Origin of the sequence: Hoeflea marina (assembly GCF_003182275.1) — a bacterium.
GTDB lineage: Bacteria > Pseudomonadota > Alphaproteobacteria > Rhizobiales > Rhizobiaceae > Hoeflea > Hoeflea marina.
In genome coordinates, this window is record NZ_QGTR01000002.1 from 453347 (window position 1) to 509487 (window position 56141).

52 protein-coding genes and 1 pseudogene (2 of these 53 running past the window's edge) are annotated in these 56141 nt (G+C 65.5%); 31 read left to right on the forward strand and 22 right to left on the reverse strand.

All coding sequences use genetic code 11. The features are described 5' to 3' along the window. A protein-coding gene (locus DFR52_RS08575) for a trimethylamine methyltransferase family protein (RefSeq protein ID WP_210205808.1) crosses the window boundary here: on the reverse strand, positions 1 to 458 show its beginning. Its footprint begins 1141 nt before the window's first position; 458 of the gene's 1599 nt are visible here — the first part of the coding sequence; its start codon is at positions 456 to 458; the stop codon falls past the left edge of the window. 288 nt (positions 459 to 746) lie between these two features. Here DFR52_RS08575 and DFR52_RS08580 point away from each other — a divergent pair, with 288 nt between their 5' ends. Then, positions 747 to 4721 (forward strand): PAS domain-containing hybrid sensor histidine kinase/response regulator, encoded by a 3975-nt coding sequence (locus tag DFR52_RS08580; RefSeq protein ID WP_158284908.1) that lies wholly within the window; start codon positions 747 to 749, stop codon positions 4719 to 4721. Between the two features lie 45 nt (positions 4722 to 4766). Here the strand turns inward: DFR52_RS08580 and mnmC2 are convergent, their stop codons facing one another. Next, on the reverse strand, positions 4767 to 5504 hold the full coding sequence (mnmC2, locus tag DFR52_RS08585) for a tRNA (5-methylaminomethyl-2-thiouridine)(34)-methyltransferase MnmC2 (RefSeq protein WP_110031526.1): 738 nt from the start codon (positions 5502 to 5504) through the stop codon (positions 4767 to 4769). Between mnmC2 and DFR52_RS08590 the strand changes: the two genes are divergently transcribed. The 5 genes and pseudogenes from DFR52_RS08590 (at position 5503) to uraH (ending at position 9173) form a co-directional block, all read left to right on the forward strand. After that, positions 5503 to 6693 carry an NAD(P)/FAD-dependent oxidoreductase gene (locus DFR52_RS08590; protein ID WP_110031527.1) on the forward strand — a complete coding sequence of 397 codons (1191 nt, stop codon included), beginning with the start codon at positions 5503 to 5505 and terminating at the stop codon, positions 6691 to 6693. The genes mnmC2 and DFR52_RS08590 overlap by 2 nt on opposite strands. Positions 6694 to 6841: 148 nt before the next feature. Next, the gene (puuE, locus tag DFR52_RS08595) at positions 6842 to 7765 is read left to right on the forward strand and encodes an allantoinase PuuE (RefSeq protein WP_110031528.1); all 924 of its coding nucleotides are present in this window, start codon (positions 6842 to 6844) and stop codon (positions 7763 to 7765) included. Further along, a pseudogene (uraD, locus tag DFR52_RS08600) lies at positions 7762 to 8253 on the forward strand (2-oxo-4-hydroxy-4-carboxy-5-ureidoimidazoline decarboxylase); the annotation flags it as partial. The gene puuE and the pseudogene uraD, both read left to right, overlap by 4 nt. Then, positions 8245 to 8775, forward strand: coding sequence for an ureidoglycolate lyase (locus DFR52_RS08605; protein ID WP_425351165.1), 531 nt, complete (start codon positions 8245 to 8247; stop codon positions 8773 to 8775). The pseudogene uraD and the gene DFR52_RS08605, both read left to right, overlap by 9 nt. Before the next feature lie 23 nt (positions 8776 to 8798). After that, complete coding sequence (gene uraH, locus DFR52_RS08610) at positions 8799 to 9173, forward strand: hydroxyisourate hydrolase (protein ID WP_110031529.1); 375 nt, start codon at positions 8799 to 8801, stop codon at positions 9171 to 9173. A gap of 299 nt (positions 9174 to 9472) precedes the next feature. On the opposite strand, the gene DFR52_RS08615 is transcribed toward uraH, so the two are convergent. Genes DFR52_RS08615 through DFR52_RS24480 form a run of 4 tightly spaced genes read right to left on the reverse strand, consistent with a single transcriptional unit; the run spans position 9473 to position 12584 of the window. After that, complete coding sequence (locus DFR52_RS08615) at positions 9473 to 9871, reverse strand: OsmC family protein (RefSeq protein WP_110031530.1); 399 nt, start codon at positions 9869 to 9871, stop codon at positions 9473 to 9475. A 19-nt stretch (positions 9872 to 9890) separates the two neighbouring features. Beyond that, positions 9891 to 11186 (reverse strand): guanine deaminase, encoded by a 1296-nt coding sequence (gene guaD / locus DFR52_RS08620; protein WP_110031531.1) that lies wholly within the window; start codon positions 11184 to 11186, stop codon positions 9891 to 9893. After that, positions 11183 to 12421, reverse strand: coding sequence for a urate hydroxylase PuuD (locus tag DFR52_RS08625; protein ID WP_110031532.1), 1239 nt, complete (start codon positions 12419 to 12421; stop codon positions 11183 to 11185). Before DFR52_RS08625 ends, guaD begins: the two co-directional genes overlap by 4 nt. Then, positions 12414 to 12584 carry a hypothetical protein gene (locus tag DFR52_RS24480; protein WP_158284909.1) on the reverse strand — a complete coding sequence of 57 codons (171 nt, stop codon included), beginning with the start codon at positions 12582 to 12584 and terminating at the stop codon, positions 12414 to 12416. The genes DFR52_RS08625 and DFR52_RS24480 overlap by 8 nt, the downstream gene beginning before the upstream one ends. 92 nt (positions 12585 to 12676) lie before the next feature. Here DFR52_RS24480 and ugpB point away from each other — a divergent pair, with 92 nt between their 5' ends. From ugpB to DFR52_RS08645, 4 genes are read left to right on the forward strand one after another with little or no spacing between them, the layout of a single operon-like run. Next, positions 12677 to 13987, forward strand: coding sequence for a sn-glycerol-3-phosphate ABC transporter substrate-binding protein UgpB (gene ugpB, locus DFR52_RS08630; protein ID WP_110031533.1), 1311 nt, complete (start codon positions 12677 to 12679; stop codon positions 13985 to 13987). Between the two features lie 56 nt (positions 13988 to 14043). Continuing rightward, the gene (gene ugpA / locus DFR52_RS08635) at positions 14044 to 14925 is read left to right on the forward strand and encodes a sn-glycerol-3-phosphate ABC transporter permease UgpA (RefSeq protein WP_110031534.1); all 882 of its coding nucleotides are present in this window, start codon (positions 14044 to 14046) and stop codon (positions 14923 to 14925) included. 8 nt (positions 14926 to 14933) lie between these two features. Then, complete coding sequence (ugpE, locus tag DFR52_RS08640) at positions 14934 to 15770, forward strand: sn-glycerol-3-phosphate ABC transporter permease UgpE (RefSeq protein WP_110032033.1); 837 nt, start codon at positions 14934 to 14936, stop codon at positions 15768 to 15770. Further along, a complete protein-coding gene (locus DFR52_RS08645) occupies positions 15770 to 16843 on the forward strand; it encodes a sn-glycerol-3-phosphate import ATP-binding protein UgpC (protein WP_110031535.1) in 1074 nt (357 codons plus the stop codon). The genes ugpE and DFR52_RS08645 overlap by 1 nt, the downstream gene beginning before the upstream one ends. 107 nt (positions 16844 to 16950) lie before the next feature. On the opposite strand, the gene DFR52_RS08650 is transcribed toward DFR52_RS08645, so the two are convergent. The 3 genes from DFR52_RS08650 to DFR52_RS08660 form a co-directional block, all read right to left on the reverse strand. Continuing rightward, positions 16951 to 18483, reverse strand: coding sequence for a DHA2 family efflux MFS transporter permease subunit (locus DFR52_RS08650; RefSeq protein WP_110031536.1), 1533 nt, complete (start codon positions 18481 to 18483; stop codon positions 16951 to 16953). 125 nt (positions 18484 to 18608) lie between these two features. After that, positions 18609 to 19769 carry an HlyD family secretion protein gene (locus DFR52_RS08655; RefSeq protein ID WP_110031537.1) on the reverse strand — a complete coding sequence of 387 codons (1161 nt, stop codon included), beginning with the start codon at positions 19767 to 19769 and terminating at the stop codon, positions 18609 to 18611. Next, positions 19766 to 20242, reverse strand: coding sequence for a MarR family winged helix-turn-helix transcriptional regulator (locus DFR52_RS08660; protein WP_245415261.1), 477 nt, complete (start codon positions 20240 to 20242; stop codon positions 19766 to 19768). The genes DFR52_RS08655 and DFR52_RS08660 overlap by 4 nt, the downstream gene beginning before the upstream one ends. 227 nt (positions 20243 to 20469) lie before the next feature. On the opposite strand from DFR52_RS08660, the gene DFR52_RS08665 reads away from it, so the two are divergent. Next, positions 20470 to 22086 (forward strand): GMC family oxidoreductase, encoded by a 1617-nt coding sequence (locus tag DFR52_RS08665; RefSeq protein WP_110031539.1) that lies wholly within the window; start codon positions 20470 to 20472, stop codon positions 22084 to 22086. A gap of 3 nt (positions 22087 to 22089) precedes the next feature. Here DFR52_RS08665 and xdhC read toward each other — a convergent pair whose 3' ends face one another. From xdhC to DFR52_RS08685, 4 genes are all read right to left on the reverse strand, one after another. After that, on the reverse strand, positions 22090 to 22911 hold the full coding sequence (gene xdhC / locus DFR52_RS08670) for a xanthine dehydrogenase accessory protein XdhC (protein WP_425351166.1): 822 nt from the start codon (positions 22909 to 22911) through the stop codon (positions 22090 to 22092). A 20-nt stretch (positions 22912 to 22931) separates the two neighbouring features. Then, positions 22932 to 25280, reverse strand: a complete 2349-nt coding sequence (gene xdhB / locus DFR52_RS08675; RefSeq protein WP_110031541.1) for a xanthine dehydrogenase molybdopterin binding subunit — start codon at positions 25278 to 25280, stop codon at positions 22932 to 22934. Beyond that, positions 25281 to 26765 (reverse strand): xanthine dehydrogenase small subunit, encoded by a 1485-nt coding sequence (gene xdhA / locus DFR52_RS08680; RefSeq protein ID WP_110031542.1) that lies wholly within the window; start codon positions 26763 to 26765, stop codon positions 25281 to 25283. Between the two features lie 216 nt (positions 26766 to 26981). Continuing rightward, positions 26982 to 27311, reverse strand: coding sequence for a hypothetical protein (locus DFR52_RS08685; protein ID WP_110031543.1), 330 nt, complete (start codon positions 27309 to 27311; stop codon positions 26982 to 26984). A 114-nt stretch (positions 27312 to 27425) separates the two neighbouring features. Between DFR52_RS08685 and DFR52_RS08690 the strand changes: the two genes are divergently transcribed. Continuing rightward, entirely contained in the window at positions 27426 to 28637 is a 1212-nt protein-coding gene (locus DFR52_RS08690; RefSeq protein WP_110031544.1) for a YbfB/YjiJ family MFS transporter, read from the forward strand. Positions 28638 to 28798: 161 nt separating this feature from the next. Further along, positions 28799 to 30142, forward strand: a complete 1344-nt coding sequence (gene sbmA / locus DFR52_RS08695) for a peptide antibiotic transporter SbmA (RefSeq protein WP_110031545.1) — start codon at positions 28799 to 28801, stop codon at positions 30140 to 30142. Positions 30143 to 30170: 28 nt separating this feature from the next. On the opposite strand, the gene DFR52_RS08700 is transcribed toward sbmA, so the two are convergent. Beyond that, entirely contained in the window at positions 30171 to 31190 is a 1020-nt protein-coding gene (locus tag DFR52_RS08700) for a polysaccharide deacetylase family protein (RefSeq protein WP_425351154.1), read from the reverse strand. 194 nt (positions 31191 to 31384) lie between these two features. Between DFR52_RS08700 and DFR52_RS08705 the strand changes: the two genes are divergently transcribed. The 9 genes from DFR52_RS08705 to DFR52_RS08745 all read left to right on the forward strand — a co-directional run bounded on the left by DFR52_RS08705 (position 31385) and on the right by DFR52_RS08745 (position 38432). Continuing rightward, entirely contained in the window at positions 31385 to 31972 is a 588-nt protein-coding gene (locus DFR52_RS08705; RefSeq protein WP_110031546.1) for an NnrU family protein, read from the forward strand. Positions 31973 to 32115: 143 nt separating this feature from the next. Then, complete coding sequence (locus tag DFR52_RS08710) at positions 32116 to 32784, forward strand: tetratricopeptide repeat protein (protein ID WP_110032035.1); 669 nt, start codon at positions 32116 to 32118, stop codon at positions 32782 to 32784. Between the two features lie 47 nt (positions 32785 to 32831). Then, on the forward strand, positions 32832 to 34319 hold the full coding sequence (gene der / locus DFR52_RS08715) for a ribosome biogenesis GTPase Der (protein WP_110031547.1): 1488 nt from the start codon (positions 32832 to 32834) through the stop codon (positions 34317 to 34319). Positions 34320 to 34424: 105 nt separating this feature from the next. Further along, on the forward strand, positions 34425 to 35564 hold the full coding sequence (locus tag DFR52_RS08720; protein WP_110031548.1) for a cell wall hydrolase: 1140 nt from the start codon (positions 34425 to 34427) through the stop codon (positions 35562 to 35564). 236 nt (positions 35565 to 35800) lie between these two features. Then, positions 35801 to 36190 (forward strand): AtpZ/AtpI family protein, encoded by a 390-nt coding sequence (locus DFR52_RS08725; RefSeq protein ID WP_110031549.1) that lies wholly within the window; start codon positions 35801 to 35803, stop codon positions 36188 to 36190. Between the two features lie 37 nt (positions 36191 to 36227). Beyond that, the gene (locus tag DFR52_RS08730; RefSeq protein ID WP_110031550.1) at positions 36228 to 36986 is read left to right on the forward strand and encodes a F0F1 ATP synthase subunit A; all 759 of its coding nucleotides are present in this window, start codon (positions 36228 to 36230) and stop codon (positions 36984 to 36986) included. A gap of 67 nt (positions 36987 to 37053) precedes the next feature. Continuing rightward, positions 37054 to 37281, forward strand: a complete 228-nt coding sequence (locus DFR52_RS08735) for a F0F1 ATP synthase subunit C (protein WP_007196430.1) — start codon at positions 37054 to 37056, stop codon at positions 37279 to 37281. Between the two features lie 67 nt (positions 37282 to 37348). Continuing rightward, positions 37349 to 37927, forward strand: a complete 579-nt coding sequence (locus DFR52_RS08740) for a F0F1 ATP synthase subunit B (protein ID WP_110031551.1) — start codon at positions 37349 to 37351, stop codon at positions 37925 to 37927. A gap of 13 nt (positions 37928 to 37940) precedes the next feature. Further along, complete coding sequence (locus DFR52_RS08745; protein ID WP_110031552.1) at positions 37941 to 38432, forward strand: F0F1 ATP synthase subunit B; 492 nt, start codon at positions 37941 to 37943, stop codon at positions 38430 to 38432. Positions 38433 to 38534: 102 nt separating this feature from the next. Here DFR52_RS08745 and DFR52_RS08750 read toward each other — a convergent pair whose 3' ends face one another. Both DFR52_RS08750 and DFR52_RS08755 read right to left on the reverse strand, forming a co-directional pair. After that, on the reverse strand, positions 38535 to 39200 hold the full coding sequence (locus DFR52_RS08750) for a ribonuclease HII (RefSeq protein ID WP_110032036.1): 666 nt from the start codon (positions 39198 to 39200) through the stop codon (positions 38535 to 38537). Between the two features lie 256 nt (positions 39201 to 39456). Next, on the reverse strand, positions 39457 to 40614 hold the full coding sequence (locus DFR52_RS08755; protein WP_110031553.1) for a PA0069 family radical SAM protein: 1158 nt from the start codon (positions 40612 to 40614) through the stop codon (positions 39457 to 39459). Between the two features lie 184 nt (positions 40615 to 40798). Here DFR52_RS08755 and DFR52_RS08760 point away from each other — a divergent pair, with 184 nt between their 5' ends. Then, a complete protein-coding gene (locus DFR52_RS08760; RefSeq protein ID WP_110031554.1) occupies positions 40799 to 41314 on the forward strand; it encodes a glycosyltransferase family protein in 516 nt (171 codons plus the stop codon). Between the two features lie 3 nt (positions 41315 to 41317). Here DFR52_RS08760 and DFR52_RS08765 read toward each other — a convergent pair whose 3' ends face one another. From DFR52_RS08765 to DFR52_RS08775, 3 genes are all read right to left on the reverse strand, one after another. Further along, entirely contained in the window at positions 41318 to 42205 is an 888-nt protein-coding gene (locus DFR52_RS08765; RefSeq protein ID WP_110031555.1) for a 4-(cytidine 5'-diphospho)-2-C-methyl-D-erythritol kinase, read from the reverse strand. Further along, positions 42202 to 44070 carry a tetratricopeptide repeat protein gene (locus DFR52_RS08770; protein ID WP_110031556.1) on the reverse strand — a complete coding sequence of 623 codons (1869 nt, stop codon included), beginning with the start codon at positions 44068 to 44070 and terminating at the stop codon, positions 42202 to 42204. Before DFR52_RS08770 ends, DFR52_RS08765 begins: the two co-directional genes overlap by 4 nt. A 150-nt stretch (positions 44071 to 44220) precedes the next feature. Next, positions 44221 to 45237: a polyprenyl synthetase family protein gene (locus DFR52_RS08775; RefSeq protein WP_110031557.1), complete on the reverse strand. Its 1017-nt coding sequence runs from the start codon at positions 45235 to 45237 to the stop codon at positions 44221 to 44223. Positions 45238 to 45351: 114 nt separating this feature from the next. Here DFR52_RS08775 and DFR52_RS08780 point away from each other — a divergent pair, with 114 nt between their 5' ends. The 6 genes from DFR52_RS08780 to DFR52_RS08805 all read left to right on the forward strand — a co-directional run bounded on the left by DFR52_RS08780 (position 45352) and on the right by DFR52_RS08805 (position 50415). After that, a complete protein-coding gene (locus DFR52_RS08780) occupies positions 45352 to 45594 on the forward strand; it encodes a putative signal transducing protein (protein WP_110031558.1) in 243 nt (80 codons plus the stop codon). Beyond that, positions 45591 to 46412 (forward strand): tRNA1(Val) (adenine(37)-N6)-methyltransferase, encoded by an 822-nt coding sequence (locus tag DFR52_RS08785; RefSeq protein ID WP_425351155.1) that lies wholly within the window; start codon positions 45591 to 45593, stop codon positions 46410 to 46412. Before DFR52_RS08780 ends, DFR52_RS08785 begins: the two co-directional genes overlap by 4 nt. 167 nt (positions 46413 to 46579) lie before the next feature. Then, positions 46580 to 47437, forward strand: a complete 858-nt coding sequence (locus DFR52_RS08790) for a S49 family peptidase (RefSeq protein WP_110032037.1) — start codon at positions 46580 to 46582, stop codon at positions 47435 to 47437. A 22-nt stretch (positions 47438 to 47459) separates the two neighbouring features. Beyond that, positions 47460 to 47651: a hypothetical protein gene (locus tag DFR52_RS08795; protein ID WP_110031560.1), complete on the forward strand. Its 192-nt coding sequence runs from the start codon at positions 47460 to 47462 to the stop codon at positions 47649 to 47651. 246 nt (positions 47652 to 47897) lie between these two features. After that, a complete protein-coding gene (locus DFR52_RS08800; RefSeq protein WP_110031561.1) occupies positions 47898 to 49196 on the forward strand; it encodes a hemolysin family protein in 1299 nt (432 codons plus the stop codon). A 169-nt stretch (positions 49197 to 49365) separates the two neighbouring features. Continuing rightward, positions 49366 to 50415, forward strand: a complete 1050-nt coding sequence (locus DFR52_RS08805) for a glycine--tRNA ligase subunit alpha (RefSeq protein ID WP_110031562.1) — start codon at positions 49366 to 49368, stop codon at positions 50413 to 50415. Positions 50416 to 50927: 512 nt separating this feature from the next. On the opposite strand, the gene DFR52_RS08810 is transcribed toward DFR52_RS08805, so the two are convergent. Both DFR52_RS08810 and DFR52_RS08815 read right to left on the reverse strand, forming a co-directional pair. Next, positions 50928 to 52505: a metallophosphoesterase gene (locus DFR52_RS08810; protein WP_110031563.1), complete on the reverse strand. Its 1578-nt coding sequence runs from the start codon at positions 52503 to 52505 to the stop codon at positions 50928 to 50930. Positions 52506 to 52903: 398 nt separating this feature from the next. After that, entirely contained in the window at positions 52904 to 53296 is a 393-nt protein-coding gene (locus DFR52_RS08815; protein WP_110031564.1) for a GFA family protein, read from the reverse strand. 218 nt (positions 53297 to 53514) lie between these two features. Between DFR52_RS08815 and DFR52_RS08820 the strand changes: the two genes are divergently transcribed. Continuing rightward, positions 53515 to 53841: a hypothetical protein gene (locus DFR52_RS08820; RefSeq protein ID WP_110031565.1), complete on the forward strand. Its 327-nt coding sequence runs from the start codon at positions 53515 to 53517 to the stop codon at positions 53839 to 53841. A 26-nt stretch (positions 53842 to 53867) separates the two neighbouring features. Here the strand turns inward: DFR52_RS08820 and DFR52_RS08825 are convergent, their stop codons facing one another. Continuing rightward, a complete protein-coding gene (locus DFR52_RS08825) occupies positions 53868 to 55337 on the reverse strand; it encodes a sensor domain-containing diguanylate cyclase (protein ID WP_110031566.1) in 1470 nt (489 codons plus the stop codon). Positions 55338 to 55634: 297 nt separating this feature from the next. Between DFR52_RS08825 and DFR52_RS08830 the strand changes: the two genes are divergently transcribed. Then, positions 55635 to 56141 carry the 5' portion of a LemA family protein gene (locus DFR52_RS08830; protein WP_110031567.1) on the forward strand. It continues 54 nt past the right edge of the window, so only the first 507 of its 561 coding nucleotides appear in the window; it begins with the start codon at positions 55635 to 55637; its stop codon lies beyond the right edge, outside the window.

Here is a 56141-nt window from a genome sequence, read left to right on the forward strand (position 1 = left end):
TCCGAGCAGTAGGGTGCGGAGGCCACCTGGGCGAAGGCCATGTTGCGGCCGCCCATCCGGACGTTGCGCTCCGGATTGCGGGCATGCAGCGTGAACGGACCGGGGGCGTGGCCCACCATCTCCATCACCAGCGCCCGATCGAGGCGGACCCGCTCGACGCCGGGCCGGACATCGGCGCCGGCGGCCTTGAGCCGCTCGCGGGCTTCCGGCAGCATGAAGTCCATGCCGGTTTCCTCAAGCACGGTCAGCGACGCCTCGTGAATGGCGTCAATTCCTTCGGGCGACAGCAGCAGCGACGGTTCCTGCGTGTTCAGGATCGACCGATAGCGCAGCGTGACCGGCGCCTTGCGCCCCTTGCCGCGGTCGCCGCCGCGTCCGCCCGTGGTCCGGCGCCGCCGTTCAGGGTCGCCGGAGGTGTTCTCGATAGCGGCCGGCAGGATCTCGTCCATTGAGCTCATTCGGGGTGTCCTTTTCCCTGTTCGCCTGCCAGCCTGGCCCTGCATGAGCCCTCGGCGGCGGGTCTTCTCTGATCGGACGCTATGCCGGAGTCTGCGGGGCCGCAAGCCGTCTTGCGTCATTCGCCGTCGTGATCCCGTGCGATATTTCCGTCGTTCCGGATTTGCGCCCGAAAGACGCGCCCGACCCGGTTCTCACATGGTTAACCGTTTCTTTAAATGTAACGGGCAGGGTGGACCGGCGGAAATCAAGATTCAATTCGGACGGATGACATGGGGCAGGGCAGGCACATGATGGATGACAGTGACAGCGCCCTCGCCGACGCCTGCACCGCCGTCAGCCGCGACACGCAGCCGGCCTTCATCAAGGACTCCGAACTGCGCTACTATGCTGTCAACAAGGCCTATGCTGAACTGTGGAATCTGGACCCGGCCGATCTGATCGGCTCCAAGAGCCAGCAGAGCTTCGAACCGGGCGAACAGAACGACCGCGACGAGAAGGAACGCCGCACGCTTGTCTTCGGCAAGGATCAGGTCGCGCTGTTTTCCCACCCGGCTAAGGACGGCCGCTACCGGATCCGCATCCGCCGCGAACGCCAGGCCAATGGTAAACTCTTCATCGTCGGCCATTTCGAGACCATCGCCGGAGTGCGGTTCGAGACCGGCGCGCCGGCCCAGTCAGGCGGGTCGGCCTTTGATCCGGACAATGCCGATGTCGTGCTGCGCGGTGACTACGATCTGCTCAAGTCGGCGATCGAGCAGGCCAGGCAGCCCATGGGCGTGTTTGACCGCCAGGGCCGGCTGGTCGCCGCAAGCGCCGGCTACAGGGCTGCGGCCGGTCCTTGGGAGGAGCAGCACCTGCCCTGCGGCGGTCTCATCCGCCGCGCCGCCGACCGGGTCTCGGTTACCAGTCCGGCGCAGCCGGCCGCTGTGGCCGGGCCGGCCGGCCGCGTCACCGCGCGGTTGCGGGAAGTGTTCGACAGCATCGACATCGGCGTTGTCATGTACGACCCCGATGACACGCTCATCTATGTGAATCCAGCCATGCAGGCCCTCAGCGACGGCGCCTACCGGCTTGAACCCGGCATGACGCTCCGGACGCTGCTGGAGGCATCCTGGCCGGCAAAGAGCGATGCGACGCGTGAGGAATGGGTGGCCAAGCGGACCAGGGCCCAGCATGTCTACAATGAAGCCAGTATCGAGCAGATCTCCAATGGTCGCTGGATCAGGCTGGTCAATCACAGGCTTGCGGATGGCTCGATCCTTGGCCTGCGCATGGATGTCACCGATCTCAAGCAGCGCGAGATCCTGCTCGAGGAGCAGATTGTCGAGAACAGCCTGTACCGGGCGATCCTCGATGACCTGCCGATCACCACCTTCGTCAAGGATGAGAATTTCCAGTATGTCTACGTCAACAGGTCGCACGGCAGGCTGACCGGTCTCTCCCGCGAAGAGGTGATCGGCAAGGACGACTTTGCGCTCTTCGGGGACCAGGGCCTGGCGCTGCGGGCCGCCGACAAGGAGGTCATGGACGGCAAGGGCGACCGCGAGGTCGAAGTGCCGCTGTCCACGCCAGACGGCGAGACGCTGACGCTTCTCGACCACAAGACCTGTTTCATCGATCCGAAGGGCCAGCGGTTTCTGCTGGGCTCGACCCTCGACATCACGGCGCTGAAGTGGCGCGAGAATGAGGTCTTCGAAGCCCGGCGTATTGCCGAACTGCACCGCTCCGACCTGGAGAGCACGCTCGACGCCATGCAGATGGGCGTGGTCGTCGTCGACCGCGATCTCAGCGTCGAACTGGCAAACACCGCCTTTTTCCGGATCTGGAAGCTTCAGCCGCGCGACGACGTGATCGGCAAGCCGTTCCGGCAGTTCATCGACGTCAACCGTCACAACGAGATCTACGCCGTCGCCCAGGAGGAGTGGGAAGACTATGTCGAGTCACGGCTTGCGGAGATATCGAAGGGTTATGTCGAGCCGCGCGAGTTCTCGCGCGCCGACGGACGGACGGTGATCTATTCCGTGCGCGCCTTGTCGGACGGCAAGCGGTTGGTGTCCTATTACGACATCACCGAGCTCAAGCAGCGCGAGCGCGAGCTCAATCAGGCGCGCAGTGAAGTCGAGCAGGCCGCGGTGCTGATGCATGACGCGGCAGATGCGATGGCGCAGGGCCTTTTCATCTTCAGTCACGGCGAGGTCCAGTTCTTCAACCAGGCGTTCCTCGACATGGTTGGAATTTCCGGCGACATCGTCCGCATCGGCTCATCGACGGAAAGCCTGTTTCACTTCTTTGCCGAACGCGGCGAATACGGGGAGGGCGATGAAGCCATCGCCGTCCGCGACCGGATCATCGACTGGCACCGCAACCGCATACCGCACACCCTGGAACGGCAATCGCGGACCGGCCGGTGGCTTCGCATCGATGCCAAGCCGGGCGCTGATGAAACCATGATCGTGACCTACACGGACATCACCGAAGCGAAGAACCGCGAGGCCGAACTGCAGCAGTTGCTGGGCAAGGCGGAAATCGCCGATCGCGCCAAGTCCGAATTCCTCGCCAATATGAGCCACGAGATCCGCACGCCGATGAACGGCGTGCTGGGCATGGCCGAGCTCCTGTCGCGCACGGAGCTCGACACCCGCCAGCGGACGTTCACCGACATCATCGTCAAGTCCGGCAACGCGCTGCTGTCCATCATCAACGATATTCTCGACTTCTCCAAGATCGACGCGGGGCAGATGGTGCTCGATGACGCGCCCTTCGACATCCGCGAGACGATCGAGGATGTGGCAACGCTCGTGTCCGCGCGCGCCGCCGAAAAGGATGTGGAACTGATCGTCAGGATCGATCCGTCGCTGACCTCGCGCGTCGTCGGCGACGTCGGTCGGGTGCGCCAGATCGTCACCAACCTCGTCGGCAATGCGATCAAGTTCACCGAGGTCGGCCATGTCCTGCTCGAGCTGAGCGTGGAACCCAGGCCCAATGCCTTTCTGGCGCTGACATTGCGGGTCAAGGACACCGGCATCGGAATTCCGGCCGAAAAGCTCGAGGCTGTCTTCGACAAGTTCTCGCAGGTGGACAACTCCTCCACCCGCCGGCACGAAGGCACCGGTCTCGGACTGGCCATCACCGCGCGGCTGGTCGAGCTGATGAACGGAACGATCACCGCCGAGAGCGAACCCGGCGACGGGTCGCTCTTCACGGTGCAGCTGGAAATGCCCACGGACAGGACCGGCGCCAAGCCGAAGGCCGCGCCGATCGACGTGACCGGCGCCCGCGTGCTTGTCATCGACGACAACAAGATCAATCGGGCCATCCTCATCGAGCAGCTGTCGGCTTGGGGATTCGACGCCTGTGCCGCCGTGTCCGGCGAGGAGGGCGAACAGGTGCTCGACGCAGCGGCGCGGCATGACATCGCCGTGGATGCGGTCATCCTCGATTATCACATGCCCGACCGGGACGGGCTGATGGTCGCCCGCTCCATCCGCACCAGATTTTCCGCCGCCAGCCTGCCGATCATCATGCTGACCTCGATGGACATCAGATCGGCGGAGCCCGGCCTGGCGCAGATCGACGTCCAGGCGACCATGATGAAGCCCGCGCGCTCGTCACTGCTGCTTGAAACCCTTGTCGACGTGCTGCAGCGGTCCGACCGCAGACATCCGCCGCTGCGGCCGGCGCCGCCATCCGCCGGCGGCTCCGCGCCGCGGGTCATTGGCATGTCCGCACAGGCGGGTGCGGTCGATGCGCTGCCCGGCACGGCGGCGGTTTCCCCGGCGGCAGTGCCTGCATCCGATGCGGGGCGGGCTTCGCCGCAATCGACCGCCGGGATCCGGGTGCCGGGGGCGTCCGCCGTGCGCCTCGACGTGCTGGTGGCGGAGGACAATGAGGTCAACCAGATCGTCTTCTCGCAGATCCTCGAGGAACTGGGAGTGACCTACCGGATTGTCGGCAACGGCGAGCAGGCAGTCTCCGCGTGGCGCAGCGATCGCCCGGCGCTCATCCTCATGGATGTCTCCATGCCGGTGAAGAACGGTCACCAGGCCGCCGCCGAGATACGGCAGGCGGAAACCCTGGATGCCGGCCTTGGCCGAACCCCGGTCATCGGTGTCACCGCCCACGCGCTCACCGGGGATCGCGAGCGCTGCCTGGAGGCCGGCATGGATGATTATCTGTCCAAGCCGATCAGTCCGGAGAAGCTGGAAGCCAAGATCCGCGAATGGCTGCCGGCCGATATCGCGGCCCGGATCGCCTCCGTCTGAGACCGGCTGCAGCGCCGCCCGGCCGTCGCAAATGCGGCCGTCGGCTCACGAGCTCCCGAGCACGCCGCGGCTCATGTCGCGCTTGCCGGCATGGCCCGCCACCTTGGACACCGCGAATCCCGCTGCCTGCAGATTGCGCCTGACCCAGCCCGCCGCCGAATAGGTCGCAAACGTGCCGCCCGGAGCGGTGTGCCGGGCCATCTCGGCCATCAGCTCCGCCGACCACATCTCCGGATTGCGCGCCGGCGAGAAGCCGTCGAGAAACCAGGCGTCGGCCGAGAACTTGACATCCCGGAGCCGGTCGATGGCCGCTCCACAATGCACCACCAGTTCGACCCTGCCGAAATCGATCCGCACCCTGCCCGAGGGCTCGTCCGGCCAGGCGGAGGCCAGCGCCATCCGCTCGGCGTCCAGTTCCGGCCAGGCGGCCAGCGCCCGCCCGATGGCGTCTCGGGCCAGCGGCAGCAGCTCGAAGCTCTGGAAGCTCAGCCTTGCCCCCGCCGGCGCCAGCGATTTCCACTGCCGCCATGTCTCGGCGAAGTTGAGGCCGGTGCCGAAACCGAGCTCGCCGATGGTCAGGTCGCCGCCCGCCGCAAAGCGCTCCACCAGGTCGTTGCCGCCGATGAAGACATGGGCTGCTTCGGAGCGTCCGCCGGCCTGGGAGTAAAAGAAGTCGCCAAATACCGGCGAATAGGGCATATCGCCCTCATGCCAGATCAGCGCGCCGTCGGTTTCGCGCGCGCGTCGGTCAGGCTCATCCGATTCACTGGAGTTTGAGGTCATGCTGGCAGCCGATAGACGCGCGGCGCGCGCTGGTCAATTGACTTGCGATCTTCTTGTGGTCGGAGGCGGCATCGCCGGCTGCTGGGCGGCGCTCAAGGGCGCCCGCGCCGGGCTCTCCACGATCCTGCTGGAAAAGGCGGAGATCGGCGCCGGAGCCAGCGGCGGCTTCCTCGGCGCGCTGATGCCCCACATGCCCGAGCGCTGGAACGGCAAGAAGGATTTCCAGTTCAAGGCGCTGGTCTCTCTGCAGCGCGAGATCGCCACGCTCGAATCGCGCACCGGCATGGAGTGCGGCTATGCCCGCACCGGCCGGCTGATCCCGCTTGCAAGCGACGGGGCCCGGCAGGCGGCGCTCGCGCGCGCCGCCGACGCTGAAGCCAACTGGGGCTCGAAATACAGCTTCTCGGTCATCGACGAGCCCGCCGGCGCAGGCTGGCCCGAATCCGCCGCCATGCGTCACGGCGCGGTCTTCGAAACCCTGTCGGCCCGGGTGCAGCCGCGTGCCCTTCTGCGCATGCTGCTCGCCTCGATGGAAGACCAGTCCAAGGCGCGCATTCTCACCCATGAGCTGGCGCCGGAGATCGATCCCGCCGGGTCCGCAAGGCTCACCGACGGCACCCTGATCAGTTTCGGGCACCTGGTGCTCGCCAATGGCGTGGATGCCTTTCCGATGATCGCCCGGCTGGCCGGTGTTCCGGACGCTCCGCTGGGCGCGCCGGTCAAGGGGCAGGCGGCGCTGCTCAAGACCGATCTCGATCCGGACATGCCGCTGCTCTACGATGACGGTCTGTATGTCATCGCCCATGAGGATGGGCGCGCTGCCATCGGCTCGACCAGCGAGACCGAATTCGACCAGCCGCTGTCGACCGATGCACAGCTTGATGACCTCGTCGCCCGCGCCCGCGTCCTGTGTCCCGCACTCGGCGACGCCGGCATCGTTCAGCGATGGGCGGGACTGCGCCCGCGCGCCATCGGCCGCGACCCGATGCTGGGCGCCATTCCCGGCTGCGACCAGGTTCTGGTCTCGGCCGGCGGCTTCAAGATCTCGTTTGGCATTGCCCACCGCATGGCCGAGGCCGTCATCGGCAGCATCACCGGCCAGATGACCGTCGAGGTGCCGGAGAGCTTCGCGGTCGCCGCGCATCTGGCCAGGGCGCGGGCTGCTGCAAGCGGCGCAACCCCGTCCTGAACGGGAGCCTGCAAGTCGCCGTCGGCGTCTGAGATGGCGTCGTTGTCTGCAAATGCGAGCAACAGCTTGAGGCGAAATCGGGGGCGTTTGCTCTCGACATTTCGCGTTCCACTGCTACCGTCCGGACACACGCAATCCGGATGGCTCCATGACTGACGCTTCCTACCCCCGCGACCTGATCGGCTACGGTCGCACCACCCCGGACCCTGAGTGGCCCGGCGGCGCCCATTGCGCCGTGCAATTCGTGGTCAATTACGAGGAGGGCGGCGAGAGCTCGATCCTCGACGGCGACCCGGCGTCGGAATCGCTGCTCTCGGAGATCGTCGGCGCCCAGCCCTGGCCCGGTCAGCGCAACACCAATATGGAATCGCTTTACGAATATGGCTCGCGCTCGGGTTTCTGGCGGCTCTGGCGCATGTTCACCGAACGCAACATGCCCGTCACCGTCTACGGCGTGGCGCTGGCCATGCAGCGCAATCCGGAGGCTGTCGCGGCCATGCGGGAAGCGGGCTGGGAGATCGCAAGCCATGGTCTGCGCTGGCTCGAATACAGGGATTTCACCGAGGCAGAGGAACGCCGCCACATCGCCGAGTGCGTGCGCATCCACACCGAGGTCACCGGCTCGCGGCCGCTCGGCATCTACCAGGGCAAGCCGTCCGTCAACACCCTCGACCTGGTCATGGAGGAGGGGGGCTTCGTCTATTCCGCCGATTCCTATGCCGACGAGCTGCCCTACTGGGTGAAGGGACCGAACGGGCCGCATCTGATCGTGCCCTACACGCTGGACGCCAACGACATGCGCTTCGCCACCCCCCAGGGGTTCAATTCCGGAGAGCAGTTCCTCGCCTATCTCAAGGATTCGTTCGACGTGCTGATGGCGGAGGGAGCCGCGGGCAGCCCGAAGATGATGTCGGTCGGCCTGCATTGCCGGCTGGTCGGTCGTCCCGGCCGGGCAGCGGCGCTGGCGCGATTTCTGGATTATGTGAAGTCGCATGACAAGGCCTGGGTCGCGACCCGCATCGACATTGCCAGGCACTGGCATGCCCATCACCGTCCGGATGCCGGGAAATGAGCGGCCGCGACGCCTTCCTCGCCCGCTTCGGCGGCGTCTACGAGCATTCCGCCTGGGTCGCCGAACGTGCCTGGGACCATGGCCGCATCTCCGAACCGCTGGAGGCGGCGGCGGTGGCTTCGGCGCTTGCCGCCGAATTCCGCTCGGCCAGCGCCGACGCCCGACTGGCGGTGCTGCGCGCCCATCCCGATCTCGCTGGCAAGCTGGCGATTGCCGACCGGCTGACCGAGGAATCGAAATCCGAGCAGGCCGGCGCCGGGCTCGACCGGCTGAGCCCCGACGAACTGCTGACCTTCACCGCGCTCAACAGCCGCTATGTGGCCGATTTCGGCTTCCCTTTCATTATCGCCGTCAAGGGCCTGACCAAGGATGACATCCTGGCGGCCTTCGAGGCCCGCATCGCCAATTCGGCGGAAGAGGAGTTCGCCACCGCCTGCGCCCAGGTCGAGCGCATTGCCGGCCTCCGCGTCGCGGCACTGCTGGATGAGCCGGTTTCAGCGTCCGCTCCCGCTCGCGCAAGCCAGGCATTGCCGCTGGAAGCCCTCACCGCCGAGGCGTTTTCGCCCTTCGGGACCGTGCTCGACACTGCGAGTGCCGAATTGCGGCTGATCAACGGCGGCACCACGGAGCGGTTTCATGCGCTCGCCACGGCCGACACCGAAGCCGGGAGCGGGCGCACCATCCTGTCGCTGTTCCGCGCCCAGCCGCGCGCCTTTCCCTATTCAGTCACCATGATGGAGCGGCATCCGCTCGGCAGTCAGGCCTTCTTCCCGATGTCGGGCCGTGACTGGATTGCGGTCGTCGCAACGGACGACAATGGCCGTCCCGGTGCCCCGCGGGGTTTCCGCGTGCCGGGCGGTGTCGGCCTGCAATATGGCCGCAATGTCTGGCATCATCCGCTGATCGCGGTGGGCGAGGTCGCCGATTTCCTGGTGATGGACCGCGACGGCCCGGGCGACAATCTCGAGGAAGTCGACTACCCCGAGCCCTTCAGCATCGCAAGGCCCTGAGACCCGAAGCCAAGGAGAGCATCATGGCGCAAGCCCCTTCCGCCGCCGGCAGGCTGACCACCCACGTGCTGGACACCGCGCGCGGCTGCCCCGCCGCGGGAATGGTCGTCCATCTCCACCGGCTTGACGGCACGCGCCGCCTGCCGGTGCGCACCGTGCGCACCAATGCGGACGGTCGCGTCGACGGCGCCATGCTGTCCGGCGATGAAATGCAGGCGGGCATCTATGAACTGGTCTTCCACGCCGGCGACTATCTGCGCGCGGCGGGCGACGATCTGCCCGAACCCGCGTTCCTCGACGTCGTCCCGATCCGCTTCGGCATCGCCGATCCTGCGGCGCACTACCATGTGCCGCTGCTGATCTCTGCCTTCGCCTATTCGACCTATCGCGGCAGCTGATCAGGAAATTCTGCGCGCCTGCCGCCTGCAAGGCAGGTTCTCCCGACGGACGGGCGAAGCGTCGCCACGCATCCATCGGCGCAAAATTTGCGAGGGTCCGGAAATGCGAAAGCCGCGTGGCAGTACATCCGTGCACACGCGACTTATGAACGGTCGAAACCGTCGCTGACTTCAGTCAAGAGCGGCAGAACCGCGCTGAAGATCAGCTTGCAGGAAGGTGATTAACAAAAGGTTAAGACGGATTTGTGACGTCCGGTGCGATTTTGCGGACCCGCGGGAAACCGGGGGTCTCACATGCCTCACGAGTGGATGTTCACTGCCACGCCGCGCTGCAGCGAGTTGGCAACCATGCAGGTGGCTTTCGCACTTTCGATGATGTCGCTGGCGTCGCCGCCGTCCGTGCGGGTGCAGCGGACCTGCATGTCCGCGGCGGTCGTCACCAGCGGCTCGCCCTCCAGCGTCACCGTGACGGTGACCTCGACCACGTCGAGATCCACGTTCATGCTTTCGGCGGTGTAGCGCAGATCGTTGCAGAAGCAGCCGCCGAGCGCCAGCGCCAGCATCTGCGCGCCGTTGAAGCCGAGCCCCATTCCGCCCGCCCGTCCCTCGGGGCGGTCGATGATCACCGTGTGGCCGCCGGCCCAGCCCATGGCCGCGCGGGTTCCCCGGACATTGCGCAATTCGACGATCGTCTGCATCGGCTTTCTCCGACCTGCTTCAGATGGTGACCTTTTCCCCGGCAACATAAACCGCGGAAATCGCCCGGTCATCACCCATCGTCTGCAAAAGAAACAATTCTTCCTCCAGGCTCGACACGGTTTCCATCCGGATTGCCATCGTGGGCGTGGCCCGGGCGTCAAGCGCGATGATGTCGGCGTCCGACCCCTCGTCAAGCGTGCCGATGCGGCGGGCAAGGCTCAGCGCCTCGGCATTGCCGCGGGTGGCGAGCCAGAAGCTCTCGATCGGCGTCAGCCGGTGGCCGCGCAGCTGCTGGATCTTGTAGGCTTCGTCCAAGGTCCTGAGCATCGAGTAGGAGGTGCCGCCGCCGATGTCGGTGGCGACCGCCACCCGCACGCCCATCCGCGAGAGGCGCTCAAGGTCGAACAGGCCGGAGCCGAGGAACAGGTTGGAGGTCGGGCAATGCACGGCGATCGATCCGGTCTCGGCGATCAGCCCGGCCTCGTGGTCGTTCAGATGAATGGCGTGGCCGAGCAGCGTCTTCGGCCCCAGCAGTCCGTGCCGCGCATAGACATCGGTGTAGTGGCTCGCCCGCGGATAAAGCTCCATCGTGTAGGCGATCTCGGCGTCGTTCTCGGAAAGATGCGTCTGGATGTGCAGCTCAGGGAACCGACGGGCGAGCGACCCCGCGGCGTCGAGCTGTTCCGGCGTCGAGGTGATGGCGAAGCGCGGCGTGATTGCCACATGGCAGCGGCCCTTGCCGTGCCAGTCGTTGATCACCGCCAGCGTGTCGTCATGGCCTGATTGCGCGGTGTCGGTGAGCGCCGCCGGCGCGTTGCGGTCCATCATGACCTTGCCGCCGACCATCAGAAGATTGCGTCTGAACGCCTCGGCGAAAAAGGCATCGGCCGAACCCTTGTGCACCGAGCAGTAGGCCGCGGCCGTCGTCGTGCCGTGGCGCAGCAGTTCGTCAAAGAACAATCCGGCAAACCGCTCGGCATGCGCCGTCTCGGCGAAGCGCTGCTCCTCGACAAAGGTATAGGTGTTGAGCCATTCGAGCAGGTTGGCCGCATAGGAGGCGGTCACCTGCATCTGCGGAAAATGGATATGCGGGTCGATGAAGCCGGCCATCAGCAGATGCGGGCGGTGGTCGACGATTTCGACACCCTCGGGCGCTCCCGCCTTCACGTCTGCAAAGCTGCCGGCACGCACGATGATGCCGCCGTCGATGAGCAGGCCGCCATCGTCCTCATGGACGTAGCTCGACGCATCGTCACGCGCCTGTGGCCGCGACCTGAAGCTCAGCGTGCGTCCGCGCAGCAGTTTCATGCTCATTGCGCCGGTATCCCGGAAACCGCGGATTCATACCAGGCAACGATCAGCCTGCGTTCCTCGGCGCTCACCTCGGTGATGTTGCCCGGCGGCATGGCGTGGCTGCGGCCCGCCTGGATGTAGATCTCGCGGGCATGCGCCGTGATCTGGTCGGCCGTCTCCAGCACCACGCCCTTGGGCGGCCGGGCAATGCCTTCCCAGACAGGCTCGGCGGCGTGGCACATCGAGCATCGGCCCGTCACCGTGTCGGAGACGGCCTGGAAATGCGCGTTGGCGGCGAAGCGCTCGAAGGCCGGCGCCATGGTCGCAGTCCGGGTCGACTCTTCCGGGCGCGGCAGGCTGGAAAGCCACATGATGCAGATGAAGATGATCACGGTGGCGAGCCACGTCCAGTGCGGTCTGCCCTTGCGTGCGTGCACGGTGTTGAACCAGTGCCGGATGGTCACGCCCATCAGGAACACCAGCGAGGCGATCAGCCAGTTCCACTGGGTGGCGAAGGCCAGCGGGTAGTGGTTGGACAGCATCAGAAAGATGACGGGCAGGGTGAGGTAGTTGTTGTGCAGCGAGCGCTGCTTGGCGATGCGGCCGTATTTCGGGTCCGGCTTGCGTCCGGCGATCAGGTCGGCCACCACGATGCGCTGGTTGGGGATGATCACTATGGCGACGTTGCAGGTCATGATCGTCGCCGTGAAGGCACCGAGATGCAGCAGCGCCGCCCGGCCTGTGAACAGGTGCGTGTAGCCCCATGCCATCGCCACCAGCACGCCGAAGAGCAGCACCATCAGGCCGCCGGTGGACTTCCCGAGTGGCGAGCGGCACAGAAGGTCGTAGATGATCCAGCCCAGCACCAGCGAGCCGATCGACAGGCCGATCGCCTGCCAGCCAGGCACGTCGAGCACGCTGCGGTCGATCAGGTACAGTTCGGCGCCGGCATAGTAGACGACCGCCAGCATCGCGAAGCCCGACAGCCAGGTGGCGTAGGATTCCCATTTGAACCAGGTCAGGTGCTCGGGCATTTCGGCCGGGGCGACCAGATATTTCTGGATGTGGTAGAATCCGCCGCCATGCACCTGCCACTCCTCGCCATAGGCGCCTTCCGGCAGGCCGGGGCGCTGGGTGAGGCCGAGGTCGAGGGCGATGAAGTAGAACGACGAGCCGATCCAGGCGATGGCGGTGATGACGTGCAGCCAGCGCACGGCGAAGCCCAGCCATTCCCATGCGATCACGTATTCATACATCGTCCGGCCCCCGTCGCCCTGTGCGCCGCATCATGCGCAATGGCGCGGCGTATGAAAAGAACAAACTGCCGGCCGCCGCGCCGAACAGTTTGGTCCTTTGCCTGAAAATCGACCCGCTCTCGACGAAGGCCTCGGCCGGGTTCGTTTTGTCTTCGACTGTCATGAAACTGTTTTCGTTTGCGTGCCACCTAGCCCGTCGCTACGTTTCCTTAGGGGTGCGTTTTAATTCATCCCCAGCTTTGGGAGGTCAATGAAATGAAGAAGTTCCTTATATCCGCAGTAACTGCGGCCCTGTTCGTCGGCGCAGCGCCGGCCGGTGCTGCAACGCAGATCGATTTCTGGCACGCAATGTCGGGTCGTCTGGGCGAATTGCTCCAGGAGCAGGTCGACAAGTTCAATGCATCCCAGTCAGACTACACGGTTGTTGCCACCAACAAGGGCAATTACTCCGAAGCACTGAACGCGGGAATCGCCGCCTTCCGCGCCGGCGAACAGCCGGACATCCTGCAGGTGTTCGAAGTCGGCACCGCCACCATGATGGCCGCCAAGGGCGCCGTGAAGCCGGTTTATGAGGTGATGGCCGAATCGGGCCTGACTTTCGACCCGTCGATCTATCTCGCCTCCGTCGCCGGCTACTACACCAACACCGACGGTGAAATGCTGTCGCTGCCCTACAACTCGTCCACCCCGGTGCTCTACGTCAACAAGGACGCGCTCAAGGCTGCCGGTCTCGATCCGGAGATGGACCTGTCGACCTGGGACAAGGTCGGAACCGCCGTCGATGCGCTGAAGGCATCGGGCTCCAAATGCCCGTTCACAACCGCCTGGCAGAGCTGGATCCAGCTGGAGTCGTTCTCGGCCTACCACAACGTTCCCTTTGCCACCGAGGAGAACGGTTTTGCCGGCCTGAACACCGAACTGGTCTTCAACAGCCCGCTGCAGGTCAAGCAGGTCGAGATGCTCGGCCAGTGGGCCAAGGACGGCAAGTTCATCTATGCCGGCCGCCGCAACGAAGCCGGCACCCCCTTCCGCGCCGGCGAGTGCGCGCTGATGACCGAATCCTCGGCCGGTTACGCCGGCGTCAAGAAGGAAGCCACCTTCGACTTCGCCATCCGCCCGCTGCCCTACTGGAGCGACGCGGAAGGTGCCCCGCAGAACACCATCATCGGCGGCGCCTCGCTGTGGGTGCTCGAGGGCCAGACGCCGGAGGAGTACAAGGGCGTCGCTTCGTTCCTGAATTTCCTGTCGACCGCCGACATCCAGGCCAAGTGGCACCAGGATACCGGCTACCTGCCGATCACCACCGCCGCCTATGAGCAGACCAAGGCCTCGGGCTTCTATGACCAGAATCCGGGCACCGATGTGGCCATCATCCAGATGACCGGCAAGGCGCCGACGCCCAACTCCAAGGGCATCCGGCTTGGCAATTTCGACCAGGTCCGCACCGTCATCGACGAGGAGCTGGAAGGCGTCTGGAACGGCTCGAAGTCGGCCAAGGATGCGCTGGATTCGGCTGTCAGCCGCGGCAACGAACTGCTGCGCCGCTTCGAACAGGCCAACCGCTGAGGCTGGGCGCCGGCGGGATCATCCGATCCCGCCGGCTCTCCTGTCCGGTTTGAACCATGGAAAAACGCGTCACCTTCTCCAATCCCTGGCTGCCTTATCTGCTGGTCGCACCGCAGCTTGTGATCACGGCAGTCTTTTTCTTCTGGCCTGCCTTCCGGGCGATCTACCAGTCTGCCTTCATCCCCGACCCGTTCGGATTGCGGACCCAGTTTGTCGGCTTCGCCAATTTCGAATATCTCTTTTCCAATCCCTATTACCGTGCCTCGTTCCTCACCACGGCCATGTTCTCGATCCTGGTCACCGTGCTGTCGATGTCCTTCGCGCTCTGGCTCGCGGCCATGGCAGACCGGGTGATCAAGGGTTCCGGTGCCTACCGCACGCTGCTCATCTGGCCCTATGCCGTGGCGCCGGCGGTGGCGGGCGTGCTCTGGCTGTTCATGTTCAACCCGTTCACCGGCATCATCACCTGGTCGCTGGCGCAGATGGGCTACTCCTGGAATCACGGTCTCAACGGCGGCCAGGCGATGGCGCTGGTGGTCCTTGCCTCCTCGTGGAAGCAGATCAGCTACAATTTCCTCTTCTTCCTCGCAGGCCTGCAGGCAATCCCGAAGAGCGTCATCGAGGCCGCCGCGATCGACGGCGCCTCGTTCTGGAAGCGTTTCTGGACCATCGTCTTTCCGCTCTTGTCGCCGACCACCTTCTTCCTGCTGGTGGTCAACGTCATCTATGCGTTCTTCGAGACCTTCGGCGTCATCCACACCATCACCCAGGGCGGGCCGCAGCAGTCGACCACCATCCTTGTCTACAAGGTCTTCGCCGATGGCTTCGTCGGCCAGGACCTCGGCTCCTCGGCGGCGCAGTCGGTGGTGCTTCTGGTGCTGGTGTCGATCCTGACCGTGATCCAGTTCCGGTTCATCGAGCGAAGGGTGCACTACTGATGAGCGGCATGGTCGAACGGCGCGGAATCGGGGTCTGGCTCACCCATGCGGGGCTGGTTCTCGGCATCGCCATCATCTGCTTTCCAATCTACATCGCCTTTGTCGCCTCCACGGTCGACCAGGCGGCGCTGGTCACGCCGCCGATGCCGCTGGTTCCGGGGGGCCATTTCCTTGACAACTACCACGAGGCGCTGTTCGTCGGCGCCAACGCGCCGGTCTGGCTGATGCTCGCCAATTCAATGGTCATGGCGCTCGGCATCACCGTCGGCAAGATCGCCATTTCGATCATCTCCGCCTATGCGATCGTCTATTTCCGCTTCCGCTTCCGCATGGTCTTCTTCTGGATGATCTTCCTGACGCTGATGCTTCCGGTCGAGGTGCGCATCGTGCCCACCTACGAAGTGGCTGCCGGCCTAGGCCTGCTCAACAGCTACACCGGGCTGATCCTGCCGCTGATCGCCTCGGCGACCGCCACATTCCTCTTCAGGCAGTTGTTCCTCACCATCCCCGACGAACTGGTGGAAGCCGCCCGCGTCGACGGCGCCGGCCCGGTGCGCTTCTTCATCGACATCCTGCTGCCGATGTCGCGCACCAACATCGCCGCGCTCTTCGTCATTCTCTTCATCTATGGCTGGAACCAGTATCTCTGGCCGCTGCTCGTCACCACCGATCCGTCGATGAACACCATCGTCATGGGCATCAAGCAGATGCTGCCCACCGGCGACGAGGTGGTGGAATGGCCGGTGGTGATGGCGACGGCGATGCTCGCCATGCTGCCGCCTGTGCTGGTCGTCATCTTCATGCAGAACCTTTTCGTCAAGGGACTGGTCGAAAGCGAGAAATAATGGCCGACATCACGCTGAAGGATATCCGCAAGAGCTATGGCCGCACCGAGGTCATCCATGGCATCGACGCCCATGTCGAGGACGGCGAGTTCATCGTCATCGTCGGTCCGTCGGGCTGCGGCAAGTCCACCCTGCTGCGCATGGTGGCGGGGCTGGAAACGGTCACCGGCGGCGAGGTCTCGATCGGCGACCGGGTCGTCAACGATCTCGAGCCGCGCGAGCGCGACATCGCCATGGTGTTCCAGAACTACGCCCTCTATCCGCATATGAGCGTTTTCGACAACATGGCCTACGGACTGAAGATCGCCAACGTGCCGAAGGAGGAAATCCGCGCCCGCGTCACCGAAGCCGCCAGGATGCTTGAGCTGGAACCCTATCTCGACCGCAAGCCGCGGCAGCTCTCCGGCGGCCAGCGCCAGCGCGTTGCCATGGGGCGGGCCATCGTCCGCAAGCCGGCGGTGTTTCTGTTCGACGAGCCGCTGTCCAATCTCGATGCCAAGTTGCGCGTGCAGATGCGGCTCGAGATCAAGGCGCTGCAGCGCCGCCTCGGCGTCACCGCGGTCTATGTCACCCACGACCAGGTCGAGGCGATGACGCTGGCCGACCGCATGATCGTCATGAATGCCGGCGTGGCCGAGCAGATCGGCGCGCCGCTGGAGGTCTATGCCAACCCGCAGACCCTGTTCGTCGCCGGGTTCATCGGCTCGCCGCCCATGAACGTGCTCCGGACGGAAGTCCGGGACGGCACGGCGGTGGTCGGCGGCGGCTACGAGGTGCGCGGGCGGGATCTGGCCACGGGTTCGGTCATCGGCGTCCGGCCCGAGCACGTCAACCTGGTGGCCGCGGGTGCGGGCCTGTTCGACGCCACGGTGGATTTCTGCGAGCCGCTTGGCGCCGAGACGCTGGTCCACACCCGCACCGATGCCGGAGACAGCCTTGTCGTGCGGATCGATGGCGAGGCGGTGTTTCCCAGCACCGGCGACCGGGTCGGGCTGATTGCCGATCCCGTGCGGCTGCTGGCCTTCGATGCGGCCGGCCGGCGCATCGCCTCGCTGGCCGACCTTTCGCCCTGACGCATGCCGCCGGAACGCGCGCAGCGGATTCGGGCTTGCGGCATGATAGCGGGGAAACTGGGCACAGCGCGTGACACCGACGTCATGTGGTGTTCAGGTCCGGCCACTCAGTCCATATGGGCAGCCGGAGCGCCGGCGGGAGCCGCCATCTTCGGCTTGCGCAACATCAGCGCCAGCGGGATCGCCGCCAGGGTGATCAGCATCATCAGCTTGAAATCATTGTTGTAGGAGATCATCAGCGCCTGCTGGTTGACCAGGTTGTCGAGGATCTGCCGCGTCGCCGGATTGGACGCGGCGTCGGGCAGCACCTGTCTGAGCACCGGATTGAACGGGTTGATGAACGCGCCGAGTTCGACGTGGTTGATCTGCATCGACCGCGTCAGATACATCGTCACCACCGAGATGCCGATCGAGGAGCCGAGGTTCCTGACCAGGCTGAACAGGCTGGCCGCGTCGGTGCGAAAGCTTGGCGCGAGGGTTGCGAAGGCGACCGTCGACAGCGGCACGAACACCAGCCCGAGACCAAGCCCCTGGATGACGCCGGTCAGGATCACCGGACCCGAGTCCATCTGCGGCGAGAATCCGGTCATCATCTCGAGCGACGCGGCAGTCAGCAGCAATCCGGTGATCACCAGATAGCGAGCGTCGACCAGGCGAACCAGCCGTCCGACGATCAGCATCGACACCATGGTGCCCATGCCGCGCGGCGCCATCACCAGGCCTGTGGTGATGGTCGAATAGCCGAACACGCGCGACAACATCGGCGGCAGCAGCGCAAGGCTGGCGAGCAGCACGATGCCGACGACGAAGATCAGCACCAGTCCGGTGACGAAATTGCGGTCCGCGAAGATCTTCGGGTCGACGAAGGGATCCTCCGCTGTCGCCAGATGCACGCAGAAGATCCAGAAGCCGGTGATCGCAAGCGCCATCTCGATCCAGATTTCCCAAGCCGAGAACCAGTCCACTTCGCCGCCGCGATCGAGCATCAGCTGCAGCGCGCCGACGCCCAGCGAGAGCATGGCGAAGCCGAAGAAATCGAAGCGCCGGAGCCGCGTCGCGATCTTCGGCAGATAGGCTGCGCAGCCCAGGAAGGCGATGATGCCGACAGGAAGATTGATGAAGAACACCCAGCGCCAGTTGAGCGATTCGGTCAGCCATCCGCCAAGCGTCGGGCCGATGATCGGTCCGACCATGATGCCGGCGCCCCAGATCGCCATGGCCGAGCCATGCTTTTCCTTCGGGTTGATGTCGAGCAGGAAGGTCTGCGACAGCGGCACGATGGCCGCGCCGAACAGGCCCTGCATGATGCGGAAGAAGACCATCGAATTCAGGTTGGGCGCGAGCCCGCAGGCCATCGAGAAGATGGTGAAGCCGACGATGGTGGTCAGGAACAGTTCGCGCCGGCCGATGCGATCGGCGATCCAGCCGGTCACCGGCGTCATGATGGCGGCTGCGACGATGTAGGACGTCAGCACCCAGGTGATCGTGTCCTGCGAAGCGCCGAGATCTCCGGTCATCGACGGCAGCGCCACATTGGCGATGGTGGTGTCGAGCACCTGCATGATGGTCGCCAGCATGATCGAGACCGTGATCAGGCCCCGGTGCGGCACGTCGTGGCCCGGCTCTGCTGGGTTGCTCATCGTCTGTGCTTTCGGGCGAGAGCGCTTCTGCTGTTCATCGAGCCGCAGACGCGCTCCTGGTTTTTGGTTTGTTCCCTATCCAGACAAAGTAAACTTCACTTTGTCTGGATATGCTCTGAGGCGCGCTACTCGGCTGCGTGGGCGCTGGTGAACAGGTCGCCGAAGCTGCGGCTTTCGCCGGTGTCGACGGTGACCGTCGCGCTCAATCCGGTGCGCGCGAGAATCCGGGCCTCGGGATTGTCGAGCTTCAGGCGCACGGGGATGCGCTGCGTGACCTTGACCCAGTTGCCGGTGGCGTTCTGCGCCGGCAACAGCGAGAACTCCGCGCCGGTCCCGGCACCGATCGAATCCACGGTGGCGTTGAAGGTCCGGTCCGGAAAGACATCGAAGACCACCTCGGCGTGCTGGTCCGGCTTCATGTGCGCGAGCTGCGGCTCCTTGAAATTGGCGTCGATCCACGGATCGGATGTCTCGACGATGGCAAACAGCGCCGTGCCCGGGGTGACATATTCGCCCGGGCGGAACGAGGAGGCCTGGTAGACCAGGCCGTCGGCGGGCGCCTGGACAGTGGCTGCCGCCAGGTCATAGGCGGCCTTGTCGCGCGCGGCCAGGGCCGCCACCACCATCGGGTGGGCATCGATGTCGCCGTCGAGGCTGCCGGCCAGCGCCGCCTGCGCGGTCGAGACCGCCTGCTGGGCTGCGATCAGGTCCTGCGCCGCCTTCTGCGCGGTATGGCGGGCGTCGTCGAGCGAGGAGGTGGTGGCGACGCCCTTGGCGGCCAGCGCCTTCTGCCGGTCGAGATTGTCCTGATAATAGGCGGCGTCGTCGGACGCGATCTGCTGCTGGGTGAGCGCCTGCTTGTAGGCGGCGCGCAATTGCACCACGTTGAGGCGCGCGCTGGCGACGGCGGCATCGGCCTGGTTGAGCGCGATCTGCAGCGGCTGCGGATCGACCTGGAACAGCACGTCGCCCTTCTTGACGGGCACGTTCTCGGCCACGTTGACGCTGACCACGCGGCCGGCGATCTCGCTGGCAATGGAAATCCGCGACAGCCTGAGATTGGCGTTCTCGGTTTCCTCGAAGCGGCCGCCGGTGAGCCACACATAGGCGCCGCCGCCGATCAGCAGCATGGGCACGAGCAGCATCAGCGCATTGCGACGGACGTTCGACTTGCGTTTGGCAGGCGCCGGCGCGGCTTCTGCAGCAGTCGCTGCGGCCGCCGGGCGCACATCCCTGGAGGCCGGCGATGCGGAATTGGCGGCGGTCAGTTTGGTCTGGGTGCTCATGTGTCTGCCTGAATTCGTGATGCGGAACATTCCGCCGGAGTTTCATCGGTGGCCAGGTTCTCGACGACCGTGGCGAGTGCGTTGACCAGCGCCTGCTGCTGATCTTCATCAAGCCCGGCCATGGCCGCCTGAAAGACATCGCCGGCCATGGCCTTGATCGCCGAATAGGCGGCAAGGCTCTTGTCCGTCGGCACCACGAGCTTGACCCTGCGGTCCGTCTCGTGCGGGCAGCGGCGGACCCAGCCGGCCTGTTCCATTCTGTCGATCAGGCGCGAAACGCTGATCGGCTCGATTTCCATCAGCTCGGCAAGCCGCGCCTGGGTGGCGTTCTGCTCGCGCACGACCCGCACCAGCAGCCGCCATTGCGCCGATGACAGGCCGTGCTCCTGCCCGCGCATCTCGAAGCGCTTGCGGAGCATGCGGGCCACGTCGTGGATGAGGAAGCCGAATTGGTCGATGTTTGCCTGTTTCATGAGTTGCATATATAATAAGCATGCTTATTAAACAAGGGTGCGATACAATATTTTTACCGCGCGGCCAGCGGTCCGGCCTGTCGCCCGTGTCGCTGATTGCGCCTTCGTTCACCCTGATCCTTGCCCGGATGTCGCCGCTGGACCACGCCGGGCCGCAGCAAACCGATTGATCGGCGCCCGCAAGTGTGACAACGCTTCACGATCAATCTGCGGCCCTGCGAGTACCCATGGACAATCCGGATTTCATCATTGTTGGCGCCGGATCGGCAGGCTGTGTGCTGGCCGAACGGCTCTCCGCGTCGGGACGGCACAGGGTGCTGCTTCTGGAGGCCGGCGGCAGTGATCGTCGTTTCTTCGTGCAGATGCCGCTCGGCTACGGCAAGACGTTCTTCGATCCGTCGCTCAACTGGATGTACAAGGCCGAACCCGACCCCGGCCTGGCCGGCAATGTCGACTACTGGCCGCGCGGCAAGGTGATCGGCGGCTCGTCGTCGATCAATGCCATGGTCTGGATGCGCGGGGCGCGCGAGGATTATGACGAGTGGCGCGATGCCGGCAATCCGGGCTGGGGCTATGACGATCTGCTGCCGTCCTTCAAGGCGGTCGAAACCGCCACCATCGGCGAGGACGCCTACCGCGGTCGCAGTGGGCCCATGCATGTGGCGCAGTGCACGACCACCCTGCATCCGCTGACCCGGCTCTGGTTCAAGGCGGCCCAAGACCTCGGTCTGCCGCTCAATCCGGATTTCAACGGCGCCTCCCAGGAAGGCGTCGGCGAATTCGAATTCTCCATCCACGCCGGACGGAGGCTGTCGGCGGCGCGCGCCTTCCTGCGCCCGGCGATGAAGCGGCCGAACCTGCGGGTGATCACGGGAGCCCATGTCACCAGGCTGTTGTTTGACGGCGCGCGCGCCACCGGTGTCGAATACCGCCGCGGCGGCCGGACGGTCAGTGTCCGCGCCGGCCGTGAAGTGATTCTTTCAGGCGGTTCGGTCAATTCGCCGCAACTGCTGCAGCTCTCGGGCATCGGCCCGGCCGCGCATCTGCAGAGTCTCGGGATCCCTGTGCACACGGCCAATGACCATGTCGGCGCCAATCTGCAGGACCATGTCGGCATCAACTACACCTACCGCGCCAACCGTCCGACGCTCAATCAGGTGCTCAGGCCATGGTGGGGCAAGATGCTCGCCGGCATGCAGTATCTGGCGCTGCGCAACGGCCCGTTGTCGGCAAGCCTCAATCAGGGCGGCGGTTTCTTCCGCACCGACCCGGGCCAGGCCCGGATCAACATGCAGCTCTATTTCCAGGCGTTTTCCACCGTCATTCCGCGGGTCGGCGAGCGGCCGATCCTCAGCCCCGACCCCTGGCCGGGTTTCTCCATCGGCCTGTCCAACTGCCGGCCGAAGAGCCGCGGCGAGATCATGATCCGCTCCGCCGATCCCTTCGAGGCGCCGAAGATCGTCGCCAATGCCTTTTCGCACGAGGACGACGTCCGGGAAATGCTCGACGCGGTCAAGTTCATCCGCCGCATGGCCGCGGCCAGACCGATGGCCGAGACGATCGTCGAGGAAATCCTGCCCGGGCCGAAGGTGCTGAGCGACGAAGCCATCATCGACGATTTCCGGCGCCGCTCGGGCACGGTCTATCATCCGGTGACCACCTGCCGCATGGGACCCGACGCCGCTTCGTCCGTGGTCGACACGCGGCTCCGGGTGCATGGCGTCGATCGGCTGCGGGTGGTGGACTGCTCGTTCTTCCCCAACATCATCACCGGCAACACCAATGCGCCCGCCATCGCCACCGCCTGGCATGCCGCGGGCCTGATCCTGTCCGACGCCAACTGACGCTCAGCCGGGCACGCCGGTCGGTTTTGCGCGATAGGCCGCCAGGCTCGCCATGATTTGCGCGGCCACGGTGGCGGCGATCACCTCCGGCCGCTTGTCGGCGATCTTCAGGCCGATCGGGCAGGTCAGCCGTTCGAGCCGCGCCGCGTTTCCGCCTTCCCGCTTGTACTGGCTTTCGAAGGTCGCCCGCTTGGTGTCCGAGCCGATCATGCCGATCTCGGCGAGATCGTCGCGCTCGAGCGCGGCGGAGACGATGAGAAAATCCAGCGCATGATCATGGGTGAGCACAATCACCGACGAGCCCGGCGCAATATTGGCGACCAGGCTCTCGGGCAGGGGGGTGAGATGCCGCGCGGCGCCTTGCGGCGTGCGGCCCAGCTCCTCGGCACGGCTCTCGACGACGTGGGTGCGCAACGGCAACAGCGCCAGCGCGCGGACCAGCGCGCGAGAAACATGGCCGCCGCCGAACAGCCAGACCTCCGGGTCGGCGCGGTCCTCGGCCTCGATCAGCCGTTCGACAGTCTCCGACCGGTCCGGCCCGATCCGCTCGAAGCCGAGCGTCACATGGCCGCCGCAGCACTGGCCGATCGCGGGACCGAGCGGCAGCGCCAGCGGCACGGGCTCGTGGCCCTCCAGTATCCGGCGTGCATGGGCGACAGCGTCGAGTTCCAGCCGCCCGCCGCCGATGGTGCCGAAGCTGTCCGTCCGCGACACCGCCATGAAGGCGCCCCGGTCGCGCGGCGTCGAGCCCCTGGCGATCTCCACCCGCACCAGCACTACTCCGTCATCGCCGGCGTCGGCCGCGAACCGGCGGAATGCGGCCACGCGGCGGCTCTCACTCGCCGTCATGCCGCGCCCGCGGAATCCTTCAGCCGCTCGACCGCCATCAGCACCCGTTCCGGCGTCGCCGGCGCGTCGAGGCGCGGGCACTGGCGGTAGTCGTCGATCGAGGCCACCGCCATCGAGATCGCCTCGAGCACCGAGATCGGCAGCATGAAGGGCGGCTCGCCCACCGCCTTGGAGCGGCGGATGGTCGGCTCGCGGTTCTCGGCCCAGTCGGCGAGCTTGACGTTGAAGATCCTTGGCCGGTCGGAAGCGAGCGGGATCTTGTAGGTCGATGGTGCATGCGTGCGAAGCCGGCCCTTGTCGTCCCACCACAGTTCTTCCGTCGTCAGCCAGCCCATGCCCTGCACGAAGGCGCCCTCGACCTGGCCGATGTCGATGGCCGGGTTGAGCGACCTGCCGACATCGTGCAGCACGTCGACGCGGTCGACCTGGTATTCGCCGGTCAGCGTGTCGACCGAGACCTCCGACACCGCGGCGCCGTAAGCATAGTAATAGAACGGCCGCCCGGTGCCGCTGGCGCGGTCCCAGTGGATCTTCGGGGTCTTGTAGAAGCCCGCCGCCGACAACTGCACCCGCCCCATATAGGCCTGCTTGATGAAGCCGGCGAAGGGCAGCGAGAGGTCCCCGATATGGACATGGTTGGCCTCGAACCTTACCGCGTCCGGCGACACCCTGTACTGCTCGGCGGCGAACGCCACCAGTCGTTCCTTGATCTGCCGCGCCGCGTCCGCCGCCGCCATGGCGTTGAGGTCTGTGCCGGAGGAGGCCGCTGTGGCCGAGGTGTTGGGCACCTTGCCGGTGGTGGTCGCGGTGATGCGGATCGAATCGAAATCGACCTGGAATTCCGCGGCCAGCACCTGCGCCACCTTGGTGTTGAGCCCCTGGCCCATCTCGGTGCCGCCATGGTTGAGATGGATCGAGCCGTCCTGGTAGACATGCACCAGCGCGCCGGCCTGATTGTACCAGGTGGCGGTGAACGAGATACCGAACTTGACCGGGGTGAGCGAAATGCCGCGCCGGATCACCGGACTCATCTCGTTGAATTCGAGGATCTCTTCGCGCCTCACCTGATAATCCGATGAGGCTTCCAGGTCCTCGACCACGCGGGCGATGATGTTGTCCTCCACCCTCTGGTGGTAGGGGGTGACGTCGCGGCCGGGGCCGGCGTAGAAATTGGCCTTGCGGATCTCCAGCGGGTCGCGGCCAAGCTTGTAGGCAATCTCCTCGATGATGCGCTCGGCGCCGACCACGCCCTGCGGTCCGCCGAAGCCGCGGAAGGCAGTGTTGGACACGGTGTTGGTCATCATCGGCTTGGAGACGAGGCGGACATCCTCATAGAAGTAGCAGTTGTCGGCGTGAAACAGCGCCCGGTCGGTCACCGGCCCGGAGAGGTCGGAAGAGAATCCGCAGCGCGCCGCGAAGGTGGCGTCGACCGCATGGATGCGCCCGTCATCGTCGTAACCGACATCATAGGCTATGTGGAAATCATGTCGTTTGCCGGTGATGATCATGTCGTCGTCGCGGTCGGGACGGATCTTGACGGCGCGGTTGAGCTTCTTGGCCGCGATAGCGGCGATCGCCGCGAACTGGTTGCCCTGGGTTTCCTTGCCGCCGAAGCCGCCGCCCATGCGCCGGACATTGACAGTCACAGCATTGGAAGCGACGCCGAGCGCGTGCGAAACCATATGCTGCACCTCGCTCGGATGCTGCGTCGAGGACCAGACGGTGACCTCGTCGTCCTCTCCGGGAATGGCCATGGCGATGTGGCTCTCGAGATAGAAATGATCCTGGCCGCCGACCCGCATCTCGCCCTTGAGCCGGTGCTGTGCCTTGGCCAGACCCGCCGCGGCATCGCCGCGCCTGAGCGTCAGCGGCTCGGTGACCATCGGGTAGCCGGCCTCCATCGCCGCCACCACGTCCGAGACATGCGGCAGCACTTCATAGCTGATCTTCGCCAGTTGCGCCGCCCGTCGCGCCGCCTCCCGCGTTTCGCCGATGACCGCGAACAGCGGCTGGCCGTGATACAGCGCCTCGCCGGTGGCCAGCACCGGCTCGTCATGCCGGCCGGTCGGCGAGATGTCGTTGACGCCGGGCACATCCTCGCCGGTCAGCACCAGCCGGACGCCAGGGGCGGCGCGTACCGCGTCGAGATCCATCGAGACAATCTTGGCATGCGCGTGCGCCGACAGTCCCAGCCAGCCGTGCAGCGTGCCGGCGGGCTCGATCATGTCGTCGATATAGGGGGCATCGCCGCGCACATGCTTGTGCGCCGAATCGTGCCGGCGCGCCTCGTGGGCGCCGCCGCGGATCGCGGCGTCCGGCTGCAGGATCGGGGTCTTGGCGTCCATCTACGCCTCCATCATCTCTGGATTGCGCACCAGTTGCGCCGGCGCGCCGCTGGTTTCGAGGAAGAAGCGGATCAACAGGTTCTGCGCCGCGATCATCCGGTACTCGGCCGAGGCGCGCCAGTCGGTGAGCGGCTGGTAATCCTCGGCGAGCGCCGCACGCGCCGCCTGGATGCAGCTCCAGCTCCAGGGCTGGCCGACCAGCGCCGCCTCGGTCCGGCTGGCGCGCTTCGGCGTGCCGGCCATGCCGCCGAAGGCGATGCGCGCCGTCTCCACCGCGCCTGCGGCGTCCAGCGTCACATGGAAGGCGCCGCACAGCGCCGAGATGTCCTCGTCGCGCCGCTTGGAAATCTTGTAGACGGCGAAGAAGGCATCTTCAGCGGGCTTCGGTATTGTCACGCTCTCGACGAATTCGCCGGGCTGCCGGTCCTGCTTGCCATAGGTGATGTAGAAATCTTCCAGCGCCACCACGCGCCGCGTGTCGCCCTGGCGCAGGGTCACGCTGGCGCCGAGCGCGATCAGCGGCGGCGGCGTGTCCCCGATCGGCGAGCCGTTGGCGATGTTGCCGCCGACGGTCCCCATGTTGCGCACCTGCTCGCCGCCGATCCGGTCCCACAATGCCGCCATCTGCGGGAAGGCCGCGGTCATGCTGGAACGCGCCGCGGAATAGCTGACTCCGGCGCCGAGCGTCACGGCGTCGTCGCTGACCTCGATCATCTGCAGGCCTTCCAGCCCGCCGATGTGGATCACCGGCGCGATGTCGCGCATCTGCTTGGTCACCCAGAGGCCGACATCGGTGGAGCCGGCGACGATGGTGCCCGTCGGGTGATCGGCATAGAGGCGGGCGAGGTCGTCGGCATCGGCCGGCACATAGGTCATGCCGCGCGGATGGCTGATCTCGACCCGGGTGTCGTCGGCGAACTGCCGCAATTGCCGGACGATTTCGTCATGCGCGGCAACCAGCCTGTCGTTCTCCCGGTCCGGCACGGTCATCGCGGCCGCCTGCGCCGCCTTGACGATCGGCTCGTAGCCGGTGCAGCGGCACAGATTGCCCTGCAGCGTCCGCTCGATGTCGGCCATCTCCGGTTCGGGATCCGCCAGCCACAGACCGTGCAGCGAGGCGACGATGCCCGGCGTGCAGAAGCCGCATTGCGATCCGTGGTGATCGACCATCGCCTGCTGCACCGGGCTCAGCCCGCCGTCGGGCCGGTCGAGATGTTCGATGGTGGCGACATGGGTGCCGTCGAGCGACCCCATCAGCCGGATGCAGGAATTGACGCTTTCATAACCGAGCATGCCGTCGATGAGCCGCCCCACCAGTACCGTGCAGGCGCCGCAGTCGCCCTCGGCGCAGCCTTCCTTCGAGCCGGTCAGTCGCCGCTCGAGCCTGAGCCAATCGAGCAGCGTCAGGTCCGGCGCGAAGCCTGACAGCTCCACTGGCGCCCCGTTGAGCAGGAATCGGATCGATGTGCGGACGTGCTTGCTCATGATGCCTCGGAATTTGGACCAATTGGACAAATCTAACGCAGCTGTCGCATGGGCGAAAGCCTGCAATTGGAAAGGATCTGTTTCCGGTATTCCGGATCAATCAGCCAAAGACGGGACAGGTCGATGGCGATGGCGGGACGGACATCGGGCCGTCGCGCCATTCGTGTCCATCTGGCGCGCCACTCGAGCCGCGACGCGGCGTCGGCCGGAGGCGGCCTATTCGTGCAGCGTGTAGGTGCCCAGCTCGCAGAGGTTCTGCTGGCCCTCGGTCACGGTGTCGTCGTCGAATTCGAAGCGCATGTCGTAGTCGCAGACCGTCCGTCCGTCGGCGATGGTGATGTCGATGCTCTCGCCCGGATTGAGCACCTGTTCGCCGAACACGTCCTCTTCCCAGTTCTCGGTCCCGACCGGCGAGGAGTAGAAGCGTTCGAGCACGGCGCTGGTGTTGTTGCTCAGCGTGAAGGTCAGGTCTTCCGCCTGCACGGCGGCAGACAGCGAAAACACCAGCGCAGCCGCGCCGGCGAAGGACATGAGGTGGTTTTTCATGGTCGGGATCCCGCCCGGGATTGGGCCTTGGTTTCCTACCAGCCCGGCAGAATTTTGAACAGCGGGATTTCATCGCGTCTTGCTCTCGGGCGCCGCCGGGTCCAAGGCTTGCCGATGACCTCCGTGCCTGATTCCCCCGCCTCCATCTCCCCGACGCCCGGCCCGGCCGGCGGCCCGATTGCCGGTCCGTCCATGCTGCCGACGGCGATCGCCGGGGCCATCGCCATGGCCGTGGCCATGGGACTTGGCCGCTTCTTCTACACGCCGGTGCTGCCGGCGATGATGGCGGGGCTAAATTTCGGCCCTTCCGAGGCCGGATGGATCGCCGCCTGGAACTACGCCGGCTATCTCGCCGGCGCGGTGCTTGCCGGCTATGGCTGGGGCGAGGGGATCGAGCGCAAGGTGGCGCTCGCGGCCCTCCTGGTCACCGCCGCGCTGCTCTTGGCCATGGGCGTGTCGAGCGACTTCGTCCTGATCTCGGCGATCCGCTTCCTGGCGGGAGTTGCCAGCGCCTTCGTCATGGTCTTCACCTCGTCCATCGTGCTGTCCCACGGCCTCGCCTCGGGCCGCGCCTCGGTGCAGTCGACCCATTTCGGCGGCGTCGGCTCCGGCATCTTCCTCTCGGCGCTGATGTTCGGCCTGGTCATGACGGCCGGCGGCGGCTGGCGCACGGCCTGGATCGTCGCCGCGATGCTGGCGCTGGCCGGACTCGTCGCGGTCGGCCGCCTGCTGCCGGGCGATGTCGCCCGCACCGGGCCGCCGAGGAAAGAGCCGCCGATCGTCTGGACCCGCGCCATGGCGGCGCTGACTCTCGCCTACGGCATTTTCGGCTTCGGCTACATCGTCACCGCCACCTTCCTGGTCGCCATCGTCCGCCAGTCGGGCGGCTCCTCGATGTTCGAGGCCGGGGTCTGGCTGATCACCGGTCTGTCGGCCGCGCCCTCGGTGGCCCTGTGGGCGGGGCTGTCGCGCCGCATCGGGCTGATTCCGGTGTTCATGATCGGCTGTTTCATCGAGGCGCTGGGCGTCGCCGCCAGCGTGCTGCTGCCGCTGCCCTGGGGCCCCGTCATCGGCGGCATCCTGCTCGGCGGGACGTTCGTCATGGCCACCGCCTACGGCCTGCAGGCCGGGCGCCGGTTTGCGCCGCAGAGCCCGCGCCGGGTGCTGGCGATGATGACTGCGGCCTTCGGCACCGGCCAGATCCTCGGCCCGGTGGTGGCCGGCTACCTCACCGAGTGGAGCGGCTCGTTCACGCTCGCCAGCCTCGCCGCCGCCGCCGGCCTGCTGACCTCCGTCCTCATCCTGCTGCCCTTCCGCAGGGCCTGACCGGGGCTACCTGGCAGGCGGCGCGGATCCGATCCTTACCATTTGGTAATAAGGGCGCACTTCGGCGTGAAGCGATTGCCCCGGGCGCGGCATTGCCTTAATTACGGGCCAAGTAGACAGCCTCATGAATCGCTCCCCGCAAGCTGGCCAGGATCATCATCGTGTTTGAATCATTTTTTCCGAAGCCGAAGGTGTTCTTTCCGTCGGTCCTGCTCTGGGCCGGACTGGGCATTCTGATCTGGTACACGGTGGGCGACAGCGTGGGCGCGGCCCTCGGCTTCGCCTTGCCCGAGCCGGAAGGTGAGCCGATCGTCGGTCTGAGCTACTTCTACACATCGTCCTTTCTCTGGTTCTATGTCTTCTACACGGTGTGGTCCGGTGCGTTCACGGCCTTCTGGTTCTTCGTCGCTCCGCACAAATGGCAATGGTGGTCGATCGTCGGCTCGGCGTTCATCTTGTTCACCACCTATTTCGGCGTCCAGGTCTCGGTTGCCATCAACAACTGGCGGCGGCCGTTCTTCGACCAGTTCCAGCAGGCGCTGACCGGCGACGGGTCGGTGACGTCGGCGGACCTTTACGGATTGATGCTCATTTTCGCCCAGATCGCCTTGATCTCCATGGCCATCTTCGTCGTGACCCGTTTCTTCGTCAGCCACTATGTGTTTCGCTGGCGCACGGCGATGAATGATTTCTACATGGAGCGCTGGCCCCGTGTCCGTCACATCGAAGGCGCGTCCCAGCGTGTGCAGGAAGACACCATGCGCTTCGCCTCGATCATGGAAGGCCTGGGTGTGGCCTTCGTCGATGCGGTTATGACTCTCGTGGCGTTCTTGCCAGTGCTGTGGTCCCTCTCCCAATATGTCACCGAGTTGCCCCTGGTCGGCGAGATTCCGCATGCGCTGTTCACCGCGCTGATCGTCTGGGCGGCATTCGGAACCGGATTGCTGGCGATCGTCGGCATCAAGCTGCCGGGTCTGGAGTTCAAGAACCAGCGCGTTGAAGCGGCCTACCGCAAGGAACTGGTGTATGGCGAGGACAGTGCGGAACGCGCCCAGCCGGCCACGGTTGTGGAGCTGTTCGAGAATGTCCGGAAGAACTATTTCCGGCTCTATTTTCACTACATGTATTTCAACATCGCTCGTGGATTGTACATCCAGGCCGACAACATCTACGTCAATATCCTGCTCATACCGACCATCGTTGCCGGCAAGATCACGCTGGGCATCTGGCAGCAGATCCTGACCGCCTTCGGCCAGGTTTCCAGTTCATTTCAATTCCTGGTCAATTCCTGGACGACGATCGTCGAACTCATCTCGATCTACAAGCGTCTGCACGCTTTCGAGGCGGTGTTCCGGGGTGAAGAGCTGCCCGAACTCGACAGGAATTATCTCTCCAGCCAGGGCGACGGCTTCGCCCAGCACATCGCCGACCCGGCGCCGGGCCGCGGCGGGCCGGGTGCCGTGCAGTCAGTCGAAGAGCAGACATTCGACGATCTGAAAAAGTAGCGGTGCGCTTCAGCGACTGGGCGGTTGCTCAGCTCGCCGAATCGTCCGGACTCCGCAACCGCTTCATGGCGTCCTGATAGCTGACGCACTCGACCTCCGGCTTCCCGCAGGTCTCCGTGGCAAACCGCTCCAGCGCGCGCCAGTAGGCGCCGCCGTTCATCTCGACGAAGTGGAAGCCGAGCTGCAGCGGGATGCGCGTGCCCTGATACTGCTTTTCGAACGCGTTCCGGAAGGCGGCCAGCGCCCGGGCCTCGAAGTCTCCCGACGTGTCGGGCGTCTCCACGGCGCGGGAATGGCGGGCGAACAGATTGTAGTCCATGCCGATGACCGGGCGCCCGGCCGGTCCCTCCGGGATCAGCGGCAGCGAAAACCGCGCCACCCGACCGCCGGTGTCGGGCGCGGCGGGACCGCGCGAGACGCCGCTGGCGTCATAGGCGAAACCATCGGCCGCCAGCGCCGCATAGAGCCCGGAATCTGCCGAAAGATAGGGAGCGCGGAATCCGCGCACCGCGCGGTCGGCAAAATCGGCCCATCCTGCAGGCGAGGCGGCGGCGAGCCCGTGGTCGGCCCAGGCATTGCCGAGCGCCGCGCGGAAGCTGGCGAACTCCGTCTGCCATTGTGCCTTCGACCAGTCCTTGCCGTCAAAATGGCCGCAGCCGTGGCTGCCGATCTCGTGGCCGGCCTGATAGGCGGCCCAGATGTGGCCGAGCCGGGCTGCCACGTCGGCGCGGTCGGGCGCGAAGCCGACGTTGGAGCGGCCGGCCGACTTGCCGGGCGCCTGGTAGGCCTTCGAGTGGGCCTTGGTCATCAGGAAGGTGCAGGAGAGGAAATAGGTGAAGCGCGCGCCCGTCCTGTCGCCAAGCGCCAGGCTGCGCTCCCACAATCTGTTGTCGTGGGCGCCGTCGAAGGAAATGATCACCAGTTGCTCGGGTCTCGCCGGCGCGGGTCTTGCGTCGCCGGCGCCGGCCGGCGCGGCCAGGGATGCGGCGAGGGCCATCGCCAGAGTGAGGGTTGCGGGCAGGCGGGACACGGACACGGCGGACTCCATTGCACTTGATGCCCCACTAGGCAGCAAATGCGGCGTGGGTGTGGTTGGTGCTTGGCCCCTCTCGCAGCCGCCACGCGGCCCTCCATCCTGTATGCTTGCAAATGCCGCAACCCGCGCGCCTTCAAATCCGCACGCCGACCCTCTAAGGTGGCTCGCAGCGGCCGCCGATCCGGACGGCCCAGAGGGAGGTTTTCATGGGTCTTCTCATTCTCGGTCTGGTGGTGTTTCTGGGCATCCATTCCGTCCGCATCGTCGCCTCGGACTTCCGGGCCTCGCAGATTGCCGCCCGCGGCGAGAACGCCTGGAAGGGCATCTACTCTGTCGTAGCGCTGATCGGCCTGGCGCTGATCGTCGTCGGCTATGGCCAGGCCCGGCTCGATCCGGTGGTCTTCTGGGTGTCGCCCTCATGGATGAGCCATCTGGTGGCGCTGCTGATGATCCCTGCGATGATCCTTCTGGCAGCCTCGCAGTTCCCGGCCGGACGCATCAAGGCCGCCGTCAAGCATCCCATGCTGCTGGCGGTGAAGATCTGGGCGCTGGCGCATCTGCTGGTCAACGGCGACCTCGCATCGGTGCTGTTGTTTGGCGGCTTTCTGGCCTGGGCGGTGGTCGACCGAATCTCCGAGAAGCGCCGGCTGCGGGCAGGCCTCACCGGCAATCCGGTGGCGGGTTCCGCGAAATGGGACATCTGGTCGGTGGCCGTCGGCCTCGTCGCCTATGTTGCCTTTGTCGTCTATCTCCACAAGCTGCTCATCGGCGTGGCGCCGTTCCCGGGCATGTGATCGGACCGGTCCGGCGCCGCCGCCGCTGCGTCGAGATCGGAGGAAAAGCTTTTTCCCCTTACAACGGCGCCAAAATCGGCTAGAAGGCGCGTCTAGCCTCCCCAATTGATGGCACCAGAGGACCGGCACGCCCGGCGATGAGCATGAGCGACGACAATTCCACATTCATCCGCGAGGTCAACGAGGACCTGCGTTCGGACGCCGCCAAGGCCATCTGGAAGCGCTACCGCTTCGTCATCATCGGCGCAGCGGTGGCCATTGTCGCCGGCACGGCGGCGATGCGCGGCTGGGACTACTGGAAGGAAACCACGGCGGCCCGCTCCGGCGATGCCTTCCTGGCCGCGCTTCAGCTGGCCCGCGACGGCAAGTCCGACGAGGCGCTTGCCGGATTCCAGGCGTTGGAGAAGGATGGCCACGGTGCCTACCCGGTGCTGGCCCGCATGCGGGCGGCCACGGTTCTCGCCGACAAGGGCGATGCCGCCGGCGCCATTGCAGCCTTTTCCGCGGTCGGCAACGACACCGGCGCTCCCGCCGCCTTGCGCGACATCGCCCGCCTCCGCGCCGGCTACCTGCTGGTCGACAACGGCAGCTACGACGATGTCTCGGCCCAGGTGGAAGTGCTTGCGGTCGACGGCAATCCGTCGCGCCACTCGGCCCGCGAGGCGCTCGGTCTCGCTGCCTTCAAGGCTGGCGACCTCAAGCGCGCCTCCGAGTGGTTCGGCCAGATTGCAGCCGATACCGAAACACCCAACGGCATCGCGTCCCGCGCGGACGTGATGCTTGATCTTATCGCCGCACGCGGCGCATCCTGACCGGATCCGCCGACTGATCGGCCTTTCACCATCAGGTGAGGACTGCCATGAGCTTCACCATCGCAATTGTCGGCCGCCCCAATGTCGGCAAGTCGACCTTGTTCAACCGCCTCGCTGGCCGCAAGCTGGCGCTGGTCGACGACACGCCCGGGGTCACCCGCGACCGTCGTCCCGGCGACGCCAAGCTGGTCGATCTGCGCTTTCGCATGATCGACACCGCCGGTCTCGAAGTCGCCGGTCCCGACACGCTGGAAGGCCGCATGCGCGCCCAGACCGAGGCGGCCATGGACGAGGCCGACATGTCGCTGTTCATCGTCGACGCCAAGGAAGGCCTCACCCCGGCCGACGAGCTGCTCGCCTCCATCCTGCGCAAGCGCGGCAAGCCGGTGGTGCTCGTCGCCAACAAGGCTGAGGCCAAGGGCTCGGAGTCGGGCATGCTCGACGCCTGGCGGCTGGGCCTGGGCGAACCCTGCCCGATTTCCGCCGAGCACGGCGGCGGCATGCTCGATCTGCGTGACGCCATCGTCGAGGCCATCGGCGTCGAGCGCGCCCTGGCGCACGAGAACAAGGCCACCGCCGAAGCGCTCACCGACGTCGCCATCGCGCCCGGCTCGCTCGACGAGGAAGACGACGAGGCGGCGCTCGCCTACGACAACACCACGCCGATGCGGGTGGCCATCGTCGGCCGGCCCAATGCCGGCAAGTCGACGCTGATCAACCGCTATCTCGGCGAGGAGCGCCTGCTCACCGGGCCGGAAGCCGGCATCACCCGCGATTCGATCTCCGTCGATTTCGAGTGGAAGGGCCGTGCGATCAAGCTGTTCGACACGGCTGGCATGCGCCGCAAGGCCAAGGTGCAGGAGAAGCTCGAAAAGCTCTCCGTTGCCGACGCGCTGCGCGCCATCCGATTTGCCGAAGTCGTCGTCGTCATCCTCGATTCGACCATTCCCTTCGAAAAGCAGGACCTGCAGATCGTCGACCTGATCGTGCGCGAAGGCCGCGCGCCGGTGATCGCCTTCAACAAGTGGGACCTGATCGAGGATCGCCAGGCGGAGCTCGCCAGCCTGCGCGAGAAGACCGAACGGCTCTTGCCGCAGATCCGCGGCATCCGCGCCGTGCCGGTGGCCGGCCAGACCGGCGACGGCCTCGACAAGCTGATGGAATCCATCACCGCGGTCCACGAGATCTGGAACAAGCGCATCTCGACGGCCAAGCTCAACCGCTGGCTCGATCACGTCCAGGGCCACCATCCGCCGCCGGCCGTCTCGGGCCGCCGCCTGAAGCTCAAATACATGACGCAGATCAAGGCCCGTCCGCCGGCCTTCATGGTGTCGTGCACGCGCCCAGAGGCTGTGCCGGAATCCTACACCCGCTACCTGACCAATGCGCTGCGGACCGATTTCGGCCTGCCGGGCGTGCCGTTGCGGGTGGTCTATCGCGGCGGCGACAATCCCTTCGCGCCGAAGGAAGGCAAGACCAAGCGCATCCTGCCCAAGAAACCCCGGGCTCCGAACCGGGCGCCGCGACGCGGTTAACTCTCCATCAAGGTTAATGCTCCATTCTGCGGCCTGTTGTAAGAGTCCGTGTGCCGGAGTGGTGTCTTGAGTAAAAAGCGTAACCTGCGTCTCCGCGGCGGGACGATGTACCGCCGTCTGTCGGCTCCACTGGTGCTCGGCCTTGTCGCCTTCCTGTCCACGCCCACGGTCACCTCCTTCGCCGACATGACCGCGATGCTCGGTGGCGGCGGCTCCGGCGAAGCCCGCTGGAAGACCCATCTGACAGCCTCGCCCATGGGCTCGGTCGAAAACGCCCAGCTCGACTTCGTCGATCCGATCCTGACCAATTCCACGGTTTCCGGCGCCGGGCTCAAGCTGCCCAACGGCGACAGGATCGCCTTCACCGGCAAGATCGGCGCGGCCGATCCGCGGCCGGACTCCGAGCGTGTCACCCGGTCGCAGAAGAAGGGTCGCGTCATCTCCGTGGCGCCCGTGAGCCCGCCCAAGGATTTCTCCGCCGGCTCCGTTCTGGAGCGCCAGTCCAGCCTGATGCGGCCGGCATTCGATCTCACCACACCGATGAAGTTCCTCAAGACCACGATCCGTGGCAAGGAAATCGAGATCGCCACCGCCTTCTATCGCAAGGGACCCAGGGCGGTCAGTTCCCGGGTGCCCGCGATGCTGGCGGATCTCGTCACCAACCGGAACGCCGACATCCTCGCCACGGCCTATGCCCCGCCGGCGCCCGATTATGCACGCCAGTCGCCGTTCGCTTCGATCCTGCGCGAGGAAGACCGGCGTGGCCGCTTTCTGCCGCCAATCGGCAAGGACGATCACAACTGGGCCGGCACCGCGCTGCCGCCGTTGGCCTTCTCCGCCTCCGAGCAACGCTGCCTGGCTGCCGGAATCTACTTCGAGGCGCGCGGCGAAAGCGTCAAGGGACAGGCGGCCGTCGCGCAGGTGATTCTCAACCGTGTCCGCAACCCCACTTATCCCAACACCATCTGCGGCGTGGTCTATCAGAACGACAGCTGGCGCAACCGCTGCCAGTTCTCCTTTGCCTGTGACGGCATCAAGGACCGCGTCAAGTCGCCGAGCCACTGGAACATGGCCGAGGAAATCGCGCTTGCGACCACCGCCGGCAAGATCTGGCTCCCGGAAGTGGGCTCGGCCACCCATTATCACGCCAGCTACGTCAATCCTCCCTGGGCGCGCACGATGCGCAAGGTCGGCCGCATCGGCCTCCATCTTTTCTATGTCACCTATGGCGGCGGCTGGAGCTGATTGCCGCAGCCGTTCCGGCAGGCTGCGGCGGCCAGTGGCCGCCCCGTGGCGAAGTTTTTCTGATACTTCCGTCGAGCCTGCCCGGCAGATGAAGACAACCAACTGATATTGTTAGGCTTTATCCCCGTGTATGGGCGGGTTGCCGCGCCTTGACTATGGCGGGGGCTAAAACTATGTTGCGCCCGACTTCGAAGCGGCTTTTCCGGCCGCCAGCGGTGTGTCGGGAGTGCGCAATCATGGTTGAAGAGCGCGGAACTGATGGCGCCGAAGGCGGACAGGAAGGACGCAAGACGGAAAGCCTGGAGGCCCGCCGCCAGCGCCTGAACGCCCAGTTGGCAACGCACCGGGTTCCGGAAGCGCCGCCGAGCCAGGGCAAGAAGGATGCGCAGGGCTTCGCAATGGCGATCAAACTGTCGAGCGAATTTATCGCCGGTGTGGTCGTGGGAGCGTTTCTGGGCTATCTGTTCGACCGATTCCTCGGCACCGCGCCCTGGGGCATGATCATCATGCTTCTCCTGGGGTTCTGTGCCGGTGTACTGAATGTGCTGCGCTCCATCGGCGCGGTCGCCCAGCCCAAGGCGGAGCGGCGACACGCGGACGGGGCTGAGCCCGAAGAAGACGAGTGATTCATCCGGCTGGCCGGACCTGACAAAGAGGCACCTTGTGGCGACCGAAAAAGTAGATCCGATTCACCAGTTCCACATCAACAAGATCATTCCGATCGACATTGGCGGCCTGGACCTGTCGTTCACCAATTCGTCGCTGTTCATGGTCATCGTCGTGGCCCTTGCCGGCGGCTTTCTGTACCTCACCACCGCCAACCGCGGCCTGATCCCGTCACGGCTGCAGTCGGTCTCCGAGATGTCCTACGAGTTCGTGGCCTCGATGCTGCGTGACGGCGCCGGCACCCAGGGCATGCGCTTCTTCCCGCTGGTCTTCTCGCTGTTCATGTTCGTCCTGGTGGCCAATCTGGTCGGCATGTTCCCCTATTTCTTCACGATCACCAGCCACATCATCGTCACCTTCGCGCTGTCGATGCTGGTGGTCGGAACCGTCGTGGTCTACGGCTTCTGGAAGCACGGGCTTCACTTTTTCAATCTCTTCGTGCCCCAGGGCGTGCCGATGCTGCTGATGCCGCTGGTGGTGATGATCGAGGTCATCTCGTTCCTGTCGCGCCCGATCAGCCTCTCGGTCCGCCTTTTCGCCAACATGCTGGCCGGACACATCACGCTCAAGGTGTTCGCGGGCTTCGTCTTCTCGCTCGGCAGCCTTGGCGCGCTCGGCGTCGGCGCGGCCATCCTGCCGCTGCTGATGACCGTGGCGCTCACCGGTCTCGAATTTCTCGTTGCCTTCCTGCAGGCCTATGTCTTTGCGGTGCTGACTTGCATGTACCTCAACGACGCCCTGCATCCGGGCCACTAGAAGACTTTCACCGGCGGTTCAGCCGCCAGACAGATACGCATCCAATCCATTCCAAAGGAGATCAATCATGGAAGCAGAAGCAGCAAAGTACATCGGCGCCGGTATCGCTTGCCTCGGCATGGGCGGCGCGGGCATTGGCCTGGGCAACATCTTCGGCAGCTACCTGTCGGGCGCCCTGCGCAACCCGTCGGCAGCTGACGGCCAGTTCGGCCGCCTGATTTTCGGCTTCGCCGTGACGGAAGCTTTGGGCATCTTCTCGCTGCTCGTCGCGCTCCTGCTGCTCTTCGCAGTCTGATAGGCACGCGTAGGAACGCTGACCACGCCGGTTCTCGGCGTGGTCGTTCTTCATTCTGGAGGCGCACATGTTTGTGACCCCGGCTTTTGCCGAGACCACTCCCACCGACGGGACCACCACGGAAACCGGCGTTGCCCATGGCGAAGGCCATGGTGGCGTATTTCCGCCCTTCGACCCGTCGACCTTTGCCTCGCAGCTGTTGTGGCTGGCGATCACGTTCGGCCTGTTCTACATGTTCATGAACAAGGTCATCGTGCCGCGTGTCGGCGGCATCCTCGAGCACCGGCGTGACCGGATCGCCCAGGATCTCGGCGAAGCCAACCGGCTCAAGGAAGAATCCGACAACGCCATTGCCGCCTACGAGCAGGAACTGGCGACGGCCCGCAAGAAGGCCGGCGAAATTGCCCAGTCCGCGCGCGACAAGGCCAAGGCTTCGGCCGACGCCGAGCGGGCGCGCACCGAAGCCGAGCTTGCTGAACGCATGGTTGCGGCCGAAGCCAGCATCGCCGACATCAAGTCCAAGGCGCTGGCCGATGTGGACGCCATAGCCGAGGACGCCGCGACCAGCCTGGTCAAGCATCTTCTCGGCGGCGCCGTCACCAAGACAGAAGTCGCAGCCGCCATCCGCGCTGCGGCCGCGAAATAGGCGGGAGGTTCACATGGACGCTACATCATGGGCCACGTTCTGGGCCTTCGCCGGACTGATCATCTTTCTGGGCATCGCCGTCTACATGAAGGCGCCGGCCATGCTGACGTCGGCTCTGGACACCCGGGCCAACCAGATCCGCTCCGAGCTGGAGCAGGCCAAGAAGCTGCGCGAAGAAGCCCAGCAACTGCTGGCCGAATACCAGCGCAAGCGCAAGGAAGCCGAAACCGAGGCCGCGTCGATCCTGTCGACCGCCGAGAAGGAGGCCGTGCATCTGCGTGAGGATGCGCGCATCAAGGCGGAGGACTATGTCGCCCGCCGCACCGCGATGGCCGAGCAGAAGATCAGGCAGGCCGAAGTCGAGGCGATCAACGAAGTCCGCGCTTCGGCCGTTGATCTCGCGATCGCCGCCACCGAGCGGCTGATCTCCGACAAGGTCGACAGCAAGGTTTCGGCCGAACTCTTCAAGTCGTCGGTCGCCGAAGTCAAGGGACAGCTGAACTGACGCCTGCCTGAAGCAGGTCTGACCAAGCGTTGAGCCGGGGCTGAGAGGTCCCGGCTTTTTGCTGTCCGCCGGTGTCGTGCTTTCCGGCGCGGAAGGCGAGGCTCAGTCGGCGCGCAGCGGCCGGAAGCTCATGCGGTGCAGCGGGCAGGGGCCCAGCCTGATGATCGCCTCGCGATGCTCGAGCGTGCCGTAACCCATGTGGCGGCTGAAGCCGTAGCCGGGATGGTGGGCGCATGAGCGTGTCATCATCCGGTCCCGGGTCACCTTGGCGACGATCGAGGCCGCGGCAATCGAGAGCGAGCGGGCATCGCCCTTGACCAGCGCCCTGGCCGCGCAGGCCAGCCCCGGCGGCACGTCGCGGCCATCGACGAGTGCGTAACGCGGCATGAGGCCCATCGACATGAGCGCCCGCCGCATGCATCCCAGGCTGGCGATGAGGATGTTGGAGCGGTCGATCTCGGCCGCCGATGCGCTGGCGATTCCCACATGCGCCTGCGCCAGGATCTGGTCGTAGAGCCGCTCCCGCGCCTGCGCCGTCATGGCCTTGGAATCATTGAGACCTTCTGGAATGTTGTCGGGGTCGAGAACCACGCAGGCGGCCACCACCGGCCCCGCCAGCGGGCCGCGTCCCGCCTCGTCCAGACCCGCGACCAGATCGAAGCCGTCACGGATCAACTGCCGTTCAAACCGGAAATCGGGAACCGGCGGATGGATCTCGGCCAGCAGTCCGTCAAAGAGCAGGGAATCGGGTGGGTTGTTCGGTCTCATGCGGAAGACCATGCACACCCACCCGACCCGCTGCAAGACCCGGCGGCGGAACGGGGAAGCCGCGCGGGTGCCCGGGCTGCAGGCGACAGGCGGGGTCTGCAGCCCGGAGGTCTGGACAGGGCAGTTGGGCCGCCCCGTCGATGTGTTTGCCCGCCCTGGGCATTTCCGGACGAAGCGAATGTCACCTCGTCATAGGAGAATGCGACAAATCAGAAGCCTGCAGCGCGCCTGCAATTCAAAGAAAAGCAGGAGCGCACTACAGCAGCGACAATTGGACGCCTTCGCCACGCGGCGGCACGAACAGGTCTGTGCGCAACGGCGGCTTGCGCAGGGTCAGCCCCAGCCGCTTCGTCGTCAGGTCGAAGCGGCGCGAGATCTGCCACGCATAGGGGCCGGCGCCGCGCATGCGCTTGCCGAACTCGGCGTCGTAATCCTTGCCGCCGCGCATCGAGCGGATCAGCGACATGACGTGACGGTACCGGTCGGGATAGTGTCGGAGCAGCCAGTCGCGAAACAGCGGGCTGACCTCGAGCGGCAGCCTGAGCATCACGTAGCCGGCGGAATCGGCGCCCGCCGCCCTTGCCGAATCGAGGATCCGCTCGATCTCGTGGTCGTTCAGTCCCGGGATCACCGGCGCCACCATCACCGACACCGGAATGCCGGCGTCCGACAGGGCCCGTATCGCCTCAAGCCGCCGCGATGGCGTGGCCGCCCGCGGTTCCATGGCGCGCGCCAGTTGCCGGTCGAGCGTCGTCACCGACAGCGCGACCCGGGCCAGGCCGCGCTTTGCCATCCGCGACAGGATGTCGATGTCGCGCATCACCAGCGCCGATTTGGTCACGATGCCCACCGGATGGCCCGCGGCCTCCAGCACTTCCAGCAGTTGCCGCATGATGCGCCATTCACGTTCCACCGGCTGGTAGGGGTCGGTGTTGGTGCCGATGGCGATCGGCTGGACCTTGTAGCCCGGCCGCGACAGTTCGCGTTCCAGCAGCTTGGCGGCATCAGGCTTGGCAAACAGCCTCGACTCGAAATCGACGCCCGCCGACAGCCCCATATAGGCATGGGTTGGCCTGGCAAAGCAGTAGATGCAGCCATGCTCGCAGCCGCGATAGGGGTTGATGGACCGGTCGAAGGAGAGATCGGGCGAGTTGTTCTTGGTGATGATGGTGCGCGGCTTTTCCACCTGCACTTCGGTCTTGAAGGCGGGCAGGTCGTCTATGCTGTTCCAGCCGTCGTCGAAGACCTCGCGGGTCCTGAGTTCGAAGCGTCCGCCGATATTCAGGCCGGCCGCGCGACCGCGCACGCGACCGGGATCGACGCGCAATCCGCTGGAACCCGCCAGCGCATTGGCTTCGCCGGCGGAGAGGCCGGGCTGATAGGCCGTCTGTGTCAGCATCGCATTGGTGCCCATGACGCGTTCGGTCTCCGGATGCGCGATCCCTCTGCGGGAATCGCCTTGCCTTGATGACTATATTCCTAGCACTCGAAACAGAACGAAACAAGAACAAAATGGAATGGTGCGGGAACGGCAGGCAGTCGCAGCCCAGCTGGCGCGCCGACTCGCCACGGCGGGTCCAATGGGCTAGGAAATGCGGATGATCACAGTGATTTTGGAATGTCGGGATCAGGAGGGGGCGCTGGCGGTGACGCTGGCGGCCCTTGTGCAGGGTGCGGTCGAGGGGCTGGTGGCGGAAGTCATCGTCATGGATCGCGGCTCCGGCGACGGGTCTTCCCAGCTGGCCGATGCAGCCGGGTGCCGCTACCTCGTCGATCCGGACCTGCGCGAGGTGGTGCAGCACGCCCGCGGCGACTGGTTGTTCCTGATCGAGCCGGGCGCCCGCCCGCTGCTGGGCTGGATCGAGCATCTGGGGCAGCACATGGCCGCCGGCACCACGGCTGCGCGGCTGTCGCCGTCGCGGGAGTACCGGCTGCCCTTTCTCGCCCGGCTGAGGCACCGCGCGTCGACACTTGAGCACGGAGTGCTGATTTCCCGGCGCCATGCCGTCGCCAACGCCAGGTCCGGCCAGGCGCTTGAGGATCTTGCCCGCGGACTGGCGATGACGCGTCTCAAATGCGAAATTGTCCCTGCTGCCGTCTTGTCACTGGCCTGAAGCTCAGGCGGGCGAGGCGAGACTGCGCGTGGCGGTGACAAACCAGTCGGGATGCCGGCTGGCGATCGCGGCAGCTGCGGCCTGAGCTTCCGTGTCGGCCGCATAGAGGCCGAAGCATGTGGCGCCCGATCCCGACATCCGCGCCAGCAGCGCGCCTGTCTGGCGGATCGCGTCGAGACAGCCATCGATCGCTGGCGCAAGCCTGCGTGCCGGCGGTTCGAGATCGTTGCGGGTGCCGCCCAGCCAGGCGACCGTCTCCCGGACGCTGGCAAGCCTGGGAATGGCCGGCAGGGGCGGATTGTCGCGGCTCTCCAGCGCCCGGAACACCGATGGTGTCGACACCGCGACGCCGGGATTGACCAGCACCATCGGCAGCGCAGGCAACCCATCGACGAAGGTGAGTGCCTCGCCGATGCCGCTCGCTCGGAGCGGTCGGTTGGCCAGACACATCGGCACGTCGGCGCCAAGCGTCAGCGCCAGTTGCGCCAGATCGTCGGGATCGGCCGTGAAGCGCCAGAGATCGCAGAGCAGGTGCAGCACGGCGGCCGCATCGGCCGACCCGCCGCCAACGCCCGACGCCACCGGGATCGCCTTGGTCAGCCGGAGGGCGACGCCGGGGGCCTCGTGGCCGCGGGCCGCAGCCAGCGCCCTTAACCCGTCGCGCGCCTTCAGGCACAGATTGTCGGCCTGCGGCGATCCGGCCAGAGCACCGGCAAACGGACCGTCAAGGTCAAGGCTGTCGGCAGCCGCCGGCTCGGCCTGCAGAGTGTCACCGAACCCGGTGAACACCACCAGGCTGTCAAGCAGATGATAGCCGTCGGCACGCCGGCCCGTGATCGACAGCGCCAGGTTGACCTTCGCGGTCGCGCCGCGGGTCGCCAAGCCGGTCAAGCCGGCTCTGCGAACCAGGTGGGCTCGAGACTGCTCTTGATCAGCGGCGCCTCGCCGTCGGTGGCCGGCTGGCTGCCGCTCGCGGGAGACCTGTCGGCGGCGGGCGCCGTCTGCGCGGCCTTGGGCAGGCCCTCGGCCAGCTTCTTCTCGATCGCCTTCCTGACGTCGTCTTCCGGATCGTTGATGAGGGCGCGCTTCCACTGGAATGTCGCCTCAAGCTCGCGGCCGACCCGCCAGTAGGCGTCGCCGAGATGGTCGTTGATGGTCACGTCCGCGGGCTTGAGCTCGATGGCACGCTCGAGTTCGCGCACCGCGTCGTCATACTTGCCCAGCCGGAAATAGGCCCAGCCCAGGGAATCGACGATGTAGCCGTCATTCGGCCTGAGATCGACGGCAGCCTGGATCATCGCCATGCCCTCGTCGAGGTTCATGTTCATGTCGATCCAGGAATAGCCCAGATAATTCATCACCTGCGGCTGTTGCGGGTAGAGCTGCAGCGCGCGCTTGAAATTGGCTTCCGCCTTCGGCCATTGCTTCAGCCGCTCCTGGGCGATGGCGAGCTGGAAGAACAGGTTCCAGTCGGCCTTCGAGGGCGCCGGTCCGATGACCGCAATGGCCGTCTGGTAGTTGAGCGCCATTTCGGCGTAGTCCTTGTCCGACGACAGCACGGTGCCATAGGCGAGGTAGCTGCGCAGGTCCTTCGGATCGGATGCGATCAGGGCCTTGAGGTGATCCTTGGCCTGACCTTCCTCGCCCATGTCGGCAAGCGCCAGTCCGAGCTGCAGCTCGGAGATCCGCCGCATCGGCGAGTTCTCCGGAACCGACTTGTAGATGGCGATGGCATCCTCGGGCTTGCCGAGCGCTTCCTTGAGGCTGCCGAGCATCACCAGCGTCGCAGCGTCCTCGGGATCGAGGGCACGGGCGAACTGCAGGTACAGCGCCACGGTTTCCTCCGCGCCTTCCCTGTTGAGCGCGCTGCCGAGCGTGAACAAGGCCGCCGCGGCGCCCTGCTGAGCGGTCTCGATGTCGGCTTCGGGCGTCTTGCCCGCCTCTATCTGCTGTCGCATCGCCGAAAGCGGCGCATAGCCTGGCGAGAAGTCCTCGCCCGCCGACAGCGCGTCGAGCGCACCGCGGGTGTTGCCCTGCAGCCCGTCGAGCGCGGCCAGAGCCATCACCGTGCGGATATAGGTGTCGGGCGCCGCCGCGCCGTTGGCCTTGTCGGAAACCGATGCGACATAGGCCTTGCGCGCGGTTTCCGCGTCTCCCATCGCCTGGGCCATGGCGCCGGAGTGGAAGCGCAGGAACACCGGATACCAGGGCGGGCCATCCAGCGAATCCAGCGTCGCCAGCGCCTGCTTGCCCTTGCCTGCGCCGAAATCGGCCCAGGACTTGAGCAGCGTATTGAGCAGGCGGTCGATCGGATTGTCGGATTTGTCGTCGAGCAGCCCGGATGCGGTCTCGAAGTCGCGCTTGTTGATGGCGTCGATCGCCAAAGCGAGGCTTGCGACCTGCGCCACGGCAGGGTCGTTCTTCATGTCGCGGGCCAGCGCCACGCCTTCCTCGAACCGGCCGGCGGTGAACAGTGTCACCATCAGCCTCTGCCGGATCTCGGGGTTGCCGGGATCGAACTCGAGTGCCTTGCGGTAGAACGTGATCGCTGAGTCGGTATCATTGTCGAAATCGGCCGTGCGGCCGGCGAGGAATGCACCGGCAAAGCCGAGGAACTGCGGCTTTGCGTCCGCTTCAGCCGACTTGGAAGCCGCGGCAGATGCCGGGAAGACAAGCGGGGAACCCGGCAGCGTCGCCAGGACGAGCGCTCCAAGCGCGACACTGGCCGCGAGCCGGAGAATGTGGTTTTGCCGCATCAATCATGCCTCTTGTTCGAGATGAGCCTCGGGTCCCGTCCTGCTTCGTCCGGGAGCCGGAATCAAAGCGCGGGTTTGCCTCATGGTAGCGCCTACCATGGCTTTTTTGTTGCAAGGCGGCAAGTATGGCCGCTTTCCGTGTGGTTGCGGTCAATGAGCCCGGCTGAGGCAGAACGCGATCACTTCCATGAGCGCGTCCTTTTCGCCCGAATCAGGCAGCGGCGCCAGCGCATCCCGCGCGATCGAGCTGTAATGCTCGGCTCGCGCCACGGTGTCCTTCAGGCTCCCGTATTTGGCGAGAAGCCCCATGGCCTTTTCCAGCGCGTGGGAATCATTGTCGCCGGTCTCGATCGCCTGCCGCCAGAAGGCGCGCTCCTGGTCGGTGCCGCGCCGGTAAGCGAGAACGACCGGCAGGGTGATCTTGCCCTCGCGGAAATCGTCGCCGACATTCTTGCCCAGTTCCTTGGCCGAGCCGCCATAGTCGAGCACGTCGTCGATCAGCTGGAAGGCGAGGCCGAGATTGATGCCGTAGGAGCGCAAGGCATTGCGTTCCGCCTTCGAGGCCTGGGCGACGATCGGGCCCACCTCGCAGGCGGCCGAAAACAGCGCCGCTGTCTTGGCGCGAATGACGGAGAGGTAATCGTCCTCGGTGGTCTCCATGTTCTTGGCGACCGACAATTGCAGCACTTCGCCCTCGGCGATCACCGAAGCGGCGGTGGAGAGCACGTCGAGTGCGTCCAGCGAGCCCACCTCGACCATCATCCGGAAAGCCTGGCCCAGAAGAAAGTCGCCCACCAGGACGCTCGCCTGGTTGCCCCAGATCATCCGCGCCGTCGACTTGCCGCGTCTCAGGTCACTCTCGTCGACCACGTCGTCATGGAGCAGCGTCGCCGTGTGCATGAACTCGACCGAGGTGGCGAGCTTGATGTGCGCCTCGCCGCGGTAGCCGAACATCGTCGCCGAAGCGAGCGTCAGCATCGGCCTGAGCCGCTTGCCGCCCGACGAGATCAGATGGTTGGCGACCTCGGGGATCATCTGTACATCTGATCCGGCCTTGGAGAGAATGAGCTGGTTGACCCGATCCATGTCGGCCTTCGTCAGATCGACGAGGGGCTTGACGGATGCCTGCCGGTTCATTCCTTCTTCGAGGGGTATGACGACGCCCAATGCACCTGACTCCTGTTTCATGCTTGGTGTACAATAAGTGTGCGCACTGGCCCGGGCAAGCGGCGAATTGGCGCGTTTCCCCAATCCCTGCCGGGATTTCCGCAAAGGACCCAAATGCACGACCTGATTCGAACAAACGACCCCGTCCTCGTCTCCTTCGTCGAAAGCCTGATGAAGGATGCCGGCATCGGCTGCCTTGTCGCCGACACAGGCATGAGCATCATGGAGGGCTCGGTCGGCATCATTCCGCGCCGCATCCTGGTGGATCCCTCGAAGGCCGCCCAGGCCCGCCGCATCATCACCGAAGCCGGCCTGGGCGCCGAGCTCAGGCCATGGACCGGAGAGGACGGGGAGTGACAGCCGGAGGCCCGGGACTGGCGGGCGCCGAGCCGCCCCCGGCGGACTCGGGCGGCTTCACGGTGGATGCCTTCCATTTCGGCCGCTTTCATCTGGTCCAGCCCGCAGACGCCGGCCACCGCGCCGGCATGGATGCCATGCTGCTGGCCGCCACAGTGCCGGATGACGCCAGGGGACATCTCGCCGATCTCGGCGCCGGCGCCGGCGGCGCCGGGCTGGCTGCGGCCTCGCGCGTGCCGGCACTTGCGGTCACGCTGGTCGAGCGCTCGCCGGTGATGGCGGCCTATGCCCGACGCTCGCTGGCGTTGCCGGAGAACGCAGGGCTTGCGGGCCGCGCCTCGGTGATCGAGGCGGATGTCGGCCTCGCGGGAGCGGCCCGGCGCGCCGCCGGTCTCGCCGATCATGCCTACGACCACGTCATCATGAACCCGCCCTTCAACGAGGGCCGCGACCGTCGCACGCCCGATGCGCTCAAGGCCGAGGCGCACGCCATGGAGCACGACGACCTGTTCGAGCGCTGGCTCAGGACCGCGGCCGCCATTCTCAGGCCCGGCGGCCAGGTTTCGGTCATCGCCCGCCCGCAATCGCTGGAAGCGCTGCTCGCCGCCTTCAAGGGCCGGTTTGGCGGCGTGGAGGTCACCCCGGTGCAGCCACGGGCTGCTGATGACGCCATCCGCATCCTCGTGACCGCGCTCAAGGGCAGCCGGGCCCGGCTTCAGCTGCGTCCGGCCATCGTCATCCACGCAGCCGAGGGACGCGACTTCTCGCCTGTGATGGCGGATCTGAGCAATGGCCGCGCCGCCTGGCCGCGCCGCTGAGCTGGTTCTGTTCCCCGCCGATGCCTGCCGGCATCGGTCATTGCAGTTCGGCCATTGCGGCTCGGCCATTGCAAGCCCCGCCATTGCAAGCCGGGGGAAAAGACTTACATCCCTTCCAACACACTGCCATTCGGTTGTGCCGCAATCCGGCGCCAAAGGACATATTCATGGTTTCGCTCAGGTCTTATCTGCCCAGGCGGTTTCGCAAGGACGAGACCGTCATTCCGCTGGTCCGTCTGCACGGCACGATCGCGGCGGGCGGCAACCAGTTCCGGCCGAGCCTCAATCTCGCTGCCGTGGCCTCGCAGCTGCAGCGCGCCTTTGATGACAAGCAGGCGCCGGTGGTGGCGATCTCGGTCAACTCGCCCGGCGGCTCGCCGGTCCAGTCGCGGCTGATCTTCCGCCGCATCCGCGATCTCGCCGAGGAGAAGAACAAGAAGGTGCTGGTCTTCGTCGAGGATGTGGCGGCTTCCGGCGGCTACATGATCGCAGTGGCGGGTGACGAGATCATCGCCGATCCGTCCTCCATCGTCGGTTCCATCGGCGTGGTCTCGGCAAGCTTCGGCTTCACCGGGCTGCTCGAAAAGCTCGGCGTCGAGCGCCGCGTCTACACCGCCGGAAAGAACAAGGCGACGCTCGATCCGTTCCGGCCCGAAAATCCCGCAGATGTCGAGCATCTCAAGGAACTGCAGCTCGACGTCCACCAGGTCTTCATCGACCTGGTCAAGGAGCGCCGCGGCGCCAGGCTCGCCGACGATCCGAACCTGTTCACCGGCATGTTCTGGAGCGGCGTCCGCGGCCATGGCCTCGGCCTTGTCGACCAGCTTGGCGACATGCATTCCGTGCTCCGCGCTCGTTACGGCGAAAAGGTCAGGGTCAGGATCGTCAGCGCGCCGCGCGGCTTCCTCGGCCGCCGGCTTCCCGGCGCCGTGGCGCAATTCCAGGGGCAGGCCCTTGCGGCCGCCGCCTCGGAGGGATTGAATGCGGTCGAGGAGCGCGCCCTGTGGTCGCGCTTCGGTCTATAGACACAGGGCGGGGAGGGATCCGATGCCGCAATTGCTGATACTGGCCGCCTTCGGCGCCGTCGCATGGCTGGGCTACAGGAAGTTCGTCGCCGAGGCCGAGCGGGTCTCCGCCCGCGTCCGCGCCGCCGAAAAGGAACAGCAGACCGGCGCCCAGGGCACGCTGATCGAGGATCCGGTCACCGGCGAGTACCGGCTCAAGAAGCCCGAGGAGTGATCCACCGCCTGTCGGCGGACGACGCGGTCGGGACTTGATGGCTCTGGCCGTGGAGCCGGACGTCAGGGTCTATAGCCTTATCAGCTTTGGTCTTGGCGCAATTGCTAAAGGCCCCGGCCTTGCCCTATATGGACGCGTGTCGACGTTTTCGCATCGAGGTCATCCTGACCGAAATCCGGGAACGGGGGATCGGCCGGCTCATCGGAATCCCGGACAGGCGAGCATCCTCGTCTGTATCGTCCCGACATGTTCAACGGACCGCCCGTGCTGACCGAAATCGCCATCGTTGTTCTTCTCACCCTGGTCAATGGCGTCCTTGCCATGTCGGAGCTCGCCGTCGTCTCCTCCCGCCCGGTACGGCTGAAGCTCCTTGCCGATCAGGGCAACAGGGGAGCGGCGATCGCCATCCGCCTTGCCGAGGATCCCGGCCGCTTTCTCTCCACGGTGCAGATCGGCATCACGCTGGTCGGCGTCCTCTCCGGCGCGTTTTCCGGCGCCACGCTGGGCGCAAGGCTGTCGGGCTGGCTCGAGCTTCAAGGCCTGTCGGACGCCATGGCTGACGGCCTGGGCGTCGGATCGGTCGTCGTCGCCATCACCTACCTGTCGCTCATCGTCGGCGAACTTGTGCCCAAGCAGATCGCGCTCAGGGCCCCCGAGGCGATGGCCTCGAGGGTTGCTCCGGCCATGGCCCTGCTGTCGAAGGTCGCCATGCCTCTGGTCTGGCTGCTCAACGCGTCGGGAAAGGCCGTCCTCGCGCTGCTCGGCCAGAAGGGCGAGACCGACGAGAGGATGAGCGACGAGGAGATCCGCACGGTGCTCGCCGAAGCCCACAGCGCAGGCGTCATCGAGCCCGAGGAATCGGAGATGATCTCGGGCGTCATGCGGCTGGCGGACCGGACCGTGCGCGGATTGATGACCCCGCGTCGGGATGTGGAAGTCATCGACATCGAGGATGATCTGGCTGAAATCCGCGAGCAGCTTCGCAACTCGAAGCGCTCCCGCCTGCCGGTGAGAAACGGTGCCTCGGACGAGATCCTGGGTGTGATCGTCGTCAAGGACGCGCTCGATGCCTTCCTGCAGGGAAACAATCTCGACGTGCGAAGCCTGATGCGCGACGCTCCTGTCGTGTCGGACCGCACGGCTGCCTTGAACGTCATTCAATCGCTGCGAAAGTCACCGGCTCACATGGTGCTGGTCTATGATGAATATGGCCATTTCGAAGGCATCGTCACGTCGGGCGATGTTCTCGAGGCCATCACGGGCGTGTTCCAGGAGGATGAAAGCGGAGAGCCGGCGATCGTGGAACGTGAAGACGGCTCCTTCCTGGTCGCCGGGTGGATGCCGATCGACGAGTTCGCCGATGAGATGGGGTTCCCGCTCGACGGGGAGCCGGACTACGAGACGGTCGCCGGCTTTGTCATCGATCAGCTCAAGCACCTGCCGGAACTGGGCGAGAGCTTCAGCGCGAAGGGCTGGCACTACGAAGTCATCGACATGGATGGACGGCGCGTCGACAAGCTGCTGGTCAGGAAGGTCACCGCTTGAATCGGGCTTGCCGCCAGCGTTTGGTAGGCGGCGCACGGCGGTCAGGCATCATGCTGCTCGGACTCTGCAACCCTTGACCATCCCCGCCCGTCATGGCACCAGTCGCGGCACTTTCAAAGCCGCCTTCCGCGCCGTGTGACACCGCCGGAGCGCCATCGGGACCCATGCCATGATCGAAACCCTGCCCGACCACATGCAGCCGACCCGCTCGTTCCAGGCGCTGATCCTGGCCCTGCACCGCTACTGGGCCGATTACGGCTGCGTCATCCTGCAGCCCTACGACATGGAAGTGGGCGCCGGCACATTCCACCCGGCCACCACCCTGCGCGCGCTCGGGCCGAAGCCGTGGAACGCCGCCTATGTGCAGCCCTCGCGACGCCCCAAGGACGGTCGCTACGGCGAGAACCCCAACCGACTGCAGCACTACTACCAGTACCAGGTGATCCTGAAGCCCAATCCGTCCAACCTGCAGGAGCTCTATCTCGGCTCGCTGAGGGCCATCGGCATTGACCCTCTGCTGCACGACATCCGCTTCGTCGAGGACGACTGGGAAAGCCCGACGCTCGGCGCCTGGGGTCTCGGCTGGGAGTGCTGGTGCGACGGCATGGAGGTCTCGCAGTTCACCTATTTCCAGCAGGTCTGCGGCATCGAATGCGCGCCCGTCGCCGGCGAGCTGACCTATGGCCTCGAGCGGCTGGCCATGTATGTGCAGGGTGTCGACAATGTCTACGACCTCAATTTCAACGGCCGCGAGGGCGACGAGAAGGTCACCTATGGCGACGTCTTCCTGCAGGCCGAGCAGGAATACTCCCGGCACAATTTCGAATATGCCAACACGGCGACGCTGCTCCGCCACTTCGAGGACGCCGAGCGCGAATGCGAGGCGCTGCTCAACGCCGGCGCCCCCTTTTCCTCCCCCCAGCGGGGGGAGGTGTCGGCGCAGCCGACGGAGGGGGGGCAACAGACCCCATCCGATCCTGCGGGCCAGGCCTCCGCGGCAGGGGAGGGAATGCTGTCGCTGCACAAATGTGTCTTCCCGGCCTATGACCAGTGCATCAAGGCGTCCCACGTCTTCAACCTGCTCGACGCCCGCGGCGTCATCTCGGTGACCGAGCGCCAGGCCTATATCCAGCGGGTGCGCAACCTCTCGCGCCAGTGCGGCGAGGCCTTCCTGATGACGGATGCCGGCGGCGCCAATTTCCTGCAGGCCGCCGAGTAGACGCAGGATTTCCTGGCTGGATCCCGGCCGCGGCATCCCGACACGTCCCGCCGCCCGGGCGGATTCGGAAACGGGCCGCTGGGGTACGACGCCGCTCCCCTTGAGGGCTACAAGATAATGGGTTTTGGTGGAGCAAGACTACCCCCACCCTCAATCCCTCCCCTCAAGGGGGAGGGAGGCCTGTTCCTCATGCGCGGCAACGTCCATCACAAATCCAATAGATGACCGGTGAGGGCCGCCGAGCGCCTGTCCCCTCCCCCTTGAGGGGAGGGGTTAGGGGTGGGGGTATCGCAGGTTGCGGAGAGTGAGTAGGGCCGGGGCGACGTAGAAGGAGAGGGAAGTGCACGACTTGCCGCAGGTGTGTCTGCCGATCATGCGCATGCGGCGCGCTCGCCGGGTCGGTATGGCTTGCGGCGCCTTCATGCTGGCCACGCAGCAGCCCCTTGCGGCCCGTCATCCGGCTGGTCGTCCGGGCGGAGCGGGCCGGCAAATTCGACCGGCCCGGCCTCCCTTCACCGGCAGCTCGGCGGATTTGCCGATGCCGGCGCCAGCGTCATCCTGCTGCCGTCCGCCAGCATCGGGCTAGCCCTCCAGCCGGAATTCTCGTCGATGGTCGCCGCCGAGCGCACCCAGTCGACATAGCCGTGGCGCGTGTCCGACCAGACGATGGCCGTATGATCGACTCCGACGGACCGGTGGGCGCCGAAATCATAGCCGCAGGGCGACGCTCTCAGCCCGGCGTTGTCCTGCCGGACACCGCCATGGCCGCCAATGACCTGCTGCGGCCAGACATAGGGGCGGGCGGGATCCGCGTTCTCGAAGAACTCGATCCGCTGGAACAAGTGCTGGTGGCCCATCAGGAATGTGCTTGGCCGGCAGGATGGCTGCCGCGTGCTGTCGCAAAACCCATGCGCCATGCCCGAAAGCGCGGCTTGCAGCGCCGACTGGATTCCGGAATCTCCTCTGTGGGTCCGGCCGCCGAAATGCAGCAGGCTGATGCCGGGAATATGGGTCACCCACCAGACGCTGGGCACGTCGCTCAACGCGATGGCGCCGATGAAATTCTGCTTCAGCGTCGCCATGTCCCGGTCGGCCGAGGTGTCGATCATGACGAAGCGGTGGCTGTTTGCGGACTTGCCGCTGGCGTCGATGCCCCCGGGGGCGGCATCGAAGCTCCACAGCGCCGCCTTGTCGAGGCTGCGGCAATCCGTGCCCGATCCCGGTCCGAGCAGATAGGCCCAGCCGGAGCCGTACCAGGGGCTGCACAATTCGTGATTGCCGCGGGAAAAGGCCCATGGCGTCTTCAGCAGCGCGGGCCGCGCTGGCTGGAAGAAGTCCCTCAGCCAGTAGGACCAGGTGTCCGGCGAAGGGGACGGATCCGCGGCGATCGGCTCCCAGAAATAGCGGTAATCGCCCACATGGATGACCAGGTCCGGTGTCGTGGCGCCGGGCCGGCCTTGTCCGGCGATGGACGCAACGATCTCTGCAAACCGCCAGCCGCTGCAGTCCTGGTAGTCCCGGCTTGACGGATCGCCGCCGACTTTGCCCTTGCAGCCGGTGTCGCCGACGCTGGCAAGTCTGAGTTCCGGATTGCCGGTGTCATCGCGGTGCTGGCGTCCGATCAGCCAGGGACCCGGCACCACGGCCTGCAGTCCCGTGGAGCCGTTTTCGAACCAGATATCGAGCGGCGCTGTCGACCCCGCAGCCGTCACCGCGGCGCCGGTCCAGTCCGGCATCATCGCCACGGTGCACAGGGCGACCGGAAAAGCGGCTGCATCCGGGTTTGGGCGCGGCACCGGGGCAGCGGCGACGCCGCTGCTGCCGTCCTGCCGGGTAAAGGCGACCGCAAAGTTGGCGCAAACGGCGATGTCGTCGGGCGAACTGACGTCCTTCTGGATCACGAAACGCAGTTCGGTCGCCGGTTGCGCCGGCGTATTGCCGGTCGCGCCCCGCACGACCTGCGTCCAGGCGGCGACAACCGAGCCGGCGGGGGATGGCGCCGGCCCTGCGGGCGCGGTCCATGCCGGGCAGGGTGAAAACACCGTGAGGGCTGCCCCGACGGCGGCAAGGCGGAAAGGGGAATGCGTCATCTGCAATGCCTCCGGACCTCCAGCACCGCAGGGTTCAGGTGAACCTCTTGCGGCCGCGCCTCGGATAAAACGGCGCTGATCGCCGATACTGTGCAATGCAGAGAATGGATTGGTAAAGTGTAATTTACAGAACAATTGAATAAAAATGGTTCAATAGACAGGTTTCGCCAGGATAATTTTCAAAAATGGCAAATGATTGCAATGAAATACACGAATGGATGAGGAAATGTGCGAAAATAGTTCGGCAAGCTTGGCGGGCAACCTGACGCGGCTTTCGCCGGGGTGAGGCCTGATGTCCGCCGGCTCTTCAGCCCGCCCCATCGGCTTGTTCACGCGCCGGGGCGGCAGCGGTTGCGCATCACAACGGCGTCGGCACCGGCTCCCGATGCGCGGGCCTGTCATTCGTCGGATCGTGCGTTGGTGTCGCGATCGCGATCATGGTGGTGGAGCAGCGGAAACGGCGGCAGCCAGGCTTCGCGGCGAACCGTCCAGCTCTCGTAGCTGGGCGTCAGCTGGTCGGGTGCATCGAGGCATCCCAGATGCAGCTCGATTTCGTCGGCGCTGCGGGCGAACACGGACGAGCCGCAGCGGGGACAGAAATGCCGCCCGGCATAATCCCGGGTTTCGCCTTCGACAGTTACCGCCTTCTCCGGGAAGATCGCGGCGGCGTAGAACAGGGCCCCGTGATGCTTGCGGCAGTCGAGGCAGTGACAGAGTCCCACCCGGTGCGGGCGTCCCGTTGCCTCAATCCGCACGTCCCCGCAAAGGCATCCGCCCGTAAATCTGTCCATACTGCATCTCCTCCGACAAAAAAGCAGGCATCATGGCGGAAACGGGCCGGCAAGTCACGGAGTCCGCTCCTGGCAGCCCGGTCGCCCGCGGCAGCTCACTGCCTTCCGCACCGAAACAACTTCTTGCCGGTGCGCCTGGTTCCGTCGTCACGGGGCCTGCCAGATGCGCCACCCGATGTGCTATGATTGCGGACGGGAGGACGAGACAGGAGAAACCGATGTCCGTATTCAAGCTCCCGCTGTCCGGCGATGTCAGTCCCTGGACGAGCTGGTTCAGCGCCTTCGGCAGCCAGGTCGGGCTCATCAACATCAATCTCGGCCAATCGGGCGCGCCCGAGGTCGAGCGCGAGATTCTCGATGAGGTCGGCAGTTATGGCCGGCAGCTCGGCCGCATCGGCGATGCGCTGACAGTGTTGCTGAGGCACTTCCACCCCGAAGAGCCGCTTGACGAGAGCGAGGAAAAATCCGTCCGCGCCTTGCGGGCGATGCTGGACGACATCGCCGAGATCAAGGCGCGCCACGACCGCGCTGCCGTCCGGCCCTGACCCGGACAGCAGCCGGGATCCTTGCCTCAGGCGGCGGAAACCGGCTCTGCAGCGGCGCTGCGGCCCGAGCGGCCCATGCCGTTGTAGTGCGCGCGCTTGTCCTCGTACATGGCGTGATCGGCGCGCTTGACGAGATCCTCCATCGTCTCGCCGGCGCGGCTCGTGGCCATGCCGATGGAGACGCCGAGCGGCGCGTTGGAATAGAACTGGTTGTTGATGACGAGCAGTTCGTGGATCATTTCCACCGTCGCCAGGGCGGCCTTCATGTCGGCGCCGGGCATGAGAATGGCGAATTCGTCGCCGCCGATCCGCGCGGCGTGGTTGGGACGCGACACCACGCCGTTGAGCACCTCGCCAAAGCGGCGCAGCAAAGCGTCCCCGGCGTCGTGGCCCATCTGGTCGTTCGCCTCCTTGAGCCCGTTGAGGTCGATGACGATGGCCGAGACAGGCCGGAGCGACTTGCGTTCCAGCCGGTTGAGTTCGTCCTTGTAGAAGGCGCGGTTGTGAAGCTTGGTCAGGACGTCATGTTTGCCGAGATATTCAAGATAGGCTTCGGCCTTCTTGCGTGCGGTGATGTCGGTGAGCGCCACCTGGACAAGCGCCCAGTCGTTCTCGTGGCCCGGCAGCACGGAGAAATGCAACAGGATGTGACGAATCGAGCCGTCGAGCGCGTAGTTGATCACTTCGCGCTGGTGGAACAGCTTGCCCTCCCACAGGTCCATCAACTGCTCGCGGAAGGGTTTCGCCATCTCGTCACGGAATATATCGATCTGCCGTTGCAGCAGGGTCTGGCGATCGGGTGCGCAAAACAGGTCGAGCGTCGCCTGATTGACGTCGATGATGCGGATCTCGCTCATGCACTGGTGCACGAATTCCGGGTGCACATCCATGAACACCCGAAAATCCTCGATGCCGCGGTCACGGACGGATTCCAGCAGGTCCCTGATCGTGCTGAAATCCTCGACCCAGAGCGAGACCGGCGAATTCTCGAACAGGCCTTCGGCGTAGCGGCGGCTCAGCGCTTCCTGACGGCGCGCATCCTCGCGCTGGGTGACATCCTCGGTCGTCACGAGGATCCGTCCGAGCGTCTCCTCGTGTCCGGGCAACACCGCGCCCTTGAGCTGGATGTCCATGCGCCGGCCCGACAGCGAATAGTTGACCGCATTGCTGTGGAATTCTGTCCGTCCATTCCACAGCTCGACCAGCTCGTTGATGTGGTTGAGGAACATCTCGTCGTTGAAGACCACCCCGAGATTGTCGACCAGATGTCCGAGGTTGTCGGCCTCGAAGAGCTCAAGCGTCCTGGCATTGACCTGCAGGACCCTGATCTGTCTGGTGCAGGCCGCGACACGGGAAAGGTCGGCCTCCAGATAGGCACGGATGTCCTGGACGCCGTCTGCACGCCACTGGTCGAACAATCGCTTCACACCGCTGAAATCCTCGACCCACATCGCCACTGGCGCGAGTTCGAAAATCGTCGAATTGAAGTCTGGCATGCCGCATGTCCCCGTAACGTCTAAGCCGGCCACGCCTGCCGTATCCACGGGCGCGTTCGAACCGTCGTGGCGAATTATCGGCGGTGAATGTTAACGCTTTGTTTTACAAAAGGACATTCATCCGGTTTTGAGCAAGGAATGTCTGGGTTGCGGCGATTTGCCGGCCGATCCGCCGGCTGCATCGCGTTTGCAATGCAGGCCTCGGGTCCGCCGAATCCTTTGGCTTTTCACTCGCATTCTGGCTAGAGTCGGCGCCAGGAAAGACGCGCCAATGCGCATCAAGCCGGGGGATATCCGATGACGACGATAATCGTATTGGTGGTGCTGGCCGCCATCGCACTGTATGCCGTGTCGCTCTACAACAATCTCGTCAAATACCGGCAGATGGCCGGCGAAGGCTGGAGCGGCATCGACGTGCAGCTCAAGCGCCGCGCCGACCTGATCCCCAACTTGCTTGAGGCAGTCAAGGGCTATATGGGCCACGAAAAGGAAGTGCTCGAGGAGGTCACCCGCCTGCGCACCCAGTCGGTCGCTGCAGGCAACGCCCCGCCGGCCGAACGCGCCACCATCGAAAGCGCGCTCAGCGGCGCGCTGGGTCGGCTGATGGCCGTGGCCGAAAGCTATCCCGACCTCAAGGCGAGCGAGAATTTCAGGGAGTTCCAGCAGGCGCTGTCGGAGACGGAAAACGAGATCTCAATGTCGCGCCGCTACTACAATGGCGCCGCCCGAAATCTTAACGTCGCAGTTGAATCCTTCCCCTCGGTGCTGATTGCCAACCAGTTCGGCTTTGCCCGCGCCGAGTTC

What these genes read in the sequence shown, in the direction of transcription:
- DFR52_RS08580 (WP_158284908.1), top strand. Translation starts at nt 747, where the DNA reads ATGATGGATGACAGTGACAGCGCCCTCGCCGACGCCTGCACCGCCGTC.
- DFR52_RS08590 (WP_110031527.1), top strand. Translation starts at nt 5,503, where the DNA reads ATGCTGGCAGCCGATAGACGCGCGGCGCGCGCTGGTCAATTGACTTGC.
- mnmC2 (WP_110031526.1), bottom strand. Translation starts at nt 5,504, where the DNA reads ATGACCTCAAACTCCAGTGAATCGGATGAGCCTGACCGACGCGCGCGC.
- puuE (WP_110031528.1), top strand. Translation starts at nt 6,842, where the DNA reads ATGACTGACGCTTCCTACCCCCGCGACCTGATCGGCTACGGTCGCACC.
- uraH (WP_110031529.1), top strand. Translation starts at nt 8,799, where the DNA reads ATGGCGCAAGCCCCTTCCGCCGCCGGCAGGCTGACCACCCACGTGCTG.
- DFR52_RS08615 (WP_110031530.1), bottom strand. Translation starts at nt 9,871, where the DNA reads ATGCAGACGATCGTCGAATTGCGCAATGTCCGGGGAACCCGCGCGGCC.
- guaD (WP_110031531.1), bottom strand. Translation starts at nt 11,186, where the DNA reads ATGAGCATGAAACTGCTGCGCGGACGCACGCTGAGCTTCAGGTCGCGG.
- DFR52_RS08625 (WP_110031532.1), bottom strand. Translation starts at nt 12,421, where the DNA reads ATGTATGAATACGTGATCGCATGGGAATGGCTGGGCTTCGCCGTGCGC.
- DFR52_RS24480 (WP_158284909.1), bottom strand. Translation starts at nt 12,584, where the DNA reads ATGACAGTCGAAGACAAAACGAACCCGGCCGAGGCCTTCGTCGAGAGC.
- ugpB (WP_110031533.1), top strand. Translation starts at nt 12,677, where the DNA reads ATGAAGAAGTTCCTTATATCCGCAGTAACTGCGGCCCTGTTCGTCGGC.
- ugpA (WP_110031534.1), top strand. Translation starts at nt 14,044, where the DNA reads ATGGAAAAACGCGTCACCTTCTCCAATCCCTGGCTGCCTTATCTGCTG.
- ugpE (WP_110032033.1), top strand. Translation starts at nt 14,934, where the DNA reads ATGGTCGAACGGCGCGGAATCGGGGTCTGGCTCACCCATGCGGGGCTG.
- DFR52_RS08645 (WP_110031535.1), top strand. Translation starts at nt 15,770, where the DNA reads ATGGCCGACATCACGCTGAAGGATATCCGCAAGAGCTATGGCCGCACC.
- DFR52_RS08650 (WP_110031536.1), bottom strand. Translation starts at nt 18,483, where the DNA reads ATGAGCAACCCAGCAGAGCCGGGCCACGACGTGCCGCACCGGGGCCTG.
- DFR52_RS08655 (WP_110031537.1), bottom strand. Translation starts at nt 19,769, where the DNA reads ATGAGCACCCAGACCAAACTGACCGCCGCCAATTCCGCATCGCCGGCC.
- DFR52_RS08660 (WP_245415261.1), bottom strand. Translation starts at nt 20,242, where the DNA reads ATGAAACAGGCAAACATCGACCAATTCGGCTTCCTCATCCACGACGTG.
- DFR52_RS08665 (WP_110031539.1), top strand. Translation starts at nt 20,470, where the DNA reads ATGGACAATCCGGATTTCATCATTGTTGGCGCCGGATCGGCAGGCTGT.
- xdhB (WP_110031541.1), bottom strand. Translation starts at nt 25,280, where the DNA reads ATGGACGCCAAGACCCCGATCCTGCAGCCGGACGCCGCGATCCGCGGC.
- xdhA (WP_110031542.1), bottom strand. Translation starts at nt 26,765, where the DNA reads ATGAGCAAGCACGTCCGCACATCGATCCGATTCCTGCTCAACGGGGCG.
- DFR52_RS08685 (WP_110031543.1), bottom strand. Translation starts at nt 27,311, where the DNA reads ATGAAAAACCACCTCATGTCCTTCGCCGGCGCGGCTGCGCTGGTGTTT.
- DFR52_RS08690 (WP_110031544.1), top strand. Translation starts at nt 27,426, where the DNA reads ATGACCTCCGTGCCTGATTCCCCCGCCTCCATCTCCCCGACGCCCGGC.
- DFR52_RS08700 (WP_425351154.1), bottom strand. Translation starts at nt 31,190, where the DNA reads ATGGAGTCCGCCGTGTCCGTGTCCCGCCTGCCCGCAACCCTCACTCTG.
- DFR52_RS08705 (WP_110031546.1), top strand. Translation starts at nt 31,385, where the DNA reads ATGGGTCTTCTCATTCTCGGTCTGGTGGTGTTTCTGGGCATCCATTCC.
- DFR52_RS08710 (WP_110032035.1), top strand. Translation starts at nt 32,116, where the DNA reads ATGAGCGACGACAATTCCACATTCATCCGCGAGGTCAACGAGGACCTG.
- der (WP_110031547.1), top strand. Translation starts at nt 32,832, where the DNA reads ATGAGCTTCACCATCGCAATTGTCGGCCGCCCCAATGTCGGCAAGTCG.
- DFR52_RS08720 (WP_110031548.1), top strand. Translation starts at nt 34,425, where the DNA reads ATGTACCGCCGTCTGTCGGCTCCACTGGTGCTCGGCCTTGTCGCCTTC.
- DFR52_RS08725 (WP_110031549.1), top strand. Translation starts at nt 35,801, where the DNA reads ATGGTTGAAGAGCGCGGAACTGATGGCGCCGAAGGCGGACAGGAAGGA.
- DFR52_RS08735 (WP_007196430.1), top strand. Translation starts at nt 37,054, where the DNA reads ATGGAAGCAGAAGCAGCAAAGTACATCGGCGCCGGTATCGCTTGCCTC.
- DFR52_RS08740 (WP_110031551.1), top strand. Translation starts at nt 37,349, where the DNA reads ATGTTTGTGACCCCGGCTTTTGCCGAGACCACTCCCACCGACGGGACC.
- DFR52_RS08745 (WP_110031552.1), top strand. Translation starts at nt 37,941, where the DNA reads ATGGACGCTACATCATGGGCCACGTTCTGGGCCTTCGCCGGACTGATC.
- DFR52_RS08750 (WP_110032036.1), bottom strand. Translation starts at nt 39,200, where the DNA reads ATGAGACCGAACAACCCACCCGATTCCCTGCTCTTTGACGGACTGCTG.
- DFR52_RS08755 (WP_110031553.1), bottom strand. Translation starts at nt 40,614, where the DNA reads ATGGGCACCAATGCGATGCTGACACAGACGGCCTATCAGCCCGGCCTC.
- DFR52_RS08760 (WP_110031554.1), top strand. Translation starts at nt 40,799, where the DNA reads ATGATCACAGTGATTTTGGAATGTCGGGATCAGGAGGGGGCGCTGGCG.
- DFR52_RS08770 (WP_110031556.1), bottom strand. Translation starts at nt 44,070, where the DNA reads ATGCGGCAAAACCACATTCTCCGGCTCGCGGCCAGTGTCGCGCTTGGA.
- DFR52_RS08780 (WP_110031558.1), top strand. Translation starts at nt 45,352, where the DNA reads ATGCACGACCTGATTCGAACAAACGACCCCGTCCTCGTCTCCTTCGTC.
- DFR52_RS08790 (WP_110032037.1), top strand. Translation starts at nt 46,580, where the DNA reads ATGGTTTCGCTCAGGTCTTATCTGCCCAGGCGGTTTCGCAAGGACGAG.
- DFR52_RS08795 (WP_110031560.1), top strand. Translation starts at nt 47,460, where the DNA reads ATGCCGCAATTGCTGATACTGGCCGCCTTCGGCGCCGTCGCATGGCTG.
- DFR52_RS08800 (WP_110031561.1), top strand. Translation starts at nt 47,898, where the DNA reads ATGTTCAACGGACCGCCCGTGCTGACCGAAATCGCCATCGTTGTTCTT.
- DFR52_RS08805 (WP_110031562.1), top strand. Translation starts at nt 49,366, where the DNA reads ATGATCGAAACCCTGCCCGACCACATGCAGCCGACCCGCTCGTTCCAG.
- DFR52_RS08810 (WP_110031563.1), bottom strand. Translation starts at nt 52,505, where the DNA reads ATGACGCATTCCCCTTTCCGCCTTGCCGCCGTCGGGGCAGCCCTCACG.
- DFR52_RS08815 (WP_110031564.1), bottom strand. Translation starts at nt 53,296, where the DNA reads ATGGACAGATTTACGGGCGGATGCCTTTGCGGGGACGTGCGGATTGAG.
- DFR52_RS08820 (WP_110031565.1), top strand. Translation starts at nt 53,515, where the DNA reads ATGTCCGTATTCAAGCTCCCGCTGTCCGGCGATGTCAGTCCCTGGACG.
- DFR52_RS08825 (WP_110031566.1), bottom strand. Translation starts at nt 55,337, where the DNA reads ATGCCAGACTTCAATTCGACGATTTTCGAACTCGCGCCAGTGGCGATG.